This window comes from Metapseudomonas cellulosilytica (assembly GCF_049334135.1).
In the GTDB taxonomy this organism is placed as follows: domain Bacteria; phylum Pseudomonadota; class Gammaproteobacteria; order Pseudomonadales; family Pseudomonadaceae; genus Metapseudomonas.
Map to the genome: position 1 here is coordinate 224018 of NZ_JBHZGN010000007.1, position 42171 is coordinate 266188.

A 42171-nucleotide genomic window follows, 5' to 3' on the forward strand; every position below is an offset into this window, starting at 1 on the left:
GGCCTTCAGCCAGCAGCTGGAAGATGAAGTGCGCGCCCGCTTCGCCGATGGCGACTACGACGTGCAGATCATCGGCTTCGCCAAGCAGATGGGAGATATCGGCGCGGGTGCCAGGAGCGTGGTCGGGTTCTTCTTCCTGGCCTTCCTGCTCACCGCGCTGGCGGTCTACTGGTACACGCGCTCCTGGGTGCTGACCTTCCTGCCGCTGTTCTGCTCGCTGGTGTCGGTGGTCTGGCAGTTCGGCACCCTGACCCTGCTGGGGTACGGACTGGACCCGCTGGCGATCCTGGTGCCCTTCCTGGTGTTTGCCATCGGCGTGTCCCACGGGGTGCAGCAGGTGAATTTCATTTCTCGTGAGGTCTGCGCCGGCGCCGACGGCATGACCGCCGCCCGGCGCAGCTTCGGTGGCCTGCTGATTCCCGGCACCCTGGCGCTGATCACCGCCTTCGTCGGCTTCGCCACCCTGGCCCTGGTGCCTATCCCGATGATCCGCGAGCTGGCCATCACCGCCTCGGTGGGCGTGGCCTACAAGATCGTCACCAACCTCATCATGCTGCCGCTGCTGGCCAGCTACTTCCGCTTCGACGCCGCCTACGTGGCCCGGGTGGAGCGTCTGCGTGCCTGGCGTGACGGTGCCATGGTCCGCCTTGGCCGGCTCGCCGAGCCGCGCAACGCCGCCATCGGCAGCCTGCTGTGCCTGGGGCTGATGGTGCTGGCGGTGTGGCAGAGCCAGGGCCGCCATGTCGGCCATGTGCTGCCGGGCGCGCCGGAGCTGCGTGCTGAGTCGCGCTACAACCAGGACGTGGAAAGCGTGGTCAGCCATTTCGCCCTCGGTCTGGACCTCTTCACCGTGGCGGTGGAGACCCCCGAAGGCGGCTGCTACCGGCACGACGTGATGACCTACGTGGACCGCCTCACCTGGTACCTGGGCAATGTGCCCGGCGTGCTCTCGGCGCAGTCGTTGCCGGCACTGACCAAGCTGTCGGCCTCTGGCGTCAACGAAGGCAACCCGAAGTGGGCGGCGTTGCCGATGGACGAGTCGTCACTCGGCGAGGCGGTGCGTCAGGTTCCCGAGGCCCTGCGGCTGTACAACGAGGACTGCACGCTGCTGCCGATCAACCTCTACTTGGCCGACCACAAGGCCAGCACGTTGAAAGAGGTGGTGCAGGCCGTGAAGCGCTATCGCGCTGAGCATCCCCTGGACGGGGTGACGGTGCGCCTGGCCAGCGGCAATGCCGGGGTGCAGGCCGCTACCAACGAAGTGGTGGAAACCTCCGAGCTGCCGATGATGCTCTACGTCTACCTGACCATCGTGCTGCTGGTGTTCCTGGTCTACCGCGACTGGCGGGCGATGATCGCCTGTTGCCTGCCGCTGACCCTGGCCACCTTCCTCGGCTACTGGTTCATGAAGGCGCTGGACATCGGCCTGACCGTGGCGACCCTGCCGGTGATGGTGCTCGCGGTGGGCATCGGCGTCGACTACGCGTTCTACATCTACAACCGCCTGCAGATGCACCTGGCCGAGGGGCAGGACATCGTCAGCGCCTTCCAACAGGGCCTGCGGGAAGTCGGCGTGGCCACGGTGTTCACCGCGCTGACGCTGTCGGTCGGCGTCGCCACCTGGTCCTTCTCGGCGCTCAAGTTCCAGGCCGACATGGGCCTGCTGCTCACCTTCATGTTCATGGTCAACATGATCATGGCCATCACCCTGCTGCCGGCCATCGCCGTGATGCTGGACACCCTGATTCCACGACGGGGGCCGGTCCGTGCGCCCCTGCTCGCGCACTGAAGAGGAGGACTGTCGATGTTCGCGATTCACTCCCTGCGCCTGTTGCTGGCGGCGCTGATCCTGGCCAGCGGCGGCAGCCCGCACGCCGCAGAGGACGCCGGTCCGGCCATGTCCCTGGCGGCGCCGCAGCACGCCCCGCTGGTGGCGGTGGCCCGTGCTGGCGAGCGCCTGGCAGCAGTGGGCGACCACGGCGTGGTGGTGCTCTCCGACGATGGCCAGGCCTGGCGCCAGGCGCGCAGCGTGCCGGTGGATGGCTTGCTTACCGCCGTCAGCTTCACCGATGCCCGACAGGGCTGGGCCGTTGGCCACGGTGGCGTGTTGCTGCACAGCGAGGACGGCGGCGAGACCTGGACCCGGCAGGCGGACCTGGAGGGCCAGCCCGTGCTGCTGTCGGTCTGGTTCGAGAATAACCGGCACGGCATCGTCACCGGCGCCTACGGCTATGCCGCGCAAACCCGCGATGGCGGCAACAGCTGGCAGCGCCTCAGCGTGGGCGCCGAAGGCGACGACTACCACCTCAACCAGGTCTTTCCCGGCCCGAATGGCAGCCTGTTCATCGTCGCCGAAATGGGCAACGCCTTCCGTTCCCGCGATGGCGGCTCGTCCTGGGAAACCCTGGACACCGGGGCCAGCGGCTCGCTGTGGACGGGGCTCGGGCTGCGCGATGGCCGTGTGTTGCTCGCCGGCATGAGCGGCCGCGTGCTGCTGAGCGATGACCAGGGCGACAGCTGGCGAGAGCTGGACAGTGGCAGCCACGAAGCCATCACCGCCCTGGCCCAACTGCCTGACGGGCGCGTGGCGCTGGTGGGCAATGGCGGACTGGTGGGCTGGTCGGACCCCGGGGTAGGGCGCTTCACCGCCACGATCCGTGAAGACCGCCTGAACCTGGCGGCGCTGGCGTCCCAGGCCGGCAGTGGCCTGCTGCTGTTCGGACCTTCGGGTGTGCTGCTTCAGGCGAGCGGCATCGGTCCGCAGCCCTGACGCCAGATGCCAAACGGGATGACGCGGCCAGCCAAGCCAGCGCCGTGGTGCCATCCCTAGACTGCAGGTTCGGCGCTGCTTGCCGGGCCCTCAATCCACGCCATCGGAACAACCCTATGCTGAAGTCTTCATTGCGAAACCTGCTGTGCGGCCTGTCGCTGGCCGTCCTGGCGCTACCCGCCGTGGCGACGTTCCAACCGGAACAGGCCCATGTGCAAGTGCTGGGGGATCACAAGGGGCAGGACTGGTTCTGGATCTGGGGCAGCAATGCTCCCAACATGGTGGATGGTCGCGCCTACCTGTTCGCCGACGACGGCCGCAATCTCGGTGTGCTGAACACCGGAACGTGGTCCAACGGCCTGGTCTTCTCCCGCAAGCGCGACGAGCTCTATGCCACCGAGATCTACTTCAGCCGGGGCGTGCGCGGTACCCGCTCGGACGTGGTGACGGTGTATGACGCCCGCACCCTGAGTCCGAAGCAGGAGATCGGCATTCCCGCCAAGCGCATGACGGCGCTGATCTCCACGGGAATCAGCGTCCTGTCGGACGACGAGCGCTTCCTGCTGGTGCTCAACTTCACCCCGGCTCAATCCATTTCCATCGTCGACCTTGAATCCCACCGCTTCGTCAGCGAAGTCGCGACGCCGGGCTGCGCTTCCATCTACCCTGCGGGCCCGCGCGACTTCTACGCCGTCTGCGGCAATGGCGGCTTCTTCCACCTCGGCCTCGACGATGCCGGACAGGTCCGCGTGCAGTCCCGCACCGCGCCGGCCTTCGACCCGCTCAAGGACCGGATCCTCACCACCGGGGTGCGCCAGGGCGATACCTGGTACTTCGTCTCCCAACAGAACAACGCCTACGGCATCCGCATGAACGCCGAGGGCGTCCAGACCACCCGGCAGTGGTCCCTGGTCAGCGACGGGGAGCGTGCCGATGGCTGGGGGGTGGCGGGCAACCACGGCACTGCGCTGCACCAACGCAGCGGGCGGCTGTTTGTGCTGATGCACCAGGACAAGCCGGAGAACTACCAGAAGCCAGGCACCGAGGTCTGGGTGTTCGACATTGCCACGCAACAGCGGCTGGCGCGCGTCGAGCTGAAGGAGCAGAGCACCGCCATCGGTGTCAGCCAGGGTGAACATCCGCGCTTGTACAGCCTCGACTGGCTGGTGCCCATGCCCACGTTGTTCACCACCTGGATCTACCTGACCGAGGGCGAGGCCGGCCTGGGACCGCTGCTACGCCAGGGGATCAACCTCTACGACGCCGACAGCGGCGAGCACCTGCGCAGCATCGGCGACATTCCCCTGGGGTTCATGAACGTGGTGGCGCCATGGTGATCGCGGCCTTTCTCCAGGACCCCATGGTTCACCTCGCCAGCGCGGGCGGCCTGGTGCTGCTGCTGGGCTCTGCGGGGCTGTACAAGTTGCGCGATGGCCAGGGCTTCGCTCGGGTGCTGCAGGGCTACGGTGCGGCGTTCGGCGGCCAACTGACGGGGCTCTCGGGGCTGCTCAAGGTTCTGGTGCCAGCCCTCGAATTGCTGGCTGCCGCCGGTGTCGTGGCAAGTGTCTGGTGGCCCCAGGCAGCACTGCCCGCTGTGTCGCTGCTGGCGCTCTATGCCGGGGTGCTCGCCCTGGCCGCTCGACGCGGAGCGGCCATCAAGGACTGCGGCTGCCATTGGGGTGGCCGACCCCAGGCACCCAGTGCGGCCTTGGCGGTGCGCAACCTGGTGCTGCTGCTGCCTGCCCTCAACCTGCTGCTGCCGTCGCAGAGCCGCCCCCTGGTGTGGTTCGACGCCATCACCTTGGCCGGCGCCGTTTTCAGCGGCCTGGCCCTCTATCTGCTGGCGAACCTGCTGATCGCCAATCGTTCTTCCCTGCAAGAGTTGATCGAGCCATGACACATGCACTGATGATCTCCAGCTTCTTCTCCTGGCTGACCACCCTGGGCCTGGCCATTGCCGTCTGGGCACTGGCACGCCAGATCGGCCTGCTGCACGAACGCATCCGCCCGGTGGGAGCCTTGTCCCTCGGCAAGTCCATCAAGGCCGGCGAGACGGCGCCGCGCTTCACCTTGCCCAGCCTCACCGGTGGCTCGGTCAACCTCGGCGGGGCCAGCGAGCGGGGCCAGTCGACCCTGCTGTTCTTCCTCTCCGAAACCTGCCCGGTGTGCAAGACCCTGCTGCCGGTACTCCGCTCGGTACGCGGGCGCGAGGGCTCCCGGCTGCGCATCGTCCTGGCCAGCGACGGTGAGGCCGCTGCCCATGAGGCCTTCATCGCTGCCCAGCGGCTTCAGGATTTTCCCTACCTGCTGTCCCGCGAGGTCGGCCTGGCCTACCAGATCAGCAAGCTGCCCTACGCCGTGCTGATCGACGCGGCCGGCTCCGTGGTCACCCATGGCCTGGTCAACACCCGTGAGCACCTGGAAAGCCTGTTCGAGGCCCAGGCTCTGGGCGTGTCCTCGATCCAGGCCTGGCAGGCTTCGCGACAGGCGGCCGAACATTCCCTTTACCAGCAGGTGCACTGAGCATGGCGATCCGATGGTTTGACGAGGCCACCGAACTTTTCACCCGGCGTACCGCGCGGGGCACTTCCCGTCGAGGGTTTCTCGGTGGACTGGGCACGCTAATGATCGGTGCCGGCGCGGCGACGCTGCTGCCGGTGTATCGCAGCAACGCCTTCGCCCAGTCCGGCGGTGGCCTGGTGGAGGAGGGCGACCCCAACAGCTGCGACTACTGGCGCTACTGCGCCATCGACGGCTTCCTTTGCGGCTGCTGTGGCGGCTCGCCCAACAGTTGCCCGCCCGGCACCGTACGCTCGGACATCACCTGGATCGGCACCTGCCGCAATCCTGCGGACGGCAAGGACTACGTGATCTCCTACAACGACTGTTGCGGCAAGGGCAATTGCGGACGCTGCGTGTGCCAGCGCGACGAGGGCGACACGCCGCTGTACCGGCCGCAGAGCTCCAACGACATCAACTGGTGCTCCGGCAGCCACGCCGACATGCCCTATCACTGCTCCCTGTCGGTGGTGATCGGGATGAAGGAGTAGGCCATGGCGCTCCGTGTGCTTGCCGTCCCGGCGCTTGTCGTGTTGCTCGTGATGGGTTCGCCCATCGCGGCGGCCACCGAGCCGCGCCAGTTCGACTACATGCTCAACTGCCAAGGCTGCCACCTGCCGGATGGCAGCGGCAACGCGGAGCGGCAGGTGCCGGCCTTCCCGGGGCAGTTGGGCAAGTTCCTCGGCGTGCCCGGAGGCCGCGAGTACCTGGTGCAGGTGCCGGGCTCGGCGCTGTCGGGTCTTTCCGACAACGCGCTGGCAGACGTCCTCAACTGGATGCTGGAAACCTTCAGCGCGACCGAGTTGCCGGCTGGCTTCGAACCCTATACCGGCGCCGAACTGCACGCCTGGCGCCAGTCGCCCCCGGCGGATGTCGAGCGCGTACGCCGAGAACTGCTGGAGCGCATCGCCCGGCAAGAAGAACAACAGCGCAAGGGAAACTGACCACATGAAGTACCGCATCTGCATCGGCGCGCTCCTGCTCGCCGCGACCCTGCATGTCCGGGCCGAGCCGGCACCGGGCGCCGCCCAGCTGCAAACCTGTGCTGCCTGCCATGGCGATCAGGGCCAGGGCAACCCGGTGCTCGGTGCGCCGAGGCTGGCTGGCCAGCAGGCCGACTACCTCCTCCAGCAGTTGCTGGGCTTCAAGGCGGGCCGTCGAGGCTACGACATGCGTGACAACCATGGTGCTCAGATGCGTGCGGTGGTGGCGAGCCTCGATGAGGCCGAGTTTGCGCCCCTGGCCATGCACTATGCCGGGCAGGACCTTGGCCTCGGCCGTGTGCCGACTGTGGCCGATGCCAGTGGCATGTCCGCCTATCAGGGCACCTGCGCCGCCTGCCATGGCCCCGATGGTGGCGGCTACTCGCTGCTGAAGACACCTAACCTGCGCATCCTCGATGCCGCCTATCTGGAGCGCCAGCTTAGCCATTACGCCCAAGGGGTGCGGGGCGCCGACGCCCATGCCGACCTGCACGGTATCTGGATGCGCGGCATTTCCCTCCAAGTGGGTGGCGCGGCCGAGCGCAAGGCCATAGTCGACTACATCGGCACGCTGGCGGCGGCTCCGATCCCAGCTGCCGGCAATTGATCCCACGGGGGCCGCTTCCGCTCCCCATGACCCTGATTCAATCACTACTGGCTGTGCCGGCCAGCGCGCCGCGCGTTGTCTTACTCATTGAGGTGTTGATCGAAATGGCGTCCAAAGACTTTATCAAGGGGTTCCGTCACGAACTGGCCAACCGTGCCTTCGCATTCCTGGCCATCGAGCGGATGGCCGAGCGGTTCGTGGGTCATGAGCACGGATTGTTCTGGAAGTCCTATCTGGACCTGGAGGTGTTCAATCGTCCTCACTACGCACTTGCTGCCAGGCGATGGGGGCAGGGCACCGCGCCCGGGATGTTGACCAGACTGAAGGCTTTGGCCGTTTCCTCGTTGCCCGCAAGGCTGCATGGACCGTTGCTGAGGTTCATCTACCGCGAAACCCTGAAGTACCTCGAATGGCTGAAAAAGCTGCGGCGACAAGGGCCGGCGAATGCCAGGCGGTTCCTGGAGTACATGGTGGAGCAGGAGGAAGTTCAGCTTGAAATGATGCGACTGGCATTGGCGGGCCGCTATACCGAGATCGCGAGTTGCGCCGACGACTTCTTCTGCAAGTACAACGGCTCAGTGCGACTCTTCGATGACGGCGAGGCGGGCAAACTTCGTTGATGCGGCCGTCTGACCGCCGGCCGCGTTGGGTGTGAATGCGACATTCAGCAGCGATCTGCGAGAGCAGGGGACAGCAGATCTATCTCTCCCACTCCAATGTCTCCTTATGGCCGATTCTGTTGAAAAAGGCGGTGCCTTCCCGCTTCGCCTTCATCGATCGGTAGCGGCCTGTCACGAACGACCGGAACCGCCCCATGCTGCTCACGGAAGGCAGAAATCGGCCAAAAGTTATATCCCCTTCCTCTTTCAAATACGGGCGTTTGGAGTGCCGCGAGCGTTCTTCTTCTCCAAGATCATCGAGGCTTCGTTGTAGGCCTTCTGGAAAGCGTCGCCACCGACCCAATTCACTGCCGTGTCTTCGTCTTCATCGTGGAAGAACCCGCGGTAGGCAATCAGCAGCCCCATCATGAAGTCGATCGCCGACTCTTGCGATTCCTCCGCGACCACCAGCTCCAATACCGGGTATTGCAGGAATACCAAACACATCGCTAGTAGGCTGCTGTCTTCGCCGACCTTCATCGCTTGGAACAGATCGTCAAAGTGTGCCGGGTCGAAACCGTTCTCTTCGATGTCTTTGAAGTCGAAGGTGCTCAGGTCAATTTCGACATCATCGAACGGCTCGTTGACCAGCGGATTGGCTAGCAGCGGATGTACGACATTGGCTTTGGCTTTGCCCGAGCGGTTCTGCTTGGCCTTGGCCTTGGCTCGCTGCGCACGTTTTTGCTGTTTAGTTGGGGAAGCCATGGAGGCAAGTTCCTTGTTCGATACAGCCATGTTCATGGCCCAGGGTAATCGGGCACGAATTGTATTCAGTCTTGGCTAGGTTCGTCGGCCAAGGGGCAGATCTTTCGTGCTCTAAACGTTTGCTTTCGGCCAGAGCGACCGTTACACCGAGCTGCCTGTGTTACAGCGATCGAGCCGATCCTCACGATTTCGAAGACGGTCCCCGCCATTTTTCAAAACCATCCAGCAGGATGGCCATGCCTGCATCGAATGTCGCGGGACTGTCGATCGCGGAGAAGGGCAAAGCCAGATAGGCCGCCCCCTCATGGTTGCCTGCTCCGAATTTGGAGAGGTAACCCGTGATGAAATCACCGTGGGTTTGGGGCGACTGCCGGTTCTCTTTCTCTGCCGCCATCACCGAGATGAACAACATGAGCAGGTGATAGGCCATCGCTGCAAATGGGCCAGGAAGCTCCGCCTGCTTGAGGATCAGGCCGATATGGTCGAAGTAGGCCAGGCCGTAATCAACCTCGCCTGGCTGCACTCGCTGGAACAGACGGAACTTGTTCTCGGTGAGGATGTAGGTAGCCAGTCCCGGCCAGCGCTCCAGGGTGGTGAGCGACGAGCGCGCGAAGCCTTCGATATCTGTGCGCCAGTCGCCCGTGAGTTCAGGGAGCAACTGCAGGCGCTCCTTGAATGCGGCGTTGATCACGGCGCTGATCAGTTCGTCCCGGCTCCCCAGGTGGTAGTGCACCATGCCGGCGGCGACCCCGAGCTCCTTGCCGATCCGTACCATGCTGACCTCGGTCAGGGATTCGGACTGGGCGATTCTGATGGCGCACTCCACCATCGCGTCCCGGGAAACGTCCCGATCACTCTTTGGGCGGCGGCCGGCTCGCTTGCGCGTAGCAGTTTCAGGAGCTGCGGCTGCATCGGTTGGTTCTGTCATTGGGCTTCCCTACGATCTAATTGATACCCCCTCAGATTATCGACTGATTTTCCCGGACCCCACAACAAGGGCGTCTCGGCTGAGCCTGCCCGCACCAACATCCGCGGTGCTCTTGTAACCGGCGGGGGCTTCCAGGTTCCCAGGCCTTCCTCTCTCACATGACCTCGCTCGAACCGAGCGCTGACTGTGCTGCGGGGTCTTTGCAGGCCTTCAAAAAAATTACTTTCGGATTAATTGACACCCTCTCAGTTTATGCCCTAGTCTTGCTTCAAGGTTAATTGAGACTGTCTCAATAAAAGGTTAAAGACCCATCCGGGTCATGCAGGAGGGCCCATGGCGGCAAGTCCCAACAACAAGAAAGTCGCGGTTACCGCAGGATTGCGCGGTGCCTCCTGGCAACCGGAGCGGATGGCCAAGCCGTTCAGCTCGACACCCTGTCCGCTGGTCACTCAGGATGGCCAGGGCGCGCTGGGCGTGCTGTTTTCCCGTGGAGGGGAGCGCAAGGTCGTTTTCATCATGCATCCCCGGGAGTTGGTGGTGACTCACTATCTGGTCCCGGAAGTGCTGGACGCGGGGTGGGCCTGCTGGGTCCAGGGTGCTCGCTCTGTCGGCAACGACCTGCGCCTTGAGCACGAGTTCGCCCTTTACGATGTGGCTGCCGGGATGCGCCGCCTGCGGGAGATGGGTTTCGAGACCATCGTTCTGCTCGGCAACTCGGGTGGGGCGGGGCTGTTCACGTACTACAACCAACAGTCGCTGTGTGCGCCGGAGCGGCGGATTGCAAAGACTCCGGCTGGTCGAGCTACGAAGTTCGAAACGGCGGACTTCCCGGTGGTCGACGGTATCGCCCTGGTCTCGCCCCATCCCGGCCAGGGCATCCTGCTGATGAATGCGCTGGATCCCTCCGTGATCGATGAGGCCGATCCATTCTCGGTCGATTCCGCGCTGGACCCCTTCAGTGAGTCGAATGGTTTTCGCCTGCCGCCGGAGTCTTCTCGCTACGGTGCGGACTTCATCGAACGCTACCGGGTGGCACAACGTGAGCGGGTGGCGCGGATCGATGCCCATGCCCGGCACCTGGTCGAGCGGCGTCAGGCCGCACGCGAGCGGCTGAAGTCCGGCGGCTCTCGGGACGATAAGGCCCTCGCCAGCCATGGCCCGATCTTTCAGGTCTGGCGCACCGACGCGGATCTGCGCTGCTGGGATACCTCGCTGGACCCATCAGACCGTTACGTCGGCTCGCTGTGGGGCAGTGATCCGTTCATCTCGAACCTGGGCAGTGTCGGTTTCGGACGCATCGTCACACCGGAGTCGTGGTTGTCGACCTGGTCGGGACTCTCCTCGAACGCCTCGCTGGCCAAGTGTGCGAGCTCAATCGAGCAGCCCGCGCTGCTCATCGAATACACCGGTGACAACTGCGTGTTCCCGGCGGATGCCGACGCCATCTTCGACACGATCTCCACGTCCCGCAAAGAGCGTTACCGCGTGCGGGGCAATCACCACGGTCAGGCCCTGGACGAGGGCGAAATCTCAGGCCAGCTCGTTGCCGGCGAACACCTGGGACGTTGGCTTCAGGACCACTTCTAAACCGACAAGCAAGAGCGTGCACTCATGACAATTACAAAAAAAGAAACGTCCTCCACCACTGCCACTGCCACTGCCACTGCCGGCTCCGGCGTGCAGCCGCTACGGCACGTCGCAGCGCCGATCCCTGGCGTTGTCTACCCGAAGCAGAGCGAACTCGACCGCTACGTTGAGGATGGTGTGCTGGGCTTCGAAACCATGCCAGACGGCTTCCGTTCGATCGTTCGGCAGTTCCCCGACAACGTCGCCTTGCTGGGGCCGAATCTGCGCATCACTTACCGCGAGCTGGACGGGCTTTCCACTCGCCTGGCGGCGGCCTTCCTGAAGCAAGGCCTGCAGCCGCTGGATCGCGTGGTATTTCAGTTGCGCGATAGCGAGCAATTGATCATCGCTTTCCTCGCCTGCCTCAAGGCCGGGCTGATCCCGATCTGCACCCTGGCCGCACACCGCGAGCGCGAAATCGGTTACCTGGCGGAGCTGGCCGAAGCCAAGCTGCACATCGTCCAGGGCGACGATCCGAAATTCGACAGCATCGGCTTTGCCCGCAAGATGCAGGAAGCTGCGCCTTCGCTGACGCTGATCATGCAGGTGCGGGGCGAGCCGGAGGAGGGCGTCCTGCACCAGGACCAGCTCATCGCCGGAATCGATCTGGAACAGGCCGAAGCGATTGTCCAGGACGTGGTGCTGGACCCCTTCCAGGTCGCCGTATTCCAGCTGTCCGGCGGTACCACGGGGGTTCCGAAGATCATCCCGCGCTTCCACAACGAGTACCTCTACAACATGCGGGCGGTGGCGAGCTGGCTGGGCTACCAGCCGGACGACGTGCTGTTCATGCCGCAGCCGATGGTCCACAACCTCAACATGGGCTGCTGCTTCGGGCCCTTCCTGATGACTGGCGGCACCGTGACGGTGACGCCCGACCTGCAGCCGGAAACCCTGATTTCGCTGATCGCCTCGACGAAGCCGACCTGGCTGATGCTCGGCGGTCCGATCATTGCCCGGCTCGAAGCCGCCATCCACGATGGCCGGGTCGATCTCGCCAACGCCCGCGGCGTGCTGGTGGCCAACAGTGCCGCCAAGCTGCAGAAGCTCCTCGGCGTGCGCACCCACAATGTCTTCGGCATCACCGAGGGTGTGATCATGTTCGGCCACAAGGAGGATTCCGCCGAAGCCCATGACACCACCAACGGCCGACCGGTATCCGCCTGGGACGACGTCCGCATCCTGGTGCCGGGCACCGAGCAGGATGCCAGGCCTGGCGAGATCGGCGAGCCCGCCTTCAAGGGCCCCTACACCATCCATGGCTACTTCCGCGCGGAAGAGCGCAACAGGGAAACCTTCACCCGCGACGGTTACTACCGCTCGGGCGACCTCATGTACACCAAGGTCATCGACGGCAAGACCTATTACGTGTTCTGCGGCCGCCTGAAGGACCTGGTCAGCCGCGGTGGCGAGAAGATCAACTGCGAAGAAGTCGAGCTGGCCGTGGCCGGCCACCCGGCGGTGGCTGCCGTTGCCGCCGTGGGCTACCCGTGCCCGATCTTCGACGAGCGCCTGTGCGCCGCCATGGTGCTGCGCGAAGGTTTCACCGCACCCAGCGTCGCCGAGCTGGGCACCTACCTCCAGGACTACGGTCTGGCCAAGTTCAAGTGGCCGGAACGAATCGAAGTGCTCGACGCATTCCCCCTGACGGCCTCCGGCAAGCTCAGCAAGGAAAAACTGCGTGAGCTGGTCAAGGCGAATGTCGAGCGCGAGCGGGCACAACAAGCGAACTGAAAAGCGGTTCAGAGGAGTATTTCAGATGGCAATGAATCAACCCGTTCTCAAGGGTGTGCATCACAGCGCCAGGCCGACCTGGAAGCTGCGTGAGACCGTGGAGTTCTACCGGGACAAGCTGGGTCTGCCGCTGGTGCATGCGATATCGGCCCGTGGCTGGGGACCGTCCAACCACCCCGATTTCCTGCACTTCTTCTTCGATAGCGGCAATCACAGCACCATCGCCTTCTTCTACTACATCGACACCGAGCAGCCGGACTACACCCGGCCGGTGGCCGACTACCGCTTCGAGGCGACTCACACCGCCTGGCGTGTCGACAGCCGTGAAGAGCTGCTGGCCTGGCGCGACCGCCTGGAAAGCCAGGGCATTCCGCTGATCTTCCAGATCCGCCATGAACTGATCGAGTCGATCTACTTCAACGATCCGAATGGCTACTACCTGGAGATCACCATCCAGGAACGGCCGATGGATGCGCTCGATGCCGAGGACGCCACCCGGACCCTCGAGGCCGCCATGGCCCTCGAGGATGCCCAGCAGGCAGGCACCGGCGGCTTCACCAGCATCGACCAGGTCTGGCTGGCCAAGGCTGCCGGCATCGCGCCCAAGGCGGTCGACGAAGTGGCGCTGTTCGTCCTGGATGCTCCGGAGTTTCGTCCCTTGGTCGAGGCAGCCGAGCAGGCGCCGGAGTACCGGCTCGAGAACCTGAACAACGGTTACTGGAAGATCACCGCCAAGGACGCCCTGGTGTTCGAACGCAAGAAGCTGGGCTTCGTGCCGGCGTTGTGGAACGCGGCGCTGACCGGCGGTTACGTGGGCGAGATCACCGAGTTCGATCGTTATCGGCTGCAGATCAGCCGGGGAGACCAGTGATGAAAGTGGCGATTGTGGGCGGCGGTCCGTCCGGCTTGTATCTCGGCCTGCTGCTCAAGCGCGGTGCGCCGCACTGGAAGGTGGAAGTCTTCGAGCAGAATGCGGCGGACGCCACCTTCGGCTTCGGTGTAGTGCTGGCGGACACCGGTCTCCAGCAGCTGCGAGATGCGGATGTCGCGTCCTACGAGGCTCTTTGCGCAGCGACGCAGCAGCATGAGCACCAGGTCATCGTGCAAGCCGAGACGCCCATCGAGATCCGTCTGCCCGTGAAGGGCGGGGCGATTCCCAGGCTCACCTTGCTGCAGATCCTCGAGCAGCAGGCGGAGGAGGCGGGCGTGGTGGTGCACTACCGGCAACGAATCGACAGCTCCGCGGACCTCGTCCGGTTGGGGCTGGACGATGCCGACGTGGTGGTGGGTGCCGATGGCGTCAATTCGGTGATCCGCCGGGAGTTCGCGCAGGCCTTCGGCACCACCAGCAGTACCCTGGGCAACCACTTCGCCTGGTACGGCACGGCGAAGGTCTTCGATGCCTCGGCCCTGATCTTCCGCAAGTACGAGGGCGGCCATTTCGTCGCTCACTACTACGCCTACAGCGACGAGATGAGCACCTTCGTCGCCGAGTGCGACGATGCCACCTGGCAGCGCCTGAACCTTGGCAGCTTGAGTGACGCGCAACGTCAGGCGCTGATGGAGAAGATCTTCGCCCCCGAACTGGAGGGGGCGCCACTGATGGATGGCAGCGCCCGTGTCGTCTGGCGGCAGTTCCCGGTGATCCGCAACGCCCACTGGACCCATGGGCGCTATGCACTGGTGGGTGACGCCCTGGCGAGCGCGCACTTCTCCATCGGCTCCGGCACGCGGATCGCCATGAACGATTCCATCGCGCTGGCCAGGGCACTACTCGCTTGCGACGGGGATGCCCTGGCGGGACTCGCTGCCTACGAGCGCAATCATCGACCCAGCAAGCAGAAGCTCATCTCGGCTTCCGAGCGTTCCTATCTCTGGTACGAGCGCATGGCGCAGTGGATGGACAACTACACGCCGGAGGAATTCGTCTACCAGTTCATGACGCGTACTGGCCGGGTCGACGATGACCGCCTGCGTCGCGAGTACCCGGAACTGATGGTGCGCCTGGGCAAGGCCGGGAGCGTGGCATGAACGAGAGTGTCGAAGTCGTCGTCTGCCATCAGCCCTTCACGGTGCGGCGCACCGTGCGCTGGATGGACTGCGACCCGGCCGGCGTGGTCTTCACCGGCCGTTTCACCGACTACCTGATCGGCGCCGTCATGCACTTCTACCGCCACATCGGCTGGGGCCCCGGCGCGGCCGGGGAGGGCAACGTCGGTCTGCCCTGCAAGCACATGGCGCTGACCTTCCACGTCAGCCTGCCGCCGGATGCGGTGGTGGATATCCGCATCCAGGTGGGCGCGATCCGCGAGCGGACTTTCGACCTGGTGGCCAATGCTTACCTGCCCGATGGCCAACTGGCCTTCGAGGGTGTCTTTTCGCCGATCTGCATCGCACCGGCAGAGCGCCGGAGTGTGCCTGTCCCGCAGGAACTGCGGGAGGTTCTGCAACATCACCAGATTTCTGCCGAAGGGGTTCGTTCATGACCGCTACCTATCGAATTGGCCAGATCGTGCCCAGTTCCAACACCACGATGGAAACGGAGATTCCGGCGATGCTCGGCGCTCGCCAGCAGATTCGTCCCGAACGCTTCACCTTCCATTCCAGCCGCATGCGCATGCACAAGGTCACTCGCGAAGAGCTGGAAGCGATGAACCGGGAAGCCCTGCGTTGCGCTGCAGAACTGGCAGACGCCCGGGTGGACGTCATGAGTACGGCGTGCCTGGTGGCCATCATGGCCATGGGCAACGGCTATCACCGCCAGGTCCAGGAAGAGTTGACCGCCGTCGCCCGGGCCAATCAGTGCGATGCACCGGTGATGACCTCGGCGGGCGCTCTGGTGGAAGGGTTGAAGATCATGGGCGCCCGCAGGATTTCGCTACTGGCCCCTTACATGCGGTCGCTGTGTGATCGGGTGGTCGAGTACATCGAAAGCGAAGGCATCGAAGTGGTGGATTCCATCGCCTTCGAGATCCCGGACAACCTGGAAGTCGGTCGTCGTGATCCGGCACTGCTGCTTGAGGACGTGAAGAAGCTCGATACGACCGGCGTCGACGTCGTGGTGCTGTCCGCTTGTGTGCAGATGCAGTCGCTGCCATCGATCCAGTTGGCCGAGGATGCACTGGGCATCCCCGTCACCTCGACCGCCGTGTGCACGGTTCGCCGCATGCTCGACCACCTGGGGCTGGACCCCGTGGTGCCTGGCGCCGGCGCACTGCTATCCGGGCGCTACCCGGCGGCGTCGGGAGACCGTCATGCGTGAGGCTGTCATCGTCTCGACGGCGCGGACTCCCATTGGCAAGGCGTCGCGTGGAGCTCTCAACAACATCAAGTCGCCAACGCTGATGGGGCATGCGCTGCGCCACGCCGTGGAGCGCTCCGGCATCGATCCCCAACTGATCGAGGACGTGGTGATCGGTACGGTGCTCTCCGCAGGCACGGCCGGCTCCAACCTGGCGCGTAACGCCGTGTTCGCCGCCGGTCTGCCGCTTTCGGTGAGTGGCCAGACGATCGATCGCCAATGTTCGTCGGGGCTCATGGCAATCGCCTCGGCCGCCAAGCAGATCATGGTTGATGGCATGAACGTCGTCGCTGCAGGCGGGCAGGAGAACATTTCCGCCGTGCAGCAGCCGTATTTCCAGTGGGTCGCGGACGAGCAGGATGGAGCGGTCATCGAGGCAGTGCCGCACGCGTACATGCCCATGTTGCAGACGGCGGAATTCGTGGCGCGCAAATATGGCATCTCGCGGGAAGCGCAGGATGAGTTCGCCTTCATCTCCCAGTTGCGTACTGCCCGTGCCCAGGCAGACGGGCGTTTCCGTGAAGAAATCGCCCCGATCAGCGCGCCGCAACGCGTCGTGGACAAGGTCACAGGGGCCGTACGCCTGCAGACAGTGTTGCTCGAACAGGACGAGGGTAATCGTCCCGATACCACGCTCGACGGACTGGCGTGTCTATCTCCAGTGCTGGAAGGCGGCAGTGTCACGGCGGGGAATGCGAGCCAACTGTCCGATGGCGCCAGCGCCTGTGTCCTGATGGATCGCCGTTCCGCCGAGCAACAGGGCCTGTCGCCGCTTGGCATTTACCGAGGCATGGCGGTGGCGGGACTGGCGCCCGAGGAGATGGGCATAGGCCCGATCCTCGCCATTCCCAAACTGCTGAGGCAGCACGGCCTGCGCGTCCAGGACATCGACCTGTGGGAGCTCAACGAGGCGTTCGCCTGCCAGGCCCTGTACTGCCAACGCCAGCTCGGCATCGACCCCGAAACCTGCAATGTCAACGGCGGCGCCATTGCGATCGGACATCCCTACGGGATGACCGGTGCGCGCCAGGTCGGGCACGTGCTGATCGAAGGCAAGCGCCGGAAGGCGCGGTATGCCGTGGTGTCGATGTGTGTGGGAGGCGGGATGGGCGCTGCAGGTCTGTTCGAAATCGCCTGACCCAGCCGCTTCCCCGTCAATCCGGAACTGCTCGAGCGCAGGTGCGCCCTGGAGGGCGGTCATGCCAGGGCAGGAGGCCCTGACCTGCGCTTCTGCGTGCATGAAGACTCCGTGGAGCTTCACGAAGCCTTCAAGAATGAAACCAAAACAACAAAGGTGGTATGCGATATGTCGGTAGAACAAAAACAATACGAACTGAACGTGCTGACCAGCGGCCTGTACTTCGGTGAGGGCCCGCGCTGGAAGGACGGCAAGCTGTATATCTCGGACATGCTGGGCAAGAAGGTCTACCAGATCGACGCGGCGGGTACCAAGACGGTCATCGCCGAAATGCCGAACAAGCCCAATGGCATGGGCTTCCTGCCCAACGGCGACCTGATCCTCAGCTCCATGCACGACACCCGTCTGTACCGCTACACCCCTGAAGGGCTTGAGCTCTACGCGGACCTGTCGGATGTATACACCGGCTACATCGGCGACATGGTCATCGACCAGCAGGGGCGCATCTACGTCGATGACGTCGGCGCACGTGTGTTCGAGGGAGAAGGCCTGAAGCCCGGTCGCGTGGTTATCGTCGAGCCCAACGGTGAAATCTCGGTGGGCGTCGAGGACTGCAATTTTCCCAATGGCATCGTGATCACGCCAGACCAGAAGACCCTGGTCTTCGTGGAAACTTTCGCCGAGCGCCTCTCTGCGGTCGACATCGTCGACGGCAGGCTGGAGAACCGCCGTGTATTGCTGGACATGACCCAGGTGTTCCCCTCCGAGGCTGACCGCGCCCACAAGCGTGGCTGCATCGACGGCATCTCCATCGATGCGGAAGGTGGTATCTGGCTGAGCATGCTGCGGGCCGAGCAGTTCATCCGCATCGACAGCCAGGGCGAAATCACCGACCGCATTGCCATGCCAGGCTACGAGTGTGTCGCCAGCACCCTGGGTGGTGACGACGGCAAGACCCTGTTCCTCGTCGCGACCAAGGTGGACGGCGACAACATCTTCGAAGCCATGGTCAACCTGCGAACCGAAACCACAATCTTCACCACCCGCGTTCCAGTGGGCAAAGGTGCGGGCCGACCGTAACCCGAGTGTTTTGGGCGTGAGGCGGGCTCGCCGTTCGAGCCTGCTCTCTTTTTAAACCATCGATTCTCGTTCTGTGGTGCCTGCCGCCGTGCAAGCGCTAGGGATTCGTGTTGCCCGGCGCACGCCCACAGGACATCGACCTGACAACAACAAGCATAAGGAGCGAGGGTCATGAAGCGGTCTATTCGAGTCATCCTTGCGTGTCTGGTGATTCTTTCGGCCCAGGCAGGGGCTTCCAACGGGCCTCAGTACGCCGGCTATGGTGCCGAGGCCATGGGCATGGGGGGAGCGGCGATCGCCAATCCCACCGACGCGCTGGCGGCCGTCAACAACCCGGCAGGCATGGGCGCGGTAGGTTCACGGGTTGACGGTAGCCTGACGGCAACGGCCGGCCAGTTGCGCTCCGATGTCCACGGCACCAAGAGCGAAGACGATGTGCTGGTTTTCCTGCCCGGATTCGGCGTGAACTACCAGTACCGCGATGACGTCACCCTGGGACTGTCAGTCTCCGGATACGGCGCCGGCATCGACTACGGGAATCCGATTCCGGCCTTCGGGACATCGGATGTGAAGTCGGAACTGGCGCAGATCCTGGTCGCACCCACGGCTACCTACGAGTTTGCCCCGGGGCATTACCTGGGTCTGTCAGTGAAGCTCGGTTACGAAAGCCTGATGCTGCACGGTTTCGAGAACTTCGGCGCGACCAATGACAAGGACCACGCCTGGGGTGTCGGGGTAGGTGTCGGCTATCTGGGAACAATCGCGGAGGGGTTGCGACTGGGGCTCACCTACTCATCGCCGGTCTGGTTTCAGAAGCTGGATGCACATGAAGACATCATCCCCGATGGGCGCTTGAACATCCCACAACAGGCAGGTCTTGGTCTCGCCTATGACCTGGGCGACTGGACATTCGCGTTCGACTACCTCTGGATCGACTGGAGTAGCCAGAAGACGCTATCCAATTCGCTGACCGAAGGCGGCGCACCGGGTCGCGGCGACGGGCCGGGCTTCGGCTGGCGTGACCAGAACGTCTTTCGCTTCGGGGTGAACTACAAGTACAGCGATCGTCTGCAGCTGCGCACCGGGGTATCCCTGGCCAACCATCAAGTGCCTGATCGCGAAGCCACGCTGATCGCTGTCGCACCCTGCAACCAGCCCAAGAGCGCTCATCTTGGCCTGACCTACAAGATCTCCGACGAGCTGGAGGTGACCGGCGCCTACATGTATGACTTCCGCCACATCACCAAGGGAAAGGGCGCGAGCGAGGGTGTGGAGGCGGGAGGGGAACTGCACATGCTGACAGTTGGCGTGGGCTATAAGTTCTGACGGCGCCGCACCTGTGGCGTGACGGTGCGTATCTCCGCGCAGGGATGCCGGAACAGCTGCAAGGCGTACTGCTTCTGAAGCTGAAAGTCATGCCAGGAAGGCGTGCCATTGCCTGGTGCCACGACCATCAGGCAATGCCCTTACTCATAAGCGTCAAATGGGCCCAGCCAAAAGCAGGGCCTCTCCTTTCGAACAGGCTTGTCACTTTTTTCACCCACGCTTCATGCCCCTATCCCACGAGCCTGTCGCGGTGGGTGATGCCTGCATTAACCGAGGAGTGTCCATGTTCCTTTTTTCTGCTGCGCGCATCGCCAGGAGAACGCTGCTGCAAGTATCTGGGCTGCTCGGCGAGGACGTGCAGGATGCCGTGATGAACGACAGACGGCTTGCCCTACGCTCGGAGGCTGCACTGGTGAGTGTCAGGGAGCGTCTGGCCGAGTTGGAGAGATTACACGCTGAAGTGTTGGCCGAACTGAGCCAGCTGGAAGAGCAGCATTCTGAGCTGAGGTCACAACATCTCCTGGCCAGTGAACGTTTCCAACTGCTGGAGTCCTGCGTCGAGGAGGGCTACTGGGAGGCTTCGGTTGGAGAGGGCAGGGCGCTGGATCCGCAGAGTGAACTGGTGCTTTGCGTAATGGGATCCCTGATCGATGTACAGAACGAGCACGAGGAAGCCGAACTGCGGAAATCGCAGGTGAGTCAGCACCAGGTGCTGCAGGACAGCCTGAGAAGGTTGGGGGAGATCGTGAGTTCCATTCAGGGAATCGCCACGCAGACCAACCTGTTGGCATTGAATGCCGCCATCGAGGCTGCGCGAGCCGGAGAGAGTGGTCGGGGCTTTGCCGTTGTCGCCGATGAAGTCCGTACCTTGGCCATTCGCACCACCGAGGCGACCCGCCAAGCGAAGTTGATGAAGGGGCTCGGCGGCTAAGCAGTGTGTTCGTCCCACATACCCGCCCGGTAATTACTCGTCCATCGGGCAACGCCTTGGGGCTTCTTTCCAGGCCGGAATCTGCCGGAGCTCACGGGCAGCTATTGACCGTTTCCTACCATATGCGACTGGCAGCTTTTGGCCGATCCTGTTGAAGCAACCCTTGTAAAGCGACCATTTGCACTTGGTCCAAGCCGCAAACCGCAAGCTGAGGCTGGCAATCAGGCCTAATCGACTTACCGATAGTTGAATGCGGGCGAGACCAAGCTGAGCGCTGCCAGGCGTTTCGCATAGTCCTGGAGTAGTGGAGCGATTGCCTCGACCTTCTCGGGGGTCATGCGTACGGATGGGCCCGCCGCGCTGACAGTGCCGATCGGCCTGCCGTCGTCCACATGACGGATGACCACCGCAATCGCGCTGGTACCAGGCTCATAAGCGTCATGCACAACGCCGTAGCCTCTCTTGCGGGTCTCTACTATCCGGTCCATCAGCTCGCGAATGGTCTTCGGCGCATTGGGGCCCATACGTTGCGCCCTTTCCATGCCCTGTTCGGCAATCAGCTCCAGAGCGCGCTCGTCGTCTTCAGCGGCCATCCAGGCCAGACCGCTGGAAGTTGCGGGAAGGTAGACATCGGACCCCGCATCCGGGTCGTAACGCAGCCCGCTCCGGGCGCCTTGGGCCTTGGCGACCCAGATCATCTGGTTGCCCTCGATGACCGCCAGGCGGATCAGTTCCCCTGTTTCCTGCGCCAGTTCGTCCAGCAGCGGTTGGGTCGCGTCGATGATGCCGCTCGATGCCAGGTAGGTGAGGCCGAGCGAGGCGAGCTTCACCGTCAGCAGGTAGTGAGTGGTAGCGGAGTTCTGCTTCACATATCCCATGTCCTTGAGCTCACCCAGCAGCCGGTGGGTGGCAGTCCGTGGGATGCCAAGTTGATCGGCGATTTCAGACATGGGCAGCCCGCCGACGTGCTTGACCAGCAGCTCAAGAATGGACAGTGCGCGATCACGAACTGAAGAAGACATGGGTGGCTCCAAAACCTAAAGGACCATTCTAGAGCCGGATGGAATTGCAATCCAACTGGAAGAAAAGACCATGCGTTTATGGAAAAATGGTTTAACGTTCCACTTGGAATGCTATTCCAAATATGTAAGATGACTCTGCCGCCGCTCAAAACGGATGAGAGGACCCGCCATGGTCCAGGTCGACCCGCGACTGGCTCATGGTCTTGCCGAAAAGGGTCTGAAACACACACAACAACAATCGGAGTCACTCCATGAAACCCTCCAGTCAGCTGGACATCCAGGCATTCCTGGATTCGCGCCCCTTCGGCTCCTTCCAGTGGAAGATCCTCCTGCTTTGCCTGACCGTACTTGTTCTCGATGGCTTCGATGTTGTGGCGATGGGCTTCATCGCGCCGGCCCTCGTTGCCGACTGGAACATTCCCCGTGAAGAGCTGGGCGTCGTGATGAGCATGGGACTGTTCGGCCTAGCGATAGGCGCCCTGATGGGCGGCCCGCTGGCCGATCGCTTTGGGCGTCGCAGGGTGATCATCGCCGCCATCCTTTTCTTCGGCCTGACGAGCCTGATCTCGGCCTGGTCGCCCAATATTGAAGTGCTCTCCCTCCTGCGCTTTCTGACCGGCCTTGGTCTTGGTGCCTCGCAGCCCAATGCGGCGACGTTGGCCTCGGAATACGCTCCCCGGAAATACCGATCCTTGATGGTTACGGTGGTTTACTGCGGATTCACCCTCGGCGCCGCAGGTGGCGGTTTCCTCGCCAATGCGATGATTCCCAGTTATGGCTGGGAGTCGATCCTGGTGGTGGGCGGTGTGGTACCGATCATCTTCGCCGCGCTCCTGTGCTTCGTACTGCCAGAGTCGGCGAAGTTCATGGCCGTGAAGCAGGAGCGTCGCGCTGAACTGCAGCGCATCGTCAATGCCATCTCGCCCGGTAGTGCGAACGACGAAACCCGCTTTATCACTCCCGAGCGCGACCATGCTGGCAAGGGCGCAATCAAGCTCATCCTCTCCCCGTCGCACCGGCTGATCACCCTGGCGCTCTGGGTTGGCCTATTCATGAACTTGTTGACGGTCTACTTCCTCAACAGCTGGCTGCCCATCATCGTGAAGGACGATGGTTTCAGCATGGCCGACGCAGCCTTGGTGGGCGCGATGATCCAGGTCGGCGGAACCCTCGGGAACATCGTCATTGGCTGGGAAATGGATCGCTTCAATCCGCACAAGGTGATGATCTGCACTCTGATAGGTGCCGCCGTGCTGACCCTCTCCCTTGCCAACCTGTCGCCCGGGCTGTACGGCCTGATGGCGCTGGTCTTCGCCCTCGGCTTCTGCATCAACTCGGCCAATACCGGTTGGACTGCCATGGCCGCCACTTACTACCCGACCGAAATGCGCGCCACGGGTACCAGTTGGATGACCGGTATCGGCCGCTTCGGCGCGATCCTCGGCGCATCAGTCGGCGCCATCTTGCTGGGCATGAAGTGGGATTTCGGCCATCTGTTCATGTTCCTCACGCTGCCCATCGGTATCGCCGCGATTGCCGCCTACGTGAAGGGGCTGCGTGATCGGAAGCCGTCTGCCGCGGCCAGCCACGCCGTGCCTAAAGCCTCCCACTCCTGAACATCCACTTGCCATCGTTGGTCGGGGCTGCGCCCCGGCCACTGGGCCATACAGGAAACCCACCATGAAAATCGCCATCGACTCTTATTGCTATCACCGCTACTTCGGTGAGGTGTACCCAAATCTGGAGCAGGCGCCTGACCACCAGATGTCCCTCGATGATTTCGTGGCCCGCGCTCGTGCCCATGGCGTGCAAGGCGTATCGATCGAGTCCTTCATGCTCGATGACAGCTCCCCACAGAACCTGGAGCGTCTTCGCGGCCTGCTGGATGCCGCGCAGCTGGAACTGGTTTGGGCCTGGGGCCACCCACACGGCCTGGGCTCTGGTGCCCGGCCTGACGAGTTGGCAGACCTGATACGCAATGTCGACATCGCCAAAGCCCTGGGGGCTGAGGTCATGCGCATCTGTGCCGGAGGCCGACTTACCCGGCCGGAGTCCTGGGATGAGCACAAGTCCAAGTTAGTGCCGCTGTTACGAGAAGCCGCTGCCTACGCGGCTGATCAGGGCATCGTGCTGGCCATGGAGAATCACGTCGATCTGCTGGCCGCCGAGGTACTGGAGTTGCTGGATGCAGTGAACAGCCCTGCACTTGGTGTCTGCCTGGATACCGCCAACAACTTGCGGATGTTTGAAGACCCCATGCTCGCGATCGAAATGCTCGCGCCTCACGCCAAGGCTACCCACATCAAGGACATCTGTGCCTTCCGGGGCAGCCCACGAGAGTTCGGCTTCTGGCCGAGCGTACCGCTGGGCGAGGGGCTGATCGATATTCCGAGAACTCTGCAACTGCTGCGCAGCCATGGTTTCAACGGCCTCCTGGCGCTGGAGATCGACTACCTGCATCCGGCCCATGGCACGGAAGAGGAGGCGATTGCCAAGAGCCTCGCCTTCATGCGCAGCGTATTGGCGGATCACCGTTCAGCTACCCATGCCTGAGGTGTCGCGATGACAGAGACAATGATCCCCAGTCCCTCGGGCACTACCCGCTTCCTGGCTGTGGTCGGGGACCCGGTGGCACAGGTCAAAGCACCTGCGCTCCTGAATCGGCTCTTCGCCGAGGAAGGAATCGATATGGTGATGATTCCGGTGCAGGCTCACGCGGAGAACCTTGATGTCGTGATCCGTGGACTGCAGGCCATCGAGAACTTCCACGGGATGCTCGTGACTATTCCCCACAAGTTCTCCTGCTGCAGCTTCGCGCAGCGGCACAGCCTCTGCGTACAGCTTTCGGGGTCGACCAATGCACTGCGTCGAGACGTGGATGGCGTCTGGATGGCGGAGAACTTCGACGGCATTGGCTTCGTGCTCGGGCTGCAGCGAGCGGGCTTCGAACCTGAGGGCAAGGACGTGCTGCTGCTAGGCGGTGGCGGAGCGGGCAGTGCGATAGCTGTGGCGCTGCTCGAAGCCGGCGTCAATCGGCTGTACCTCCGAGAGCTGGATGACCAGAAGGCCGACGGCCTCATTCATCGTCTCGAACTGCACTGGCCTGGTCGCGCCCGCAGGGACCTGGACGAATCAGTCACTGAGGTCGCCATCGTGATCAATGCGACCCCGATGGGACTTCAGCCAGAGGATCCACTACCTATCGATCCTGCCAGGTTTTCGGCGGGCACCTGGGTAGCCGACATCATCATGAAGCCCGCCGAGACCCGCTTGCTCAAGGCTGCAGCGGAAAGAGGCCTGCCCACCCAGCCCGGCATACACATGCTCAACGAACAGATCGACTGCTACCGACGTTTCTTTTCGCTCTGACGGTCGCTCTCGCATTACCAAAACAACAGGAGACAATCATGACCAATCCCCTGCGCATTGCCTTGGTCGGGGCTGGCGTCATGGGACGGCAGCATGCCGCCCGGATCACCCAGAATTCCGAGACTGAACTGGTGGCCATTGCCGATCCTTTCAGCTCTGCCCTGGCGGATGAACTGCACCTGCCCAGCTTCACCGACCACCAGCAAATGCTGAAGCAAATCAGCCCTGACGCGGTGATCATCGCCAACCCCAATGACCTGCACGTGGCGACCGCCCTGGACTGCATCGAGGCCGGTATCCCTTCGCTCCTGGAAAAGCCGGTAGGTTGCTCGGTGGAGGAGGTGAGGGGCCTGGTGCAGGCCGAGGCGGAGTCGGGTGTGCCCATTCTGGTCGGACATCACCGGCGGCATAATCCGATCATTCAAGCGGCCCGACGGATTATCCAGAGCGGCGCTCTTGGACGAATCACAACCTTTACTGCGCTTTGGCAGCTTCAGAAAGCCGACAGCTACTACGACATGGCCTGGCGGACCAGGAAAGGTGCCGGAGTGCTGTTGATCAATCTCGTACATGACCTGGACCTGATGCGGCACCTTTGCGGTGAAGTGGACACCGTGCAGGCAATCACCAGTAACGCGGCGCGGGGCTTTGAGGTTGAAGACAGCGCAGCCTTGCTGCTCCAGTTCAAGAACGGCGCACTGGGTACCCTGACTGGTTCCGATGCGTGCGCCACCCCGTGGGGTTGGGACCAGAACTCCGGCGAAAACCCCGCCTTCGCGCAGCAGCCTGAACAACCTTGCTATTTGATTGGGGGCACTCTTGGCTCGCTGTCAGTGCCTCAGCTCAAGCACTGGCACTACGGCGAAAGCAAGGGATGGCATTCCCCTCTAATCGAAACCGCTGACTCCCATGCGTCAGGTTCCGCCCTCGATAACCAGCTTCGACATTTCGTTCAGGTGGTCCGTCGTGAAACGCAGCCGCTGATAAGTGCGGCCGATGCCTTACAGACGCTGATGCTGGTAGAGGGTGCGCGGACGGCAGCTGCGCTTCGACAGACAGTAACCCTGAACAACCCAGCCTGAATTTCCGGGCGGATTACGCCGCCCATTCAACCCGCTCCTATGCACTTTGCGCCTGACATGCAGACAGGCGTGACGGCATTGCTCGTCTGCCATCAGGGGCCGTTACCAAGTTCGGAGAAAACAACAATGAAAGATAAAAAGCACAACGCGTCCCGGCAGGCCTTTTGCCCAATCTCTTACGCTTCCCTGCTGATTGCCGCAGGCGTTTTGAGCAATGCAGCATCAGCAGAGGAAAGCGGACTCCTTGAAGACTCCACAGCGACTCTGAACCTGCGCAATTTCTATCTGAATCGAAATTTCGTCGGCGATTCCGCCACCCAGGGCAAGGCCGAGGAGTGGACCCAAAGCTTCATCCTTGATGCTCGCTCCGGCTTCACCCAAGGCCCGGTGGGTTTTGGCGTCGACGCCCTCGGCCTGCTGTCGGTGAAGCTGGACGGCGGCAAGGGCACCAAGGGTACGCAGCTGTTACCGGTGCATGACGACGGCCGCCCCGCCGATGACTTCGGTCGTCTGGCCGTGGCGGGCAAGATGCGTGTCTCCAATACCGAGCTGAAAGTGGGCGAGTGGATGCCGGTGTTACCCATCTTGCGCTCCGACGACGGCCGCTCCCTACCGCAGACCTTCCAGGGTGGGCAGGTGACTTCGAAAGAAGTCTCCGGCTTGACCCTCTACGGTGGCCAGTTCCGAGGCAACAGCCCGCGCAACGACGCGAGCATGGAGGACATGTTCATGAACGGTCGGCCCGCCTTCACCTCGGATCGCTTCAACTTCGTCGGCGGTGAATACAGCTTCAACGACAACCGCACCTTGGTGGGGCTGTGGGGTTCTGAGCTGAAGGACATCTACCAGCAGCAGTACATCCAGCTGACCCACAGCCAGCCCGTTGGCGACTGGGTCCTCGGTGCCAACCTCGGCTACTTCACCGGCAAGGAAGACGGTTCGGCCCTGGCCGGCGATCTGGACAACCGCACCTGGTCCGGCCTGTTCTCTGCTCGCCACGGCGGCAGCACCTTCTATGTCGGCCTCCAGAAGCTCAGCGGCGACGATGCCTGGATGCGCGTCAATGGCACCAGCGGCGGTACCTTGGCCAACGACAGCTTCAACAACAGCTACGACAACGCACAGGAGAAATCCTGGCAATTGCGCCACGACTACAACTTCGCTGCTGTCGGCATCCCCGGCCTGACCCTGATGAACCGCTACATAAGCGGCGACAACGTGCACGTGGGCGCCGTAACCGATGGCAGAGAATGGGGCCGCGAATCCGAGCTGGCCTATGTGGTGCAGTCCGGCGCGTTCAAGGCCCTGAACGTGAAATGGCGCAATTCCAGCATGCGCCGCGACTGGGGCAGCAGCACCAGTTTCGACGAAAACCGGCTGATCATCAGCTATCCGCTTTCCCTACTGTAATCGACGAGCTCGGGCGTGGGAGCGGCTGATTACGGGCCTGCCGGACAACCATCGCTCGTTCGGGCTGCGTTGCATCGGCCTTGGTTGATCTTCCAATTCTATCTGCACGCTCCAGCAAATGGCCTGTGAGGACAACCGCACCTCGGAGCCAATTTGCTTTTTCCTCGGCCCGACTGGCTGGTTAGGGCCGAGGCTTTTTTCTACAAATGTCATCGCACCCACTTTTATAGAACGTCAGCTTTTGGCCGAAGCTGCGTAAAAATCGCTTCAAGCACCGAGAGCTGATCGTTTAGCGATCAATTTCGGCGGGAGTTTTTACACAGCCTGGGCCGAAAACGGACGTTCTAAGCAAAAACTAAATCTGTCCCTTTGGCTGTCAGTGAATCGTAGGGAGACGCTCTTTCACCAATGCCTGAGCCTGATGGGCCATCTGATCGAGCAGGCGGTCGCGTTTGTTCTCGGCCTCGCTCATGGCCTTCTTGCCGTGTTGCTGCACCAGGTAGGCGTGGATCTGCCGCACTTCCTTGGATTGGAATATCGGGGCCAGATCCTGCACCGCCACCATGCCGTCCGAGCGGTGATCGCGGGTGTTCAGCAGCACGTGCGGCCCCTGCGCTGCCAGTACCTGAAACCCCATCGACTCGAAGGTCGGCACCTTGCTCGCCACGCAGGCCAGCTCGGCGTGGGGCCGATGCTTGACCATCTGCTGCAACATAGCCCGGGCAATACCGCGTCGGCGGTGGCTGGCCTTGACGGCCATATAGGCGAGCGTGCAGGCCTCGGCATCATCCTGGCTCGGCAGGTACAGGGCAAAACCCAGCACCCGGGAGGGATCTTCATCATCCAGGGCCAGGATCAACCGCGCGGTGCTATCCAGAGAGCTGTTCATGGCGTGCAGATACAGGTGCACCTCGTAGCCAATCACGTACTGATACAACTGAAAGAGCAGATTGCTGGGCGTCAGCGATACCGGGCTGATGTCGCTGAAGTAATCCACCACCATTTGTAGAACCTGGCTCTTCAGGGATTCGGGCGGCGATGTGTCCAGGTTTACAAGGGTGAACATCTGAAGCTGGCTCCGGGCGTGCCCGATTCGGGGAATCGGCGCTGGCGCCATTGTAACGCCCACGAGCCCCGAGCGTTCCCACCCAACTCGCATGGGCGCGCCCAACCAGCAGGATATGGCCCTCATACACGGTGCTTCGCGTGGGTCGTTAGTAGCTACGAGGTGTTCGTGGTCAGACCGACGAGCCCTCAATCACCAACTGATAATCAGGGGGATGAATCAGGAGGCGGTCGTGAAACTTGAAAAGCGAAGTATCGAGTTTGTCCCTCACGCTGAGCGCTATGGCACACCCAGAAGGTTGTTCACTATCTGGTTCAGCTCCAATTTCCAAGTGACTGCCCTGATGGTCGGCACGTTGGGTATCGCCTCCGGATTGAGCTTCGCCTGGACATTGCTCGGCCTGCTGATCGGCAATCTCGTCGGCACCATCTTCATGGCTGCACACTCCGCCCAGGGCCCTCATTTGGGCGTCCCACAGATGATTCAGAGCCGCGCACAATTCGGTGTCTATGGCGCTGCGATTCCCTTACTGGTGATGGTCACGGCGGCGGTGCTGTTCCTGGCCGCCAGTGGTGTCCTGATGCGCGATGCCTTGAAGGCACTGGTGCCCATCAGCGATGACCAGGCCATCGTGGCGGTGGGCATTCTGACCTTCATTATTGGATTCGTAGGCTATGAGCTGATCCACCGTCTAGGGGCGTGGATGAGCCTGATGTCAACTCTGGTATTTGCCATCGCGCTGGTTTTGATCCTGCTGCACCCCAGCGACGCGATATCGACAACGGCAACAGGCGAGGGCTTTTCGCTGATAGCCTTTAACCTGGTGGTCGCGCAGGCGGCGTCCTGGACATTGGGTTACGGCCCCTACGTGGCGGATTACTCGCGTTACCTTCCGGCCCATGTCAGCACACGCGCCACGTTCTGGACAACTTACTGCGGCTGCGCGCTAGGCTCTTTCGCCATGATGGCCTTGGGCGCTCTAGTGGCCGTTGCGATCCCTGCAGCGCTTGGGCATGACTCTGCAACCGCAATTGCCACGCTGTTCGGCCCGTGGGCACCATTGGCATTGGGCGTGATTGCGCTCGGGGTGATCCAGTACAACGTGCTCTGCCTGTACAGCGCCTACATGTCTTCGGTGACGATCTTCGGAGCCTTTGGCGGGCTGCGATACGTCACCGCTTCTGCAAAAGCGTTGGTGATGGCAGTGCTGACCGTAGCCGCAACCCTGATCGCCATCGCCACCCAGTATCGTTTTGACACCTTCTTTGCAGACATTTTGATTGGACAGCTCTATTTGCTGATCCCCTGGAGTGCGATCAATCTGGCTGACTACTACTGGGTGTGTCGCGGTCACTATGAGGTGGGCGAGCTGTACGACCCCGAAGGTCGGTACGGGCGCTTCAATCGACGAACGCTAGCGGTGTATGCCGTCTCCATCATCGGCACGATCCCGTTCATGAAGCTTTCGTTCTACACCGGCTTTGTAGCGGACTGGCTAGGGGCGGACATCAGTTGGGCTGTGGGCTTGGTACTCGCAGGGGCACTCTACTGCATGGTGAACAGCCAGCCCTCAATCAAGCAGCGTCAATTCCAATCTCCGGTTCCTGACTGATTCCCTCCGGACCTGCGGCAGCTCTTCGTCAGCGACTACCAGGCCGGGCCTTGTCGGCTGGACCCGTTTTACCTGGCCTGCGTGTTCGGCACGGCCGATGGGCTGTACAGCATGCGGCGGTTGGCGCCTGAACGCTTCCGCTGCGTAGCTCAGCTTGCATGCACGTAGGTGCCCGGCGCGGCCTCCATCGGGGGATGGTCCTGATTGCCCAGGGCCGCCAAGGTTTCGCGTTGTGCACCGGAACGCGCCTGAATCCAGTCCAGCCACTCCGGCCACCAGCTGCCATTGTGCTGCTCCGCGTCGAAATACCAGGCGCGCGGGTCGGACGACAGCTTGCTGTTCTCCAGGTAGTCGGCCTTGGGATTGCCAGGCGGGTTGAGGATGCTCTGGATATGCCCGCTGTTGGACAGCAGGAAGCGTCGTTCGCCACCGAGCAGCAGGGTCGAGCGGTAGACCGTGCTCCAGGGCGTGATGTGGTCGTTGATGCCGGCGACGCTGAAGCTGTCCACCGTGACCTTGCGCAAGTCGATCGGGGTGCCGCAGATTTCCAGGCCGCCCCTGCGGGTCAGCGGGTTGTGCTTGAACAGGTCGAGAAAATCGCCGTGCAGCGCGGCCGGCAAGCGGGTGTTGTCGTTGTTCCAGTAGAGAATGTCGAAGGCCGGCGGCCGCTTGCCGAGCAGGTAGTTGTTGACCCAGTAGCTCCAGACCAGGTCGTTGGGGCGCATCCAGGCGAACACCTTGGCCATGTCGCGGCCGTCCAGCACGCCCTGGCGATAGGAGCGGCGTTTGGCCGCCTCCAGCGTTTCCTCGTCGACGAACAGTGCGGCCGGGCTTTCCACCCGGCTGTCCAGCAGGCTCACCAGATAGCTGGCGCTGGCCACCTTGCGCAGTTGCCGCTTGGCCTGCAGATGGCCCTGCAGGGCGGCGATGGTCAGGCCGCCGGCGCAGGCGCCCACCAGGTTGACCTTGCTGCCGGTTATGGCGTGGCAGGCATCGACTGCTTCTTTCAGCGCCTCCACGTAGTTCGACAGGCCGCACTCGCGATGGCGTACGTCCGGGTTGCGCCAGCTCACCATGAATACCTGCAGGCCATTCTTCAGTGCGTACTGGACGAAGCTCTTTTCCGGGCTGAGGTCGAAGATGTAGTACTTGTTGATCTGTGGCGGGACGATCAATAGCGGATGCCGGAATTGCTTCTCGCTCATCGGCTTGTACTGGATGAGCTCCAGCAGCTCGTTGCGGAACACCACGGCTCCGGGCGTGGTGGCGATATTCCGGCCGACTTCGAAGGCCGTCTTGGTGATCTGGCGGGGCATGCCGCCGTTGTGCAGCAGGTCGTCCGTCAGGTGACGCAGGCCCTTCACCAGGCTGAGCCCGCCGGTGTCGAACATCTCCTTGAGCGCCAGCGGGTTGAGCAGGCCGTTGGTGGGTGACAGCGCATCGCCAAGCAGCGTCGCGATGAAATGGGCGCGGGCCTGGTCGTCAGCCGAAAGATCGCTCTCATCGATCCAGGCGTTGAGCTGCTCCTGCCAGGCCAGATAAGCCTGTAAGCCACGGCGGTAGAAGGGATTGAGGCGCCACGACGGGTCCTTGAAACGCGCATCCTGGACGGAGGGCTGGTGCGGCGTGTCGCCAAGCAGCACGCGACCCAGTTGGCCGCTCAGGGTCAGGACATGTCGGGTAGTGTGCACCGGTTGCTTGATGCCCTGCAGCGCCAGGGTGCGCAGGGTGGAGAACATATCCCGGCCGCGCAGGCTGGGGGAGGGGCTTTCTTCCGTTGTCACAAAGGACGCGGGTTCGGGCAAGGTGCCTGCCGCTGGTTTATCTCGCATGGACCACACTCCGTCTTGCTCCCGTCGCGGGAGCCGAGCAGAAAAGGGTTGAACCAAGTCGCCGCGCAGGTGCATCCATCTATCGGGCGAACCATCGCCCCGGCGGCACATCCGCGCCAATGGGCCGCACGGTGAATACACGGTCGCAGGCGGCATAGCGGTGTCGACCGTCCAGTGGCCGCGCACTGGCCGGCTTGGTCAGGCCGAAATCCGGCTGCAGAAAGCCGAGCAGGGCCTGCCGGGTGGCGTGCCAGGCTTCCTTGTGTTCCATATCGAGGAAGTGTCCGGTGTTGCGGATGGTGCGGAACTGGCACTGGCGGACATGGCCGGCGAACAAGCGGGCGTCTCCCGTCGAGGTGTACTCGTCCCATTCGCCATTGACGAACAACAGTGGAATATCGATAGCGGCGGCGCAGGCGATGTAGTGCTGGGGGCCTTGCCTGAGCACCTCCTTGAAATAGGCGTGCATCTGACGATATTCGTGCTCGGTCAGGCTGCTGATGTGGCGGAAATTGAAGCGTTTGAACAGCGGCGGCAGGTGCTTGCCGATGGTGTTGTTGATCAAGCGGCCCATCTTGATGCGGTCGCACGTCTGCAGCACGTTCAGGCCGCTCTCCAGGTAATCGCGCATTGGCTGATTGAGCCGCGCGGCGAATGAACTGATCACGGCCTTCTCGATCCGTCGTGGCCGCTGGGCCAGCGCCAGCAGGGTAGCCGCGCCACCCCAGGAGAAGGACAGCACATGGTCGGCGGCGACCCTGTCGATCAATTCCAGCAGAATCTCTGCCTCGTCTTCCTCGCTGATCGGCTGACCCGGGCAATTATGCGGCTTCGACTGGCCGGCGTAGGGCTGGTCGTAGAGCACCACGTTGAAACGCGGCTGCAGGTAACGCACCGTCTGGGCAAACGATGCGGTGGTCGCGAACGCGCCGTTGACCAGAATGATGGTCTTCCTGGCGGCGGGATTTCGGTAACGCTCCGTATAAATCTTGTACTTCCTGTGAATGTCGACGATGGCGGTTTCCGGCTTCATGAACTTTCTCTCGCACGGATTGGGTTGAGCGGACAGCCGGAGCAGCTGTTCGCAGGGCGATTCCACAGACAGCAGCACGCCTCGGTCTGACATACGAGTGCCAAGCGCATGAGTTGACTACCTGGTTACTTTCGATGTGCCGCGAAAGTCGTATGGCATGTGGGCCCCGCGGCAGTGAGAACGCCTGGGCACCCGGCATGCAGGGTTCGACTTCCTTTGGCCCCACAAGGGACGAAAGCTGTGGGGACTTCAACTATGCGATCTTGATCCAAACGCGACTATCGTCGTTTGCCGAAGAAGGGCGTGGCGATTTCGGCCGAGCACATGTCGTGGATCGGCTACATGCTGGCGTGAAGGAAGCGGAAACGCCCGCGGCAAGGGGCGTGAGGACAACAGACCATGCTCGAAGGCCCAGTTGGCTGCCGACACATCCGCCGCTGTCCCCGTCAATCCGGATTCCCCGACTGATGAAAACGCCGCCATCTGGACGGGGAGGTGCCTGTGATCCTGAGAAAGATCCTGGAGAAATGGGACTGGTCCGCAAAACCGCAGTCGAGGCCGATCTGCGACAGGTTGAGCTTTGTGTGCAGCATCAGCTGCTTGGCCTTTTCCACTCGCATTTTCAGCAGCCATTCATGGGGTGTCATTCCGGTGCTGCGCTTGAACGCGCGAGTGAAATAGCTACGGGACAGCGAGCACTCCTGTGCGAGTTCGGAAACCGACAGGCCCTCGGCCAGGTGGTTGGCAATCAGCTCCTTGGCGCGACTCATCTGCCGCGCTGACAACCCCTTGGCCGGCTCCTGCCAGTTGCCCAGGTTCGCGTAATGCGAGCTGACGTGGCCGCCCTTGTAGGCCAGCTGCCCGCCGCGCCACAAGCGATGGGAGGCGAAGTCTTCGAGCTGGACGATGACCGAAAAGGAGTCGCTGCAGGGAATGTCCAGGACGCTGTTCGGGTCCGGGTTGCTGTCGCTGTTGCGCAGGATTCTGTACTGACCAGCGATGAGTTGCGATCTGACCGGGCCGACGGCTGTGGCGTGGGCCAGTGGGACGTCGCTGGACTTGTGCATTGATAGGGTTTCCGCATGAGCGTTCGCGCCTGGACGACAGGCGCTTTCCTATCGGTTTGTCTGGCCTTGGCTGCCTTGCCGATGGCACTCCAGCGCATGGTTCGGCGAGGCGTTTCATGGGCTCGGGTGGTCCCAGTACGGCGGATTGCCGAAGCGCTCGGTGAAGAAATCGATGAACGCCCGGACTTTCTTTGAGTTGCGCCGGTTCGGCAGGTACAGGGCGTACACACCGCCGTCCTCACTGTCGAGCCCGGCCCTCCATTGCGGAAGAACCACCTGCAACCTGCCGGCCTCGATGTCTGCTCCCAAAAGCCAACTGGCCATCAGGATCAGCCCCATGCCGTTGAGTGCAGCTTCGCGCAGTACCTGCGAGTTGTTGGCCCGTAGCGGGCCGCTCACGTGCACGCATTCTTCGCTGTGCCCGCTGAAGTGCCACTGCCGGCTGCCGCGCGCGTAGGCGAAGGTCAGGCAGGCATGGTGCGCGAGGTCGGCGGGGGAGCGGGGGACGCCGTGGCGGCGCAGGTAGTCCGGGCTGGCGCAGAGCAAGCGACGATGTGGCGCCATCCGCCGGGCCACGACATGGGGTGAATCCACGCTGCCCAGGCGAATGGCGAGATCGAGCCGCTGTTCCACCAGGTCGGCCACATCGTCGGACAGCACCAGTTCCAGGGTGATGCCGGGGTAGCGCTCGTTGAAGGCGTGCAGGCCGGGGGAAATGTGCAACTGCCCGAAGACTACCGGCAGGCTGACGCGGAGCAGGCCGCGAGGCGGTCCTTCCGCTTCGCTGACTTCCAGGTTGGCGCTTTCCAGGTCCGCCAGCAGGCGTACCGCGTGCTCGTAGTAGCTTTCCCCCGCCGCCGTGAGCGTGACCCGGCGGGTCGAGCGATTGAGCAGCCGCGTGCCCAGGTGCTGCTCCAGGGCATCCACCTGCCGGGTAACCGAGGAGGTCGCCACGCCCATCTGCCGGCCGGCCGATGCGAAGCCGCCTGCTTCTACGGTGGCGACGAACGCCTTGAGTGCAGCAAAACTGTCCATGGATCCGCCTTTGCGTCTTGCGCAACGAAGTTGCCCGATTCTGCCGGATTATCAATCAGAAGTGTCAAGCATAAATTGCCTCCGCACCCTGTCACGGAGCATCCGAAATGACCCAGAACCTGTTCCAGCCGATTGCCGTCGGCCCCTTCACCTTGCCGCACCGCGTGGCCATGGCGCCGCTGACCCGTTCGCGCGCCGGCCAGCCGGGCGATGTGCCGACTGCGCTGAACATCGAGTACTACCGCCAGCGCGCCAGTGCCGCGCTGATTGTCACCGAGGCGACCCAGGTTTCCCGCCAGGGCCAGGGCTACGCCTGGACGCCGGGTATCTACAACCAGACCCAGGTCGACGGTTGGCACGCGGTGGCCGATGCGGTGCACGGTGCCGGCGGACTGATCTTCATGCAGCTCTGGCACGTGGGCCGGGTCTCGCACCCGAGCTTCCAGCCCGGCGGCGCACTGCCGGTGGCGCCCAGTGCGTTGCCGGTGCCGGGCAAGACCTTCATCGTCGATGCGAGCGGGCAGGGCGTCTGGGGGGATATTCCGGTACCCCGGGAACTCACCCTGCAAGGCATCCGCGCCATCGTCGAGGACTATCGCCAGGCTGCGCGAAACGCGATGCGCGCAGGAATGGACGGTATCGAGATCCACGCCGGCAACGGCTACCTGATCGACCAGTTCATCAACAGCCAGAGCAACCACCGCCAGGATGCCTATGGCGGCCACCACCGGAACCGGGCCAGGCTGCTGTTGGAGATCGTCGAAACGGTAGCCGACGAGGTGGGCGCCGACCGCGTCGGCGTACGCCTCACGCCCATGGGCCGCTTCATGGGTATGGGCGACGACACGCCGGAAGAGACCTTCGGCTACATCGTCGAATCGCTCAATCGCTTTGGGCTGGCCTACCTGCATCTGGTCGAGCCGATGATGGTGGGGACCGTGAAGGACGAGCAGGAGGATCCGCGCTGGGAGCTCATCATCCGCGACTTGCGCCGCATCTGGCGCGGCGTGCTGATCCTGGCCGGCGGCTATGACGCGAAGAGTGCGGAGGAGGCGCTCGCCAGTGGGCGGGCCGACCTGATCGCCTTCGGCCGGCCCTTCATCGCCAACCCGGACCTGCCCCGTCGCCTGCGCGAAGGCCTGCCACTGAACGCGCCCGATCCGGCGAGCTTCTTCGGTGGCGACCATCGTGGCTACACCGATTACCCGCTGCATGGCTGAGCGAGCGGCGAAGCCACCCCATCGCGGGAGGAAGGCCCGAAGAGCACCTGCGTTGGTCGAGCACAGCGGTACTAGAAATGCGGCCGTAGATGTGTTCGATTTGCGCGTCAGCCTTGGAAACGATGGACCATGAACCGAAACGACCTGCGCCGCCTGGACATGAACCTGCTGGTGATCTTCGAGTCGCTGATGATCGAGCGGAACCTGACCCGCGTCGGCGAGAAGCTCTTCATCACCCAGTCCACCGTCAGCGCCGCGCTGGGCCGCCTGCGCGACCTGTTCGACGACCCGTTGCTGGTGCGCATTGGTCGTGGCATGGAGCCCACACCGCGGGCGCTGCACATCCTCGAAGAACTACGTCCGGCGATGGATGTGATTTCCTCCGCAGTGAGCCGGGCCAGGTCCTTCGACCCGGCCAGCAGTAACAGCACCTTCCGCCTCGGCCTGTCCGACGATGCCGAATTCGGCCTGTTCCCGGCCCTGCTCGCGAGGTTGCAGGAAGAGGCGCCGAACATCGTCGTCGTGGTGCGCCGCGCCAACTACCTGCTGATGCCGTCGTTGCTGTCCTCGGGCGAGATCACCGTCGGGGTGAGCTATACCACCGACCTGCCGGCCAACGCCAAGCGCCGCAAACTGCGTGATATCGGTGTGAAGGTGCTGCGCGGGGACAACCGTCCCGGGCCGCTCACGCTGGACGAATACTGCGCGCGGCCCCATGTGATGGTGTCGTTCTCCGGCGATCTGAACGGCGCTATCGACCTCGACCTGGAGCGCATCGGCCGCAGCCGTCGCGTGGTGCTCGCCGTGCCCCAGTTCGGCAGCTTGCGTGCGTTGCTGCGCAATACCGAGATGATCGCCACGGTGCCCGATTACGCCGCCTGCACCCTGGTGGAGGACAGCTGCCTGCGTGCCGAGGATGCGCCCCTGGAGATCAGGCCGGCGGAGCTGTCGATGGTCTGGAGTGCCACCCACGACAACGACCCGGCCGAGCGCTGGTTGCGCGAGCGCATGATTCAGTTCATGTGCGCGCCGACATAGCTCAGGCGTACAGGAGAGGCCGGCGGGCTCGCCGGAGGATGGACGGATCAGTTTCCAGGGAAGCTCGCCGACAAGTCCGCTGGCTACTCGGCGGACCAGGTGGACACCGTGCTGGTGATCCAAGGGAGCGGCGGTGCCGCTCCCCGCTTGGGCTCAGTGGCCTTCGCTGGCGTTGAACATGGTCTTGGCGTAGATCAGGCCCAGGCCGTAGGCGCCGCCGTGCTCGATGGAGGTCTTCACGGTCTGGTCGTAGGTTTCGCCACGGGCCCAGTCGCGTTGCAGTTCGAGCAGGTACTGCAGCGAGGTCATGGGTCGCGCGCCGAGCTGGATCATGCGCTGCAGGGCCATCTCGTGGGCTTCGGTGGAGACGTCGCCACAGGCGTCGGCGATCACGTAGACCTCGAAGCCCTGGTCCAGCGCCGAAAGTGCCGGGCCGACGATGCACACGGAGGTCCACAGGCCGGCCAGGACGATCTTCTGCTTGCCGAACCTGTTCACTTCGACGGCGATGCGCGGATCTTCCCAGGTGTTCATGCTGGTGCGATCGATGACGTGGTGATCCGGGAAGACCGACTTGATCTCGTCGAAGATCGGGCCCGAGAAACTCTTCTCGGCTACGGTAGTCAGGATGGTGGCGACACCGAACTCCCTGGCCGCCTTGGAAACCAGCGCAGCATTGTTGCGCAGGGTCACCGCGTCGATCGACTTGGTCGCGAAGGACATCTGCGACTGGTGGTCGATCATGATCAGGGTGTGGTCGGTGGGGTTCAGCAGGGTCTTGCCGGGAACGGCCGAAGCGGTGGCCATGGGCGTATCTCCTTGGGTGGGGTGTGCGCAGTTCCTGCGCGAAGAATCGCCGGCCCGGGGCCGACGGGGCGCTGAAACTATGGAGTCCGGCGGCAAGGCATTTCTTGGACCGATGTGCTCGGCACACCCGGCAGACAAGGGTGCAAACGTTTTATTCGCTCTCGATCGGGCTGGGTAGATTGGCATTTTCCAGACGCCGGCAGCGTATTTCTGCCAGGGGTCCGAAGAGCGTGATTGCAGGAAAGCTGGTTCGATGAAAACGGTGGCAATGGTGCTCTATGGACCCCGAGCCAGTATCGCCAGCACTTCAGTTGCGGTTGACCGTTTCGTGCATCCTGATTGGCCGAATCCTTCCCCCTGACTGAATTGCGCCGTTATCCGGGGGGCGCCAATATTCCTTCAGCTTCAATATCGCCTGGAAGCTCCGGTTTAGAGCGATCCGCCGGTACAAGAGAAGAATGGCAGATGAGCGCAAGCACAGAATTCGGCACAGAGACCATCCTGCAGTTCGGGCGCTTCCGCTTCTACCCGTATAAACGCAGGTTGCTGCAGGGCGAGCGTCCCGTGCGCATCGGAAGCCGCGCCCTGGACATCCTCCAGGTGCTGATCGCGCGGCCCGGCGAAATCATTGGCAAGGACGCCATCATCGCCCGGGTCTGGGGTGCAACCGTGGTCGAGGAGATCAATCTGCGGGTGCACATCGCCGCCTTGCGCCGGGCCCTGGGCGAGGGACGAACCGGCGAACGCTATATCGCCAATGTGCCCCTGCGCGGATACGGTTTCGTTGGTGTGGTCGAGACCCTGGCAGCGTCGCCGGAGACGCAGTTTCGCGAGACGCAACTGAGCAATCTGCCGGTGATGCTGAAGACGGCTGGATGGAATTCCCCTGGCCATTGAGATTGCAGCCCGGCAGGTGGGCGTTCTGGGGCTCATCGAACTGGCGGCACTGCTCGACACCCAGTACCACCTGCTGATGCCCGGACGCCGTACCGCACCGGCGCGTCAACAAAGCCTGCGTGCCACTTACGACTGGAGCTTCGGCCAGTTGAGCACCAGCGAGCAGCTGTGCCTGCGCCTGCTGGCCCGGATGAAGGACGCGTTCACCCTGGATGCGGCGTTGGCCTTGCTGGATGACACCCGACTGTGCCCCGATTGCACCTTCGCCGCAGTACGCCAACTGGCGGACAAGTCGCTCCTGATGGTGGAGCAGGGGGAGCGTGGGTTGGCCTACAGGGTGCCCAACACTGCCCGCGCTTACGTTCTCAGCCCGCCAGGCGCCGCCAGCCCAGCGGCGTGACGCCTTCCAGACGGGTGAAGATCCGGCAGAAGTGAGCCTGGTCGCAGAACCCGCATTCCAGCCCGATTTCCGCCAGTGGCAGATGCGCCTCGGCCAACAGGCGTTTGGCCTTTTCGACCCGCTGCAGGCGCAGCCAGGCCTGCGGCGATTGCCCGGCGCTGACCTTGAACTTGCGGCTGAAGTCGCTGCGCGACAGGCCGCACTCGGCGGCCAGGGTGGTTACGTCAATGCCGCTGTCCATGCGCTCCAGCAGCAGCGCCAGGGCGCGCTCGAGTTGCCAGGGGGCAAGGGCGCGCCGGCTTGGCGTGGCAGCGGACCTCGCGGTGGCGATATTGGTCTGCAGCATGCTCATCCCCTCCCTGTTCCGAATACCTGGAGCAGATCTTTGGGGGCGGCGGTGCGGGTGGCCAGTTAATGCCGGTTAAACCTGGTTAACGCGAGTTCGCGAAGGGGTTGGCGCTTGCAGCACATGCGTCCAATCCCGGTATTACCGGGAAAGCCATAGTTGGCGGCATCGACGGAAGAGCCTATGGGATGCATATGAGCAGCGATGCCATCGACCTGAACAGCGTGGTGACCCTGGTGATCCAGCACAAGGTGCGCGGCGGCTCGCTGCCACAATACGAAGCCTGGCTGCGTAGGGCGGTCAAGGCGGCGCGGCTCCAACCCGGTCACCTGGGCGTGAATGTGATCCGTCCGGATGGCGGGGGTGCTACGTTCACGACCGTGGTGCGCTTTGCCCAGGCCGATCAATTGCAAACGTGGATCGACTCGGCCGAGCGTGCTGCGCTGATCGAGGAAGTGCAGCCGTTGCTGGAGGAGGGCGACCATCCGCTGGTCCACAGCGATGCAGAGTTCTGGTTCACGCCGGTCAACACTTTCCAACCACCACGCTGGAAACAGGCCTGCGTCACCTTCCTGGTGATCCTGCCGCTGGCCCTGCTGGTGCCGCTGCTCTGGCAGCCATTATTCAGGCTGTGGCCCTGGCTCGGTGGCTATGTGCCGAGCAACGTGGTGATCACCGCCAGCATCGTGCTGCTGGTTGTCTATCTGTTCATGCCAGCGGCAACGCGTGTGTTCGCCGGCTGGCTACGCGCCGGAGGGACACGATGAGCGAAGACCCGGCCAACAGCAGCCGCCGCCAATTCCTCGCCACCAGCTCCGTGCTCGGCGCTGCCGGTGCCCTCTGGTCCGCCTTGCCCTTCGCCGGCGGCGGCACTTCCTTCGCCAGCCCATCGAGAAACGATATGAACGCTGATCTGATCCTGTTCAACGGCCGCTTCCACACCGTCGACCGCGCCAAGCCCACCGCCAGCGCCGTGGCCATCAAGGATGGCAAGTTCCTCGCCGTCGGCACCGACGCCGAGGTCATGGCCCTGCGCGGCGACACCACCCAGGTGATCGACCTCAAGCAGCGCACGGTGATCCCCGGCCTCAACGACTCGCACCTGCACCTGATCCGCGGCGGCCTCAACTACAACCTCGAGCTGCGCTGGGAAGGCGTGCCGTCCCTGGCCGACGCCCTGCGCCTGCTCAAGGAACAGGCCGAGCGCACCCCCTCGCCGCAGTGGGTGCGGGTGGTCGGCGGCTGGAACGAATTCCAGTTCGCCGAAAAACGCATGCCCACCCTGGACGAGATCAACCGCGCGGCGCCGGACACCCCGGTGTTCCTCCTCCACCTCTACGACCGCGCCCTGCTCAACCGCGCCGCGCTGAAGGCGGTGGGCTACACCAAGGACACCCCCAACCCGCCCGGTGGCGAGATCCAGCGTGACGCCAACGGCAACCCCACCGGCATGCTGATCGCCCGGCCCAATGCGACCATTCTCTACGCCACCCTGGCCAAGGGGCCGAAGCTGCCGCTGGAGTACCAGGTCAACTCCACCCGCCAGTTCATGCGCGAACTGAACCGCCTGGGCCTGACCAGCGCCATCGACGCCGGCGGCGGCTACCAGAACTACCCGGACGACTACCAGGTGATCCAGGAACTGGCCCAGCAGGACCAGCTGACCGTGCGCATCGCCTACAACCTGTTCACCCAGAAGCCCAAGGAAGAACTCCAGGACTTCCAGGCCTGGAGCAAGCAGGTCAAGCCGGGTGACGGCACTGACTTCCTGCGCCATAACGGCGCCGGCGAGATGCTGGTGTTCTCCGCCGCCGACTTCGAGGACTTCCTCGAACCGCGCCCGGACCTGCCGCAGACCATGGAGCAGGAACTGGAACCGGTGGTGCGCCACCTGGTCGAGCAGCGCTGGCCGTTCCGCCTGCACGCCACCTACGACGAATCCATCGCGCGCATGCTGGATGTGTTCGAGAAGGTCAACCGCGACATCCCGTTCAACGGCCTGCCCTGGTTCTTCGACCATGCCGAGACCATCAGCCCGAAGAACATCGAGCGGGTCAGGGCCCTCGGCGGCGGCATCGCCATCCAGGACCGCATGGCCTTCCAGGGCGAATACTTCGTCGACCGCTACGGCGCCCAGGCCGCCGAGCAGACCCCGCCGATCCAGCGCATGCTCGCCGAGGGCGTGCCGGTGGGCGCCGGCACCGATGCCACCCGCGTCTCCAGCTACAACCCCTGGACCTCGCTCTACTGGCTGGTCAGTGGCCGCACCGTGGGCGGCCTGGAGCTCTACCCCCAGGGCCTGTCCCGCGACACCGCGCTGGAACTGTTCACCCACGGCAGCGCCTGGTTCTCCAGCGAGCAGGGCAAGAAGGGCCAGATCAAGGTGGGCCAGTTGGCCGACCTGGCGGCGCTGTCGGCGGACTTCTTCAGCGTCGAGGAGGAAGCCATCAAGTGGATCGAATCGGTGCTGACCGTGGTCGACGGCAAGGTGGTCTACGCCGCCGGCGAGTTCGACCAGCTCGGCCCCCGGCAACTGCCGGTGCTGCCGGACTGGTCGCCGGTGGCCAAGGTGCCCGGCCACTGGAAGC

40 protein-coding genes and 1 pseudogene (1 of these 41 running past the window's edge) are annotated in these 42171 nt (G+C 63.2%); 31 read left to right on the forward strand and 10 right to left on the reverse strand.

Annotated features, from left to right (window positions below):
- The 9 genes from ACFW0H_RS11675 to ACFW0H_RS11715 form a co-directional block, all read left to right on the forward strand.
- On the forward strand, positions 1-1789 hold the 3' portion of the coding sequence (locus ACFW0H_RS11675; protein ID WP_422914058.1) for an efflux RND transporter permease subunit. It extends 572 nt beyond the left edge of the window; only the last 1789 of its 2361 coding nucleotides appear in the window; its start codon lies beyond the left edge, outside the window; the stop codon is at positions 1787-1789.
- A gap of 15 nt (positions 1790-1804) precedes the next feature.
- Positions 1805-2770 carry a WD40/YVTN/BNR-like repeat-containing protein gene (locus tag ACFW0H_RS11680; RefSeq protein WP_422914059.1) on the forward strand — a complete coding sequence of 322 codons (966 nt, stop codon included), beginning with the start codon at positions 1805-1807 and terminating at the stop codon, positions 2768-2770.
- 116 nt (positions 2771-2886) lie between these two features.
- Entirely contained in the window at positions 2887-4107 is a 1221-nt protein-coding gene (locus ACFW0H_RS11685; RefSeq protein ID WP_422914060.1) for an amine dehydrogenase large subunit, read from the forward strand.
- Positions 4101-4667: a MauE/DoxX family redox-associated membrane protein gene (locus ACFW0H_RS11690; RefSeq protein WP_422914061.1), complete on the forward strand. Its 567-nt coding sequence runs from the start codon at positions 4101-4103 to the stop codon at positions 4665-4667. Before ACFW0H_RS11685 ends, ACFW0H_RS11690 begins: the two co-directional genes overlap by 7 nt.
- Positions 4664-5293, forward strand: coding sequence for a redoxin domain-containing protein (locus tag ACFW0H_RS11695; protein ID WP_422914062.1), 630 nt, complete (start codon positions 4664-4666; stop codon positions 5291-5293). The genes ACFW0H_RS11690 and ACFW0H_RS11695 overlap by 4 nt, the downstream gene beginning before the upstream one ends.
- A gap of 8 nt (positions 5294-5301) precedes the next feature.
- Positions 5302-5820: a methylamine dehydrogenase light chain gene (locus ACFW0H_RS11700; RefSeq protein ID WP_422914102.1), complete on the forward strand. Its 519-nt coding sequence runs from the start codon at positions 5302-5304 to the stop codon at positions 5818-5820.
- Positions 5821-5823: 3 nt separating this feature from the next.
- Complete coding sequence (locus ACFW0H_RS11705; protein ID WP_422914063.1) at positions 5824-6273, forward strand: c-type cytochrome; 450 nt, start codon at positions 5824-5826, stop codon at positions 6271-6273.
- A gap of 4 nt (positions 6274-6277) precedes the next feature.
- Positions 6278-6919: a c-type cytochrome gene (locus tag ACFW0H_RS11710; RefSeq protein WP_422914064.1), complete on the forward strand. Its 642-nt coding sequence runs from the start codon at positions 6278-6280 to the stop codon at positions 6917-6919.
- Between the two features lie 26 nt (positions 6920-6945).
- Entirely contained in the window at positions 6946-7539 is a 594-nt protein-coding gene (locus ACFW0H_RS11715; protein WP_422914065.1) for a hypothetical protein, read from the forward strand.
- Positions 7540-7785: 246 nt separating this feature from the next.
- On the opposite strand, the gene ACFW0H_RS11720 is transcribed toward ACFW0H_RS11715, so the two are convergent.
- Both ACFW0H_RS11720 and ACFW0H_RS11725 read right to left on the reverse strand, forming a co-directional pair.
- Entirely contained in the window at positions 7786-8283 is a 498-nt protein-coding gene (locus ACFW0H_RS11720) for a hypothetical protein (protein WP_422914066.1), read from the reverse strand.
- 181 nt (positions 8284-8464) lie between these two features.
- Complete coding sequence (locus ACFW0H_RS11725; protein WP_422914067.1) at positions 8465-9211, reverse strand: TetR/AcrR family transcriptional regulator; 747 nt, start codon at positions 9209-9211, stop codon at positions 8465-8467.
- A 333-nt stretch (positions 9212-9544) separates the two neighbouring features.
- Here ACFW0H_RS11725 and ACFW0H_RS11730 point away from each other — a divergent pair, with 333 nt between their 5' ends.
- From ACFW0H_RS11730 to ACFW0H_RS11775, 10 genes and pseudogenes are all read left to right on the forward strand, one after another.
- A complete protein-coding gene (locus ACFW0H_RS11730) occupies positions 9545-10798 on the forward strand; it encodes an alpha/beta hydrolase (RefSeq protein WP_422914068.1) in 1254 nt (417 codons plus the stop codon).
- Between the two features lie 24 nt (positions 10799-10822).
- Entirely contained in the window at positions 10823-12571 is a 1749-nt protein-coding gene (locus ACFW0H_RS11735; protein ID WP_422914069.1) for an AMP-binding protein, read from the forward strand.
- A 31-nt stretch (positions 12572-12602) separates the two neighbouring features.
- Positions 12603-13442 (forward strand): VOC family protein, encoded by an 840-nt coding sequence (locus tag ACFW0H_RS11740; protein ID WP_422914070.1) that lies wholly within the window; start codon positions 12603-12605, stop codon positions 13440-13442.
- Positions 13442-14602 (forward strand): FAD-dependent monooxygenase, encoded by a 1161-nt coding sequence (locus ACFW0H_RS11745; protein WP_422914071.1) that lies wholly within the window; start codon positions 13442-13444, stop codon positions 14600-14602. Before ACFW0H_RS11740 ends, ACFW0H_RS11745 begins: the two co-directional genes overlap by 1 nt.
- On the forward strand, positions 14599-15057 hold the full coding sequence (locus ACFW0H_RS11750; protein WP_422914072.1) for an acyl-CoA thioesterase: 459 nt from the start codon (positions 14599-14601) through the stop codon (positions 15055-15057). The genes ACFW0H_RS11745 and ACFW0H_RS11750 overlap by 4 nt, the downstream gene beginning before the upstream one ends.
- On the forward strand, positions 15054-15833 hold the full coding sequence (locus tag ACFW0H_RS11755) for a maleate cis-trans isomerase family protein (RefSeq protein WP_422914073.1): 780 nt from the start codon (positions 15054-15056) through the stop codon (positions 15831-15833). The genes ACFW0H_RS11750 and ACFW0H_RS11755 overlap by 4 nt, the downstream gene beginning before the upstream one ends.
- The gene (locus tag ACFW0H_RS11760) at positions 15826-17010 is read left to right on the forward strand and encodes an acetyl-CoA C-acyltransferase (protein ID WP_422914074.1); all 1185 of its coding nucleotides are present in this window, start codon (positions 15826-15828) and stop codon (positions 17008-17010) included. The genes ACFW0H_RS11755 and ACFW0H_RS11760 overlap by 8 nt, the downstream gene beginning before the upstream one ends.
- Before the next feature lie 168 nt (positions 17011-17178).
- Positions 17179-18090 carry an SMP-30/gluconolactonase/LRE family protein gene (locus ACFW0H_RS11765; protein WP_422914075.1) on the forward strand — a complete coding sequence of 304 codons (912 nt, stop codon included), beginning with the start codon at positions 17179-17181 and terminating at the stop codon, positions 18088-18090.
- 171 nt (positions 18091-18261) lie between these two features.
- On the forward strand, positions 18262-19416 hold the full coding sequence (locus tag ACFW0H_RS11770; RefSeq protein WP_422914076.1) for an OmpP1/FadL family transporter: 1155 nt from the start codon (positions 18262-18264) through the stop codon (positions 19414-19416).
- Between the two features lie 679 nt (positions 19417-20095).
- Positions 20096-20347 (forward strand): annotated as a pseudogene (locus ACFW0H_RS11775) (methyl-accepting chemotaxis protein); the annotation flags it as partial.
- 236 nt (positions 20348-20583) lie between these two features.
- On the opposite strand, the gene ACFW0H_RS11780 reads toward ACFW0H_RS11775, so the two are convergent.
- Positions 20584-21369: an IclR family transcriptional regulator gene (locus tag ACFW0H_RS11780; protein WP_422914077.1), complete on the reverse strand. Its 786-nt coding sequence runs from the start codon at positions 21367-21369 to the stop codon at positions 20584-20586.
- A 251-nt stretch (positions 21370-21620) separates the two neighbouring features.
- Here ACFW0H_RS11780 and ACFW0H_RS11785 point away from each other — a divergent pair, with 251 nt between their 5' ends.
- The 5 genes from ACFW0H_RS11785 to ACFW0H_RS11805 all read left to right on the forward strand — a co-directional run bounded on the left by ACFW0H_RS11785 (position 21621) and on the right by ACFW0H_RS11805 (position 27230).
- Positions 21621-22985, forward strand: a complete 1365-nt coding sequence (locus ACFW0H_RS11785) for an MFS transporter (protein WP_422914078.1) — start codon at positions 21621-21623, stop codon at positions 22983-22985.
- A 64-nt stretch (positions 22986-23049) separates the two neighbouring features.
- The gene (locus ACFW0H_RS11790) at positions 23050-23922 is read left to right on the forward strand and encodes a sugar phosphate isomerase/epimerase family protein (protein ID WP_422914079.1); all 873 of its coding nucleotides are present in this window, start codon (positions 23050-23052) and stop codon (positions 23920-23922) included.
- Between the two features lie 9 nt (positions 23923-23931).
- Complete coding sequence (locus ACFW0H_RS11795) at positions 23932-24738, forward strand: shikimate dehydrogenase family protein (RefSeq protein WP_422914080.1); 807 nt, start codon at positions 23932-23934, stop codon at positions 24736-24738.
- A 38-nt stretch (positions 24739-24776) separates the two neighbouring features.
- Entirely contained in the window at positions 24777-25820 is a 1044-nt protein-coding gene (locus ACFW0H_RS11800; RefSeq protein ID WP_422914081.1) for a Gfo/Idh/MocA family protein, read from the forward strand.
- Between the two features lie 126 nt (positions 25821-25946).
- Positions 25947-27230 carry an OprD family porin gene (locus ACFW0H_RS11805; protein WP_422914082.1) on the forward strand — a complete coding sequence of 428 codons (1284 nt, stop codon included), beginning with the start codon at positions 25947-25949 and terminating at the stop codon, positions 27228-27230.
- Between the two features lie 376 nt (positions 27231-27606).
- Here the strand turns inward: ACFW0H_RS11805 and ACFW0H_RS11810 are convergent, their stop codons facing one another.
- Positions 27607-28296, reverse strand: a complete 690-nt coding sequence (locus ACFW0H_RS11810; protein ID WP_422914083.1) for a GNAT family N-acetyltransferase — start codon at positions 28294-28296, stop codon at positions 27607-27609.
- Positions 28297-28528: 232 nt separating this feature from the next.
- On the opposite strand from ACFW0H_RS11810, the gene ACFW0H_RS11815 reads away from it, so the two are divergent.
- The gene (locus ACFW0H_RS11815; RefSeq protein WP_422914084.1) at positions 28529-29908 is read left to right on the forward strand and encodes a purine-cytosine permease family protein; all 1380 of its coding nucleotides are present in this window, start codon (positions 28529-28531) and stop codon (positions 29906-29908) included.
- Positions 29909-30057: 149 nt separating this feature from the next.
- On the opposite strand, the gene phaC is transcribed toward ACFW0H_RS11815, so the two are convergent.
- From phaC to ACFW0H_RS11835, 4 genes are all read right to left on the reverse strand, one after another.
- The gene (gene phaC / locus ACFW0H_RS11820; protein ID WP_422914085.1) at positions 30058-31740 is read right to left on the reverse strand and encodes a class II poly(R)-hydroxyalkanoic acid synthase; all 1683 of its coding nucleotides are present in this window, start codon (positions 31738-31740) and stop codon (positions 30058-30060) included.
- A 79-nt stretch (positions 31741-31819) separates the two neighbouring features.
- Positions 31820-32773, reverse strand: a complete 954-nt coding sequence (locus tag ACFW0H_RS11825) for an alpha/beta fold hydrolase (protein ID WP_422914086.1) — start codon at positions 32771-32773, stop codon at positions 31820-31822.
- 446 nt (positions 32774-33219) lie between these two features.
- Positions 33220-33840, reverse strand: coding sequence for an AraC family transcriptional regulator (locus tag ACFW0H_RS11830; protein ID WP_422914087.1), 621 nt, complete (start codon positions 33838-33840; stop codon positions 33220-33222).
- Positions 33841-33954: 114 nt separating this feature from the next.
- Positions 33955-34875 carry a LysR family transcriptional regulator gene (locus ACFW0H_RS11835; RefSeq protein ID WP_422914088.1) on the reverse strand — a complete coding sequence of 307 codons (921 nt, stop codon included), beginning with the start codon at positions 34873-34875 and terminating at the stop codon, positions 33955-33957.
- 107 nt (positions 34876-34982) lie between these two features.
- Here ACFW0H_RS11835 and ACFW0H_RS11840 point away from each other — a divergent pair, with 107 nt between their 5' ends.
- Complete coding sequence (locus ACFW0H_RS11840; RefSeq protein WP_422914089.1) at positions 34983-36095, forward strand: alkene reductase; 1113 nt, start codon at positions 34983-34985, stop codon at positions 36093-36095.
- A gap of 129 nt (positions 36096-36224) precedes the next feature.
- Positions 36225-37133, forward strand: a complete 909-nt coding sequence (locus ACFW0H_RS11845; RefSeq protein ID WP_422914090.1) for a LysR family transcriptional regulator — start codon at positions 36225-36227, stop codon at positions 37131-37133.
- A gap of 153 nt (positions 37134-37286) precedes the next feature.
- Here ACFW0H_RS11845 and ACFW0H_RS11850 read toward each other — a convergent pair whose 3' ends face one another.
- On the reverse strand, positions 37287-37940 hold the full coding sequence (locus ACFW0H_RS11850) for a hydrolase (RefSeq protein ID WP_422914091.1): 654 nt from the start codon (positions 37938-37940) through the stop codon (positions 37287-37289).
- A gap of 465 nt (positions 37941-38405) precedes the next feature.
- Between ACFW0H_RS11850 and ACFW0H_RS11855 the strand changes: the two genes are divergently transcribed.
- A complete protein-coding gene (locus ACFW0H_RS11855; protein WP_422914092.1) occupies positions 38406-38837 on the forward strand; it encodes a winged helix-turn-helix domain-containing protein in 432 nt (143 codons plus the stop codon).
- 16 nt (positions 38838-38853) lie between these two features.
- Entirely contained in the window at positions 38854-39237 is a 384-nt protein-coding gene (locus tag ACFW0H_RS11860) for a hypothetical protein (protein ID WP_422914093.1), read from the forward strand.
- On the opposite strand, the gene ACFW0H_RS11865 is transcribed toward ACFW0H_RS11860, so the two are convergent.
- On the reverse strand, positions 39203-39583 hold the full coding sequence (locus tag ACFW0H_RS11865) for a helix-turn-helix domain-containing protein (protein ID WP_422914094.1): 381 nt from the start codon (positions 39581-39583) through the stop codon (positions 39203-39205). The genes ACFW0H_RS11860 and ACFW0H_RS11865 overlap by 35 nt on opposite strands.
- A 194-nt stretch (positions 39584-39777) precedes the next feature.
- Here ACFW0H_RS11865 and ACFW0H_RS11870 point away from each other — a divergent pair, with 194 nt between their 5' ends.
- Both ACFW0H_RS11870 and ACFW0H_RS11875 read left to right on the forward strand, forming a co-directional pair.
- A complete protein-coding gene (locus tag ACFW0H_RS11870) occupies positions 39778-40350 on the forward strand; it encodes an antibiotic biosynthesis monooxygenase (RefSeq protein WP_422914103.1) in 573 nt (190 codons plus the stop codon).
- A partial coding sequence (locus ACFW0H_RS11875; protein WP_459077298.1) for an amidohydrolase occupies positions 40347-42171 on the forward strand: 1825 nt, incomplete at its 3' end. The genes ACFW0H_RS11870 and ACFW0H_RS11875, both read left to right, overlap by 4 nt.

Excerpts from the sequence above, each read along its gene's own strand:
- ACFW0H_RS11680 (WP_422914059.1), top strand. The coding sequence starts at position 1,805 with ATGTTCGCGATTCACTCCCTGCGCCTGTTGCTGGCGGCGCTGATCCTG.
- ACFW0H_RS11685 (WP_422914060.1), top strand. The coding sequence starts at position 2,887 with ATGCTGAAGTCTTCATTGCGAAACCTGCTGTGCGGCCTGTCGCTGGCC.
- ACFW0H_RS11690 (WP_422914061.1), top strand. The coding sequence starts at position 4,101 with ATGGTGATCGCGGCCTTTCTCCAGGACCCCATGGTTCACCTCGCCAGC.
- ACFW0H_RS11695 (WP_422914062.1), top strand. The coding sequence starts at position 4,664 with ATGACACATGCACTGATGATCTCCAGCTTCTTCTCCTGGCTGACCACC.
- ACFW0H_RS11705 (WP_422914063.1), top strand. The coding sequence starts at position 5,824 with ATGGCGCTCCGTGTGCTTGCCGTCCCGGCGCTTGTCGTGTTGCTCGTG.
- ACFW0H_RS11710 (WP_422914064.1), top strand. The coding sequence starts at position 6,278 with ATGAAGTACCGCATCTGCATCGGCGCGCTCCTGCTCGCCGCGACCCTG.
- ACFW0H_RS11715 (WP_422914065.1), top strand. The coding sequence starts at position 6,946 with ATGACCCTGATTCAATCACTACTGGCTGTGCCGGCCAGCGCGCCGCGC.
- ACFW0H_RS11720 (WP_422914066.1), bottom strand. The coding sequence starts at position 8,283 with ATGGCTTCCCCAACTAAACAGCAAAAACGTGCGCAGCGAGCCAAGGCC.
- ACFW0H_RS11725 (WP_422914067.1), bottom strand. The coding sequence starts at position 9,211 with ATGACAGAACCAACCGATGCAGCCGCAGCTCCTGAAACTGCTACGCGC.
- ACFW0H_RS11730 (WP_422914068.1), top strand. The coding sequence starts at position 9,545 with ATGGCGGCAAGTCCCAACAACAAGAAAGTCGCGGTTACCGCAGGATTG.
- ACFW0H_RS11735 (WP_422914069.1), top strand. The coding sequence starts at position 10,823 with ATGACAATTACAAAAAAAGAAACGTCCTCCACCACTGCCACTGCCACT.
- ACFW0H_RS11740 (WP_422914070.1), top strand. The coding sequence starts at position 12,603 with ATGAATCAACCCGTTCTCAAGGGTGTGCATCACAGCGCCAGGCCGACC.
- ACFW0H_RS11745 (WP_422914071.1), top strand. The coding sequence starts at position 13,442 with ATGAAAGTGGCGATTGTGGGCGGCGGTCCGTCCGGCTTGTATCTCGGC.
- ACFW0H_RS11750 (WP_422914072.1), top strand. The coding sequence starts at position 14,599 with ATGAACGAGAGTGTCGAAGTCGTCGTCTGCCATCAGCCCTTCACGGTG.
- ACFW0H_RS11755 (WP_422914073.1), top strand. The coding sequence starts at position 15,054 with ATGACCGCTACCTATCGAATTGGCCAGATCGTGCCCAGTTCCAACACC.
- ACFW0H_RS11760 (WP_422914074.1), top strand. The coding sequence starts at position 15,826 with ATGCGTGAGGCTGTCATCGTCTCGACGGCGCGGACTCCCATTGGCAAG.
- ACFW0H_RS11765 (WP_422914075.1), top strand. The coding sequence starts at position 17,179 with ATGTCGGTAGAACAAAAACAATACGAACTGAACGTGCTGACCAGCGGC.
- ACFW0H_RS11770 (WP_422914076.1), top strand. The coding sequence starts at position 18,262 with ATGAAGCGGTCTATTCGAGTCATCCTTGCGTGTCTGGTGATTCTTTCG.
- ACFW0H_RS11780 (WP_422914077.1), bottom strand. The coding sequence starts at position 21,369 with ATGTCTTCTTCAGTTCGTGATCGCGCACTGTCCATTCTTGAGCTGCTG.
- ACFW0H_RS11785 (WP_422914078.1), top strand. The coding sequence starts at position 21,621 with ATGAAACCCTCCAGTCAGCTGGACATCCAGGCATTCCTGGATTCGCGC.
- ACFW0H_RS11790 (WP_422914079.1), top strand. The coding sequence starts at position 23,050 with ATGAAAATCGCCATCGACTCTTATTGCTATCACCGCTACTTCGGTGAG.
- ACFW0H_RS11795 (WP_422914080.1), top strand. The coding sequence starts at position 23,932 with ATGACAGAGACAATGATCCCCAGTCCCTCGGGCACTACCCGCTTCCTG.
- ACFW0H_RS11800 (WP_422914081.1), top strand. The coding sequence starts at position 24,777 with ATGACCAATCCCCTGCGCATTGCCTTGGTCGGGGCTGGCGTCATGGGA.
- ACFW0H_RS11805 (WP_422914082.1), top strand. The coding sequence starts at position 25,947 with ATGAAAGATAAAAAGCACAACGCGTCCCGGCAGGCCTTTTGCCCAATC.
- ACFW0H_RS11810 (WP_422914083.1), bottom strand. The coding sequence starts at position 28,296 with ATGTTCACCCTTGTAAACCTGGACACATCGCCGCCCGAATCCCTGAAG.
- phaC (WP_422914085.1), bottom strand. The coding sequence starts at position 31,740 with ATGCGAGATAAACCAGCGGCAGGCACCTTGCCCGAACCCGCGTCCTTT.
- ACFW0H_RS11825 (WP_422914086.1), bottom strand. The coding sequence starts at position 32,773 with ATGAAGCCGGAAACCGCCATCGTCGACATTCACAGGAAGTACAAGATT.
- ACFW0H_RS11830 (WP_422914087.1), bottom strand. The coding sequence starts at position 33,840 with ATGCACAAGTCCAGCGACGTCCCACTGGCCCACGCCACAGCCGTCGGC.
- ACFW0H_RS11835 (WP_422914088.1), bottom strand. The coding sequence starts at position 34,875 with ATGGACAGTTTTGCTGCACTCAAGGCGTTCGTCGCCACCGTAGAAGCA.
- ACFW0H_RS11840 (WP_422914089.1), top strand. The coding sequence starts at position 34,983 with ATGACCCAGAACCTGTTCCAGCCGATTGCCGTCGGCCCCTTCACCTTG.
- ACFW0H_RS11845 (WP_422914090.1), top strand. The coding sequence starts at position 36,225 with ATGAACCGAAACGACCTGCGCCGCCTGGACATGAACCTGCTGGTGATC.
- ACFW0H_RS11850 (WP_422914091.1), bottom strand. The coding sequence starts at position 37,940 with ATGGCCACCGCTTCGGCCGTTCCCGGCAAGACCCTGCTGAACCCCACC.
- ACFW0H_RS11855 (WP_422914092.1), top strand. The coding sequence starts at position 38,406 with ATGAGCGCAAGCACAGAATTCGGCACAGAGACCATCCTGCAGTTCGGG.
- ACFW0H_RS11865 (WP_422914094.1), bottom strand. The coding sequence starts at position 39,583 with ATGCTGCAGACCAATATCGCCACCGCGAGGTCCGCTGCCACGCCAAGC.
- ACFW0H_RS11870 (WP_422914103.1), top strand. The coding sequence starts at position 39,778 with ATGAGCAGCGATGCCATCGACCTGAACAGCGTGGTGACCCTGGTGATC.